At 65.1% G+C, this 57,335-nt stretch carries 54 protein-coding genes; 22 read left to right on the plus strand and 32 right to left on the minus strand.

The annotated features are described in order from the left end of the window. Nucleotides 1-322: 322 nt before the first annotated feature. The 9 genes from H7841_02975 to H7841_03015 form a co-directional block, all read right to left on the minus strand. Nucleotides 323-766 (minus strand): hypothetical protein, encoded by a 444-nt coding sequence (locus H7841_02975; protein MEO5335844.1) that lies wholly within the window; start codon nt 764-766, stop codon nt 323-325. Nucleotides 767-813: 47 nt separating this feature from the next. Continuing rightward, entirely contained in the window at nt 814-1,383 is a 570-nt protein-coding gene (locus H7841_02980; protein ID MEO5335845.1) for a hypothetical protein, read from the minus strand. 239 nt (nt 1,384-1,622) lie between these two features. Beyond that, nucleotides 1,623-1,868, minus strand: coding sequence for a hypothetical protein (locus H7841_02985; protein ID MEO5335846.1), 246 nt, complete (start codon nt 1,866-1,868; stop codon nt 1,623-1,625). A gap of 91 nt (nt 1,869-1,959) precedes the next feature. Further along, entirely contained in the window at nt 1,960-2,346 is a 387-nt protein-coding gene (locus H7841_02990; GenBank protein ID MEO5335847.1) for a hypothetical protein, read from the minus strand. A gap of 180 nt (nt 2,347-2,526) precedes the next feature. Beyond that, a complete protein-coding gene (locus tag H7841_02995; protein MEO5335848.1) occupies nt 2,527-3,264 on the minus strand; it encodes a molecular chaperone TorD family protein in 738 nt (245 codons plus the stop codon). Beyond that, nucleotides 3,257-3,946, minus strand: a complete 690-nt coding sequence (locus H7841_03000; protein MEO5335849.1) for a cytochrome c family protein — start codon at nt 3,944-3,946, stop codon at nt 3,257-3,259. The genes H7841_02995 and H7841_03000 overlap by 8 nt, the downstream gene beginning before the upstream one ends. 68 nt (nt 3,947-4,014) lie before the next feature. Beyond that, the gene (locus H7841_03005) at nt 4,015-5,019 is read right to left on the minus strand and encodes a respiratory nitrate reductase subunit beta (GenBank protein MEO5335850.1); all 1,005 of its coding nucleotides are present in this window, start codon (nt 5,017-5,019) and stop codon (nt 4,015-4,017) included. Nucleotides 5,020-5,084: 65 nt separating this feature from the next. Then, nucleotides 5,085-7,886, minus strand: coding sequence for a molybdopterin-dependent oxidoreductase (locus H7841_03010; protein ID MEO5335851.1), 2,802 nt, complete (start codon nt 7,884-7,886; stop codon nt 5,085-5,087). A 248-nt stretch (nt 7,887-8,134) separates the two neighbouring features. Further along, nucleotides 8,135-10,003 (minus strand): HAMP domain-containing histidine kinase, encoded by a 1,869-nt coding sequence (locus H7841_03015; GenBank protein ID MEO5335852.1) that lies wholly within the window; start codon nt 10,001-10,003, stop codon nt 8,135-8,137. Between the two features lie 209 nt (nt 10,004-10,212). Between H7841_03015 and H7841_03020 the strand changes: the two genes are divergently transcribed. The 3 genes from H7841_03020 (at nt 10,213) to H7841_03030 (ending at nt 15,466) form a co-directional block, all read left to right on the plus strand. Then, on the plus strand, nt 10,213-11,610 hold the full coding sequence (locus H7841_03020) for a sigma-54 dependent transcriptional regulator (GenBank protein MEO5335853.1): 1,398 nt from the start codon (nt 10,213-10,215) through the stop codon (nt 11,608-11,610). Nucleotides 11,611-11,673: 63 nt separating this feature from the next. Next, entirely contained in the window at nt 11,674-14,469 is a 2,796-nt protein-coding gene (locus H7841_03025) for a molybdopterin-dependent oxidoreductase (protein ID MEO5335854.1), read from the plus strand. 10 nt (nt 14,470-14,479) lie between these two features. Beyond that, the gene (locus tag H7841_03030; GenBank protein ID MEO5335855.1) at nt 14,480-15,466 is read left to right on the plus strand and encodes a 4Fe-4S binding protein; all 987 of its coding nucleotides are present in this window, start codon (nt 14,480-14,482) and stop codon (nt 15,464-15,466) included. Between the two features lie 135 nt (nt 15,467-15,601). Here the strand turns inward: H7841_03030 and H7841_03035 are convergent, their stop codons facing one another. The 4 genes from H7841_03035 to H7841_03050 all read right to left on the minus strand — a co-directional run bounded on the left by H7841_03035 (nt 15,602) and on the right by H7841_03050 (nt 19,483). After that, a complete protein-coding gene (locus tag H7841_03035) occupies nt 15,602-16,168 on the minus strand; it encodes a hypothetical protein (GenBank protein ID MEO5335856.1) in 567 nt (188 codons plus the stop codon). A 124-nt stretch (nt 16,169-16,292) separates the two neighbouring features. Continuing rightward, nucleotides 16,293-16,682 (minus strand): DUF302 domain-containing protein, encoded by a 390-nt coding sequence (locus H7841_03040; GenBank protein ID MEO5335857.1) that lies wholly within the window; start codon nt 16,680-16,682, stop codon nt 16,293-16,295. 379 nt (nt 16,683-17,061) lie between these two features. Beyond that, nucleotides 17,062-18,681 carry an ATP-binding protein gene (locus tag H7841_03045; GenBank protein ID MEO5335858.1) on the minus strand — a complete coding sequence of 540 codons (1,620 nt, stop codon included), beginning with the start codon at nt 18,679-18,681 and terminating at the stop codon, nt 17,062-17,064. Between the two features lie 4 nt (nt 18,682-18,685). Further along, nucleotides 18,686-19,483 carry a substrate-binding domain-containing protein gene (locus tag H7841_03050; GenBank protein MEO5335859.1) on the minus strand — a complete coding sequence of 266 codons (798 nt, stop codon included), beginning with the start codon at nt 19,481-19,483 and terminating at the stop codon, nt 18,686-18,688. 487 nt (nt 19,484-19,970) lie between these two features. Between H7841_03050 and H7841_03055 the strand changes: the two genes are divergently transcribed. After that, nucleotides 19,971-20,345, plus strand: a complete 375-nt coding sequence (locus H7841_03055) for a hemerythrin family protein (GenBank protein MEO5335860.1) — start codon at nt 19,971-19,973, stop codon at nt 20,343-20,345. A 41-nt stretch (nt 20,346-20,386) separates the two neighbouring features. Here H7841_03055 and xth read toward each other — a convergent pair whose 3' ends face one another. Further along, entirely contained in the window at nt 20,387-21,178 is a 792-nt protein-coding gene (gene xth / locus H7841_03060) for an exodeoxyribonuclease III (GenBank protein MEO5335861.1), read from the minus strand. Nucleotides 21,179-21,216: 38 nt separating this feature from the next. Between xth and H7841_03065 the strand changes: the two genes are divergently transcribed. The 6 genes from H7841_03065 (at nt 21,217) to arsJ (ending at nt 26,591) form a co-directional block, all read left to right on the plus strand. After that, a complete protein-coding gene (locus H7841_03065; protein MEO5335862.1) occupies nt 21,217-21,882 on the plus strand; it encodes a hypothetical protein in 666 nt (221 codons plus the stop codon). Nucleotides 21,883-21,886: 4 nt separating this feature from the next. Next, nucleotides 21,887-22,534, plus strand: a complete 648-nt coding sequence (locus H7841_03070; protein MEO5335863.1) for a hypothetical protein — start codon at nt 21,887-21,889, stop codon at nt 22,532-22,534. A 105-nt stretch (nt 22,535-22,639) separates the two neighbouring features. Further along, a complete protein-coding gene (locus H7841_03075) occupies nt 22,640-23,137 on the plus strand; it encodes an arsenate reductase ArsC (GenBank protein ID MEO5335864.1) in 498 nt (165 codons plus the stop codon). Nucleotides 23,138-23,300: 163 nt separating this feature from the next. Then, nucleotides 23,301-24,350, plus strand: coding sequence for an ACR3 family arsenite efflux transporter (arsB, locus tag H7841_03080; protein ID MEO5335865.1), 1,050 nt, complete (start codon nt 23,301-23,303; stop codon nt 24,348-24,350). Then, nucleotides 24,347-25,354: an ArsJ-associated glyceraldehyde-3-phosphate dehydrogenase gene (locus tag H7841_03085; protein MEO5335866.1), complete on the plus strand. Its 1,008-nt coding sequence runs from the start codon at nt 24,347-24,349 to the stop codon at nt 25,352-25,354. The genes arsB and H7841_03085 overlap by 4 nt, the downstream gene beginning before the upstream one ends. 10 nt (nt 25,355-25,364) lie before the next feature. Continuing rightward, nucleotides 25,365-26,591, plus strand: coding sequence for an organoarsenical effux MFS transporter ArsJ (arsJ, locus tag H7841_03090; protein MEO5335867.1), 1,227 nt, complete (start codon nt 25,365-25,367; stop codon nt 26,589-26,591). Between the two features lie 225 nt (nt 26,592-26,816). Here the strand turns inward: arsJ and ubiG are convergent, their stop codons facing one another. Further along, nucleotides 26,817-27,587 carry a bifunctional 2-polyprenyl-6-hydroxyphenol methylase/3-demethylubiquinol 3-O-methyltransferase UbiG gene (ubiG, locus tag H7841_03095; protein MEO5335868.1) on the minus strand — a complete coding sequence of 257 codons (771 nt, stop codon included), beginning with the start codon at nt 27,585-27,587 and terminating at the stop codon, nt 26,817-26,819. Nucleotides 27,588-27,706: 119 nt separating this feature from the next. Here ubiG and H7841_03100 point away from each other — a divergent pair, with 119 nt between their 5' ends. The 10 genes from H7841_03100 to H7841_03145 all read left to right on the plus strand — a co-directional run bounded on the left by H7841_03100 (nt 27,707) and on the right by H7841_03145 (nt 41,218). Then, a complete protein-coding gene (locus tag H7841_03100) occupies nt 27,707-28,936 on the plus strand; it encodes an aspartate kinase (protein ID MEO5335869.1) in 1,230 nt (409 codons plus the stop codon). A gap of 2 nt (nt 28,937-28,938) precedes the next feature. Beyond that, nucleotides 28,939-29,973, plus strand: a complete 1,035-nt coding sequence (locus tag H7841_03105) for a nitronate monooxygenase (protein ID MEO5335870.1) — start codon at nt 28,939-28,941, stop codon at nt 29,971-29,973. 1 nt (nt 29,974) lies between these two features. Beyond that, nucleotides 29,975-32,251, plus strand: a complete 2,277-nt coding sequence (gene ptsP, locus H7841_03110) for a phosphoenolpyruvate--protein phosphotransferase (GenBank protein MEO5335871.1) — start codon at nt 29,975-29,977, stop codon at nt 32,249-32,251. Between the two features lie 172 nt (nt 32,252-32,423). Then, nucleotides 32,424-33,740: a DUF4115 domain-containing protein gene (locus H7841_03115; protein ID MEO5335872.1), complete on the plus strand. Its 1,317-nt coding sequence runs from the start codon at nt 32,424-32,426 to the stop codon at nt 33,738-33,740. Nucleotides 33,741-33,754: 14 nt separating this feature from the next. Then, the gene (gene ispG / locus H7841_03120) at nt 33,755-34,864 is read left to right on the plus strand and encodes a flavodoxin-dependent (E)-4-hydroxy-3-methylbut-2-enyl-diphosphate synthase (GenBank protein ID MEO5335873.1); all 1,110 of its coding nucleotides are present in this window, start codon (nt 33,755-33,757) and stop codon (nt 34,862-34,864) included. Nucleotides 34,865-34,866: 2 nt separating this feature from the next. Beyond that, entirely contained in the window at nt 34,867-36,111 is a 1,245-nt protein-coding gene (hisS, locus tag H7841_03125; protein ID MEO5335874.1) for a histidine--tRNA ligase, read from the plus strand. After that, nucleotides 36,108-37,364, plus strand: coding sequence for a glutamyl-tRNA reductase (gene hemA / locus H7841_03130; protein MEO5335875.1), 1,257 nt, complete (start codon nt 36,108-36,110; stop codon nt 37,362-37,364). Before hisS ends, hemA begins: the two co-directional genes overlap by 4 nt. Then, complete coding sequence (gene prfA, locus H7841_03135) at nt 37,361-38,437, plus strand: peptide chain release factor 1 (GenBank protein ID MEO5335876.1); 1,077 nt, start codon at nt 37,361-37,363, stop codon at nt 38,435-38,437. Before hemA ends, prfA begins: the two co-directional genes overlap by 4 nt. After that, nucleotides 38,434-39,300 carry a peptide chain release factor N(5)-glutamine methyltransferase gene (prmC, locus tag H7841_03140; protein MEO5335877.1) on the plus strand — a complete coding sequence of 289 codons (867 nt, stop codon included), beginning with the start codon at nt 38,434-38,436 and terminating at the stop codon, nt 39,298-39,300. The genes prfA and prmC overlap by 4 nt, the downstream gene beginning before the upstream one ends. A gap of 151 nt (nt 39,301-39,451) precedes the next feature. After that, nucleotides 39,452-41,218 carry a carboxylesterase family protein gene (locus H7841_03145; protein MEO5335878.1) on the plus strand — a complete coding sequence of 589 codons (1,767 nt, stop codon included), beginning with the start codon at nt 39,452-39,454 and terminating at the stop codon, nt 41,216-41,218. Between the two features lies 1 nt (nt 41,219). Here the strand turns inward: H7841_03145 and H7841_03150 are convergent, their stop codons facing one another. The 6 genes from H7841_03150 to epmA form a co-directional block, all read right to left on the minus strand. Next, a complete protein-coding gene (locus H7841_03150; protein MEO5335879.1) occupies nt 41,220-41,924 on the minus strand; it encodes a GGDEF domain-containing protein in 705 nt (234 codons plus the stop codon). Nucleotides 41,925-41,928: 4 nt separating this feature from the next. Continuing rightward, the gene (siaC, locus tag H7841_03155) at nt 41,929-42,309 is read right to left on the minus strand and encodes a biofilm regulation phosphoprotein SiaC (protein ID MEO5335880.1); all 381 of its coding nucleotides are present in this window, start codon (nt 42,307-42,309) and stop codon (nt 41,929-41,931) included. 11 nt (nt 42,310-42,320) lie between these two features. Continuing rightward, nucleotides 42,321-42,863, minus strand: a complete 543-nt coding sequence (locus tag H7841_03160; protein ID MEO5335881.1) for a SiaB family protein kinase — start codon at nt 42,861-42,863, stop codon at nt 42,321-42,323. Continuing rightward, nucleotides 42,860-44,902, minus strand: coding sequence for a SpoIIE family protein phosphatase (locus H7841_03165; GenBank protein MEO5335882.1), 2,043 nt, complete (start codon nt 44,900-44,902; stop codon nt 42,860-42,862). Before H7841_03165 ends, H7841_03160 begins: the two co-directional genes overlap by 4 nt. Nucleotides 44,903-45,100: 198 nt before the next feature. Next, entirely contained in the window at nt 45,101-45,592 is a 492-nt protein-coding gene (locus H7841_03170) for a thermonuclease family protein (protein MEO5335883.1), read from the minus strand. Nucleotides 45,593-45,777: 185 nt separating this feature from the next. After that, complete coding sequence (gene epmA, locus H7841_03175) at nt 45,778-46,818, minus strand: EF-P lysine aminoacylase EpmA (protein MEO5335884.1); 1,041 nt, start codon at nt 46,816-46,818, stop codon at nt 45,778-45,780. A gap of 50 nt (nt 46,819-46,868) precedes the next feature. On the opposite strand from epmA, the gene H7841_03180 reads away from it, so the two are divergent. Then, complete coding sequence (locus tag H7841_03180) at nt 46,869-47,831, plus strand: lysine-2,3-aminomutase-like protein (GenBank protein MEO5335885.1); 963 nt, start codon at nt 46,869-46,871, stop codon at nt 47,829-47,831. A gap of 75 nt (nt 47,832-47,906) precedes the next feature. Then, the gene (locus H7841_03185) at nt 47,907-48,266 is read left to right on the plus strand and encodes a hypothetical protein (GenBank protein ID MEO5335886.1); all 360 of its coding nucleotides are present in this window, start codon (nt 47,907-47,909) and stop codon (nt 48,264-48,266) included. Nucleotides 48,267-48,285: 19 nt separating this feature from the next. On the opposite strand, the gene H7841_03190 is transcribed toward H7841_03185, so the two are convergent. The 11 genes from H7841_03190 to sdhC all read right to left on the minus strand — a co-directional run bounded on the left by H7841_03190 (nt 48,286) and on the right by sdhC (nt 56,732). Further along, nucleotides 48,286-48,672, minus strand: a complete 387-nt coding sequence (locus tag H7841_03190; GenBank protein ID MEO5335887.1) for a DsrE/DsrF/DrsH-like family protein — start codon at nt 48,670-48,672, stop codon at nt 48,286-48,288. Next, nucleotides 48,665-49,459 (minus strand): molybdopterin-synthase adenylyltransferase MoeB, encoded by a 795-nt coding sequence (gene moeB, locus H7841_03195; protein ID MEO5335888.1) that lies wholly within the window; start codon nt 49,457-49,459, stop codon nt 48,665-48,667. The genes H7841_03190 and moeB overlap by 8 nt, the downstream gene beginning before the upstream one ends. Nucleotides 49,460-49,462: 3 nt before the next feature. Further along, a complete protein-coding gene (cysK, locus tag H7841_03200) occupies nt 49,463-50,455 on the minus strand; it encodes a cysteine synthase A (protein ID MEO5335889.1) in 993 nt (330 codons plus the stop codon). Between the two features lie 22 nt (nt 50,456-50,477). Further along, on the minus strand, nt 50,478-50,933 hold the full coding sequence (locus H7841_03205) for an Rrf2 family transcriptional regulator (GenBank protein ID MEO5335890.1): 456 nt from the start codon (nt 50,931-50,933) through the stop codon (nt 50,478-50,480). A 4-nt stretch (nt 50,934-50,937) separates the two neighbouring features. Beyond that, entirely contained in the window at nt 50,938-51,402 is a 465-nt protein-coding gene (dut, locus tag H7841_03210; GenBank protein ID MEO5335891.1) for a dUTP diphosphatase, read from the minus strand. Then, entirely contained in the window at nt 51,399-52,607 is a 1,209-nt protein-coding gene (coaBC, locus tag H7841_03215) for a bifunctional phosphopantothenoylcysteine decarboxylase/phosphopantothenate--cysteine ligase CoaBC (protein MEO5335892.1), read from the minus strand. Before coaBC ends, dut begins: the two co-directional genes overlap by 4 nt. Nucleotides 52,608-52,727: 120 nt before the next feature. Next, the gene (gene cobO, locus H7841_03220; protein ID MEO5335893.1) at nt 52,728-53,333 is read right to left on the minus strand and encodes a cob(I)yrinic acid a,c-diamide adenosyltransferase; all 606 of its coding nucleotides are present in this window, start codon (nt 53,331-53,333) and stop codon (nt 52,728-52,730) included. Between the two features lie 32 nt (nt 53,334-53,365). After that, nucleotides 53,366-54,145 (minus strand): succinate dehydrogenase iron-sulfur subunit, encoded by a 780-nt coding sequence (locus tag H7841_03225; protein ID MEO5335894.1) that lies wholly within the window; start codon nt 54,143-54,145, stop codon nt 53,366-53,368. A gap of 14 nt (nt 54,146-54,159) precedes the next feature. Continuing rightward, nucleotides 54,160-55,950, minus strand: coding sequence for a succinate dehydrogenase flavoprotein subunit (gene sdhA / locus H7841_03230; protein ID MEO5335895.1), 1,791 nt, complete (start codon nt 55,948-55,950; stop codon nt 54,160-54,162). 6 nt (nt 55,951-55,956) lie between these two features. Further along, nucleotides 55,957-56,337: a succinate dehydrogenase, hydrophobic membrane anchor protein gene (sdhD, locus tag H7841_03235; protein ID MEO5335896.1), complete on the minus strand. Its 381-nt coding sequence runs from the start codon at nt 56,335-56,337 to the stop codon at nt 55,957-55,959. Next, on the minus strand, nt 56,334-56,732 hold the full coding sequence (gene sdhC / locus H7841_03240; protein ID MEO5335897.1) for a succinate dehydrogenase, cytochrome b556 subunit: 399 nt from the start codon (nt 56,730-56,732) through the stop codon (nt 56,334-56,336). The genes sdhD and sdhC overlap by 4 nt, the downstream gene beginning before the upstream one ends. Nucleotides 56,733-57,335: the final 603 nt, after the last annotated feature.

Genomic DNA, 57,335 nt, shown 5'->3' on the forward strand with positions numbered 1-57,335 from the left:
CCACGAAACCCCCACCTGAAACCCCGCCACCCCGGAATGTAGTGCTAACAAACCCGTGCCACTCCGTAACAGTCTGTTACAGAACAGCTTTTTCTCGGGCACTGTTCAAGTTGGGTCAGACATTTACGGATTCCTTTGATGGAGAAAGAGAAGAAGCCGCTTCGTGCTGCGGCTATTGCGATGTCACTTCAGCAAATCGGCGTGACATAGCCGAGAACAAATACTATATAATCACATAATATTATAGATCAATTACCAGACTATATCCGAAATCATCTATGCGTAAACAGTTTATTGTTAATCGTATTAAATTCATATTCAGTCACGCGCTATTTATCCTTGCGTACGACACAACACACTCAGTGATATGAATAACAAAAAAAGCGATAATTATCAAATATATCCATATGGCGCCATCAACCATATACATAACCATCTCCATGGCGATGCTTGAGACCAAGAACGAGCTTAGCATTGTACCACAGATCAGTGATATTGACAGTATTATTGCTGTTGCAACTCTAGCTTTTACCAGGAACTGACTCAACAGCAAGCCAGCATTGGAAATAATAACAATTATAGCGGCACCACTCGCAATCCAGATCGGCAGAGGGGTTGATAATTCCTCTGAAAGATCATAGTAAGGCGTCGCCATCGCTTCCAGCATGATAAAATGAAGCACTGCCGCTGCGATTGCCAACACAAAACGCCATATTTTGTGATGTAAGCTTATCTGCATTTTGTTGACGTTGCTTCCCGTGTTCATTGCCGGCTATCACCTTTGCGTTGGTTACTCCAAGACTGATGCCCCTCTCAGCCCTCGCCACGAATTGTCGCTCGCGCGGGCTTGGTGAAGGTCTTGACGTGCTTGTCGCCCTCGAAAAGCTGGAGGGTCACTTCGCCCGGATATTCGTCCGGATGGGTGTCGCACTTGGCTTTGAACCACAACCGCCCGAGGAGGTCGGCAAAAGCCGGCTTGATGTTGGAATTCTCTCGAATGGCTTCCGGCGAAGGCAGGTATTTGCAGGGATGGGCCACGGAATCGAGAATTCTTTCCAGGCGCTCTGGTTCCCTAAGTAGGTAGGCCGCCCCTTCCAGGCTGACGCAATCCCCGGACAGCGAAGGGCGGCATTGGGTGTATTCGTTGCCGATCTGAATACAATCCCAATAAGGAGCTATCTTTCCTGAATACTGGATAGTCGGACTTAGGCAGGTTGGATGGTCGAAGCCGGGGCGTTGTTTTGCTCGCAATATATCGTACCCTTCTTCCGGAATGCGAAGCCCGGAAGCGATATCCCCCGCAATGGAATGGGCGTAGAAGGGAGGGGGGCCGAGGGCGCATCCCATCAGGCCCAATACCCCCACCAGTACCGCCGCCGCCATCGTTCCCTTCGCCATGCGAACCTCGTTCCATGAGGGTAGCCGGCCATCACCATACCCCGGTGAGAGGCGGCTGGGAACTTGGGGTTCGGGGGGGGCACCATAACGCCAAGGACGCACCTCGGGTGACCACCGCTCGGTACGCTAGTCCATAGAAAGTATATTGTCAATATAATCCTAGCGAGGCGACAAATCAACGCCGCCATACCGCCCCGGAGGGCGGAAGCGGCGATCCCGGCGGATCAGAAGTGGCTCTTGGCCTTGGCGGAGGCGGTCTGGGTGGTGCGGCAGACCATGCCGGCGCTGGACAGGCGGCAAGGAACGACCTCGCCGGTCCAGGTATCCAAGCGCCAAGCCGTGGTGTCGTTGGCCCGCACGATCTGGAACCGGCCGGCACTGCCGTCCTCGGTAACGCTCCAGGCGGCCACGACCACTCCCATCAGGAGCGAGGCCAAAACCAGGGCGGTGCCCATTTGAAACCGTGTCATGATACCTTCTCTTTCCCCCTCGTCGGCGGCCTTCTCCCGCCTCGCTCCTGTCGCACCCTAGAAGCCGATTGCGACCGAAATGTGGCACAATCTACTTTGGGCATTCCGGCGCCATTTTGACGGCCGACGCCTTCTCCTGCTCCATGAAGAAGGCGACCAGGGACTTGAATATCCCGATCACCCTCTCGAAGAAGGCCAGTTCCTCCGCTTGGCGGGTCTTGCGGTCCGCCTCCTTCTCCGCCTTGTAGTCCTGGTAGGAGGTCTTGCCGCGGGCCACCGCCGTTTCGGTGGAACCGCAGACCATCCCCGCTTCCTCGAAACGGCAAGCGACGATCTCGCCGGTCTTGGTATCGAGCCTCCAGGCCGTCGTCTCGGTGGCCTTCATGATCTGGTAGCGGCCGACCCCCACCTCGTTCGCCTCGACCGACGCGCCCCAAACACACAACGCCAGCGTCAGCGCCACCCCGTACCGTTTCATGACTTCTCCTTCAGTCGGCGGGCGGCACTCCCCGGCCGCCGTCGAGGACGGAGCATTGCCGCCAAATGAGCCCACTTTATGGCAAGGCCTGTCGATAGCCAATCAAGTTGACCGGTCCTTGGAAGGCCGCATAAATCGACGGGGCGCAGGAATCCGCAGGACCATCTCTCGACCGCCGTATCAGGCGGCCAATTGCCGCGCCGCCTCGTCCATGGCTTCGCCGTCACGGACGACGAAGGCGGCAGCGATATATGCCAAGGCGCGGAAGAAGGGTGGCAGGTCCCGCGCCGTGACGGCATCGTTGAACTTGGGCAGCCATACCGCCAGATGCCGCTGGAGAAAGTCGCGCTGGGCCAACACGTAAGGTTCGACACGCAAGGGCGCGGGACTTTCCGTCATCCCCTCCGGGCCCGTCGCTTCGGGCCGCCCGGAGGCCTGCGCCTGCTTGGCGGCCAGGAACTGCATGATCTCCAGTTCGGCCGTCAGCTTGTCCTCGAGTTCATGGAGGTGGGGTGCCACCGCCAGGCCGAAATTGTCATAGAAGGCCTTCAACTCCAGCAGAAGATCCGATTTCGCCAGTCCCGGAATGTAGCTGGCCTGATAGAGCGAGACGCTAGGTAGCGGCGCATCGGTTTCGAATGCCCGGAGGTAGGCCGCCTCGAACTCCTCGAAGGAAAGGTCGGGCCGCAGGGCCGCCACCGCTTCGGCCTCGACCGTCGCCCCCGCACAGACGGCAAGGGCGGCTTCCATCTCCTCGGCGAACGCACCATTGGCGATACTGGCGAAAAGTCTCCGATCCGGATAGCCGAAACCCAAGGCCAGCAGCGCATAGACCGAGGTGCGAGCGAAAGCGATTTCCGAATCCATGACGTTCCCGTCCCTTGTCCCGTGGGTCATTCCCGAGAAGACCTTACTCATCGTCCAGACCCTTCGCGGTCCGCTGCATATCGGCCCTGATTTCGGGGACCGGCTCGCCTTTGAACACCCCTCCCAGCTTGAAATGGGCGTGGACTCCCTTCGGAACCTTCACGGCCTTGGCGAAGTCGAAATGATACTTGGAATCGAGGGCTGGAGTGAACGGGGAAAACGGAGCCCGGGCGCCCGGCGATCCGTGGTGGTTGAGGTGGCATCTCGCGCAGGCCTGCTCGTAATCGAAGTTCTGGCCCGCTCCGACCAACCGCTTCCGGTCGCTCGTCTCGCCCGAACGTTTGAGCCGGTTTTCCGCGTCGCCGTGTTCGAGACGGTACAGGCTGCCGGCGCCATGACAGGACTCGCACCCGACTCCTTCCAAATTCTTGTTCCCCACACCTGGCGCATAACCGCCCGGCTGGCCGTAACCGGTGACATGGCAGGCCAAGCAGTCCTTATCCTGGGTATAGTCCTTGGCCGGGTCCAGCTTTGCCTTGCCCTTTGCCTCGGCCTTCTGGCCCGGCCGCAGGGACTCGAGAGCCTTGGCGTGAGCGGTCTTCTTCCATTCCTCGCCCTGGCGGTCATGGCACTTGATGCAAACTCTCGCCCCCTCGAAGGACGCGGGCTCCGCCTTACCCGTAAGCGGAGCCAACATCAAGAGTGCCGCGACCGCAATAACAGATGCCCTCATCTTCCTTCCTCCCGCATCTCAAGAATTGGAAATCACGGTGGGGCACGGGACCGAACCCCGGCGCCGGATCAGGTGAGGGGAGAGATCATCATGTCGGCGCTCCGCATTCCGATCAGGGCATCCATCACCTCGGATGGCTTGCCCGCCATCTTCTTGGCCCGCTCTTCCTTCAGCATCTTCAGGACTTCGACGACGCCGGGGCCGAAAAGCTCCTGCAGGTAGGCGGTCGGCAGCTTTGGATCGGGGCCGGAGTTGCCCTGAGCATCCTCCATGGCCGGTCCCAGGATGGGCGGGACATAATAGACGTTGGGCCCGGTTCCGAACTCCGGATGGAGAGGCAGTGCCACCTTCCAGAGCTGGGTCAGCTTGTGGACCGAACTGGCCGCGTCGCCGATGAATCCGACGTGCATCGCTCGACCGGCACATTGGGCGACGCAGGCCGAGGCGACGCCCTTCTCGATGCGCGGATAGCAGCCGATGCACTTGTTGGCCTTCTGGCTGGCATTATTGAAATAGGGCTTGGCGTAGGGGCAGGACTCGATGCAGTTCTGCGCCCCCTTGCAGAGATCGATGTTGATGACGACGATGCCGTCGTCCTCGCGCTTGTAGATGGCATCGTTGGGGCAGGCCTCCAGGCAAGCCGGCTTGGCGCAGTGATTGCACATGCGCGGCAGATACATGTAGGCGTTATTGGGATAGGTTCCGACACCCAAGTCCTCGTCCCAGTTCGGAGCCCAACGGGGAGTCGGGCTTGGGTTGGCGCGGGCGCGGGTGCCCTCGAACAAACGGCCTTCGTAGTCGAACTCGAAAGGCACCCCATATTCGCCCAGGGTCGGGCGCTTGCCCTTCTGCAACTCGCCCCCTTTGTAGCCGCCGCCCTTGACCCGCCAGTTCCGGGGATATCCCTGGCCCGGTGCCGTCTCGACGTTGCGCCAGTACATGAAGGCCTGGCCCGGATGGGTGGTCCAGAGCTTCTTGCAAGCCACCGTGCAAGTCTGGCAGCCGATGCACTTGTTGAGGTCCACCACGAATGCCAGTTGCCGCTTGGGGGCCTTCATCATTTCCTTGGCCATGATTATCATTCCTTCCGAGGGGCCGGCGGGCCGGCTGGGGGCCCGAGCGGCCGTTCATCCGTCGATCACATGTTGCCGGGAATGGCGCCGGTATAGCGCTTGACCTCCACCAGCACATCGCGCTGGGTTCCGCCGGGGCCATAGTAGTTGGGCCGGAAGAACAGGTGTCCATACTTGCCGGCGAGGGACGCCGGGTTGATGCGGACCGGCAAGACGCTTTGCGAACTGCCCTCGATGAGGTCCATGTACAACTCAGGCGTATGCCACATGGTGACGCGGCCGGACTGCTCGCCGTGGCGGATCTTGACCCGGCAGATGACCCGGCCGTGATCGTTCCAGATCTCCACCCAGTCGTTGTCCTTGATGCCGCGCGCCAGCGCGTCGGAAGGCGCCAATTCGGCCGATGGCCCGCCACGCTGCAGGCGCAGCATCAGGATGTTGTCCTTCCAGGTGGAATGAATCCCGTAGCGGCTATGCGGCGTGTTGAAGCGCAGGGGATATTTCTCGGCATCCACCGGCGCCTTGTAGACCGGAAGTTCAACGCCCATCGCCAGGAAGAAGGGATGGTCGATGTAGAACTGCTGGCGCCCGGTGAGGGTCGGCCAGGGCTTCTTATCGACGATGTAGTTCTGGAACGGTGTGTAGGGTACTCCCTCCTTCATCGGCGACGTCCAGTTGGACTTGAAGCGTTGCGGTCCCTTTTCGCGGATCATGTCGAGGGTGATGCCCTTCGACTGCGGGGCATTGTCGAGCATGAACTGCGCGACATCCTCCTCCTTTTCGAACTTGCCGCCTTCCACCAACTGGTCGTAAAGGGTGGTCAGGTCGCGGGCCCACTTGAACTGATCGTCGAAGAACTTGGTGAAGTTCTTCTTGGCGGCGGACGACTCGACCTTCCTGGCCAGCATCTTGAAGATTTCCCAGTCGGTCCTGGACTCCCACAGGGGCGGGATGGCCGGCTCCGTCATGTTGACGAAGGTATGCTCCATGGTGATGTTGAGGTCGGTCTTTTCGTACCAGTGGGCGGCCGGCAGGACGACATCGGAATAGAGCGCCGTCGAGTCCATGCGGAAGTTGATGTCGACGATCAACTCCATCTTCGGCCACATGTTGCGGAGCACGTACTTCTGCCCCTTGGCCTGATTGAGGTAGTTGCCGCGATAGACGATGAACACCTTGGGGTCGCGGCCGTCACGGGGATAGATGGGCATCTGGCCGGTCGCCAGACTTTCCTTGAGGAACTTGGCGGTATCGATGCCGACGTTCTCCATGCCGTCGTAGACCTCGCCGTGCACGTAGGTCCAGATGGTGGTCTGGCAGAAGCGGTGCTTGGCAGGGGACTGCGGGAAGGAAACCGCCGCGATACCGGGCAACATGACCGGCTTCCACTGGCCGATATAATGCTGCACGCCGCCGCCATTGCGCCCTTCGTTGGCGGTGAGCGCCATCAGCAGATGGAAGATGCGCAGCAGGACGTCGCTGTAGTACCAGTGGTTGGTGCCGGCACCGGAGATGATCATCGCCGGCTTGGCGCTGGCGAACTCGTGCGCCAGCTTGGTGATGACCGCTGCCGGCACGCCGGTGATGGCGGCCGCCTTTTCCGGTGTGTTGTCACGCAGAATGATCGACTTGTAGAGTTCGAAGACCGGCTTGACCTCGACGACCTGCCCATTCTTCAGGGTAACCTTGAAGGTGCCTTCCAGGGCCGGGTCGATATCGCCCAGTTCAAGGTAGCCTTTGGGGAAGGTCAGCGTGTTGCGGCCGAGGAAGGCAGGCTGCACGGGAGGCTTGGTTTCCGGCTCCTCGCCCCAACAGCCCTTCATTGCCACCGGATTCTTGGTCTTGACGTCCCAGGCGTAGAACTTGGCCGAAGAGCCGTTGGCGACCATGTCGGATTCTCGTAGGAACAGCTTGTTGTCGGAGCGCACCAGGAACGGCAGGTCGGTCTGTTCCTTCAGGTTGTGCGCGTCGAACAGCTTCTCCTTGATGATTACATTCGCCAGCGCCAGCGCCAGAGCGCCATCGGTGCCCGGCTTGGGATGGACCCAGAGGTCGGCCTTGGCGGCCGACGAGTTGTAGTCGGGCGTGACACAGACGACCTTGGAGCCGTTGAGCGCCGCCTCGGTAATGAAGTGGGCATCCGGAATCCGGGTCTGGGTCGGGTTGGCGCCCCAAAGGATGATGTACTTGGCGTTGTACCAGTCGGCACATTCGCAGGAATCGCCTTGAGTCCCCGTGGTCTGGGTCTGGCCGGTGGGATGGTCGCCGTACCAGTCGAAGAAGGTGTGGGTGTGGGCCCCGATCAGATGGGCGAAACGATGCCCCGCGGCGAAGGATACCGGAGCCACCGCCGGAACCGGCGTAAAGACGCTGATGCAATCCGGCGCCTCGTCCTTGATGGTGTCGACGATCTTGTCGGCGATCATCTCCAGGGCTTCGTCCCAGGAAGCACGGCGCCATTTGCCTTGGCCCCGCTCGCCGACCCGGATCAGGGGATACTTGATCCGGTGGGGGCCATAGACGTAGTCGATGGCGCATTCTCCCTTGTTGCAGCCGCGCGGATTGTATTCCGGAACGCCGTTGAGCGCCGGCATGTCCTTCGACTGCTCCTCGCGCAGGATGACGCCGTCCTTCGAATAGACGTAATGGGGACAGGCGCCGGTACAGTTGATCAGGTGGGCCCCTCGAGTCTTCCGTTCCCATGACCATTGGGCCCGGTGGAAATTCTCCCACCCCTTGTAATCGTGCTGCATCATCGGATCCTTGGTCTGCGCCAGCGTTCGCAGTGCGAACGAGCTGCTGACCGCGAGCCCCAACGAGGTGGCGCCCGCCGTCCTCAGGAATTGGCGCCGCGACGACCTATCCATGCCCGTCCTCCTGTTCCGCGATGACATCCCACGACGGCCCTTCCCGCTTCGGCCGGAAGCAGCCCTTGGAATTCCGGGACAAGAAGCGCAACGAGCATGCCAAGGCAGAGGCGGGACCCGATTCCCGCCAAAAGCCACACGAATCCTATGGTCTTCGGGCGATCCGGAAATGGCGAGAGGAAGCTGCCGCTTCATCGTCCCGTTCAAATCGTCTCGAAAATTGAACGGATCATTCAGAGGCACGGGCCTCAGGCTTTCCAGTCCGGGGGCGTGAGCGGCAGCACCAGGCGAGCCTCGGTCCCCCCCCCTCTTCCGGGAGCCAGGGCCACTTGGCCTCCGTGGGCCCGGACGATGCGCTGGACGATCGCGAGCCCTAGCCCCGTCCCCTTGGAGCGTGTGGTGAAGAAGGGCTCGAAGATGCGATCCACGATGTCGGGGGCCAAGCCTTCGCCGTTATCCGCCACGAGGATTTCCACGGCGGGCGTGGAGTCGTAGAGGGTGGAATGGGCTTTTACCGAAAGGGTCCCCCCTTCCGGCGAGGCCTGGATGGCGTTGCCGATCAGGTTCTGGAGCGCGCGTATCAGCTTGGTGCGATCCCCAAGGAGAGTGGGCAGCTTGGCGGCGGGTATGCCATCGCCGTTGACGAGACGAATCGATTTCCGGGCGATTTCGGGCGACATCGAAACCGTGGCGGTCTTGATGGCGTCACCCACATCCATCCAGTCGAGATGCAATTCGTCGGGTTGGGCGAAGGCCAGCATGTCGTCCAGCACGCTCTCCATGTAGGCGACCTGGTTCAGGGCGATTTCGCAGTTTTCCCGGCCATCGATTTCCCTCCCCCCTTCGTCGAGCATCTGGAGGTTCATCTTGACCGAGGAAAGAGCGTTGCGGACATCGTGCGCGATCATGGTGGCCATGCGCCCGAGTGCCGCATGTTCCTCGTTCTTCGCTGAGACACGAAGTGCATCCAGCATGCGATGCATGACTTCCGCCAGCCGGCCAATCTCGTCGCCGGGCAACTGCGGAAAGGTTACATCGCGCTGGCCCTCGGCGATCCGGGCGGCCACCCGCGTCAAAGCCGCCACGGGGCGTGTCAGAAAGGCGGTCGCCAGAGCCAGCGTCAATGCCAGGAGTGCACCGACGCCCAAGCTCAGCCCGAAAAGCTGGCTGCGGAAAGTCATCACCTCCGTCTCGATGTCGGCCAGCGACCCGAGCGCTCCGACCACCAAGTGACGGAGGCCGTTTGGACTCATCGGGTCGCCCGCCACCACTCGCTGAAGCGCCAACCCGACGTGAATATCGGAAAACTCCCAATGAAAACGAGGATCGTGTTGCGCCAACCATCCGGTCCAGCTTTTCCCAAGGCCGTATTCGTCGGGAAGGCTTTCCGACTTCGTTCCCGCCGGCCGCGCCTCGGAAAAAGTCAAGTAGCGCCCAGTGCCGTCGGTCACGAAGAACCGTATGTCACCGAGACCGGCGATGCCGGAAAGGAAGACGTCGAGATCGACGGTAACCAGCAAGACCGAGCGCATCGCCCGTTCGGGCAACCGGGTTCCCGCCTGGACGATCTGCACGGCCGGGACATCGGCCTGCCGTGTTCCATTGAACCGCTGGACCGTGGAAACGTGCACATTGCCCGGCCATAGCGGCAGCACATCGCCAAAGGACGGATATGCCTTCTCGAAATTCGGATTGTTTTGGGCGTCTTCGACCAGTGCCGCTCCCTCGCGCCGCACGCGGAGAACCCGGCTTCGCGGATCTCCCTCCTGAAGCAAAGCCACCTCTTGGAAGGACGGCCGCTTTTCCATGATCATGCGGAACTGGCGAAATACCGCCACAGCCTCTTCCGACTCCTGGCTGGTGCCGTAGACGTCGGCCTTCGGATCGGCCCAGCGCTGGACCGAATCCTGGTTGGCCAGAAGCGCAACATCATCGCGCAGCATGTCCATACGGCCTTGCAGGACTTGCGCGCCGCGGGCGACGCTTTCGGCCAGACGTCGCCGTTCCAAGTCACGGAGGGCCTCGGTTCCCATCCCCAACGTCGTCACGACGATGATCGCCACCGCCAGGCTTGCGGCGAGAAAGGAAAAGGCGAAAATTTTCTTGGCGATGCTCACCCGTGCCTGCCCCTCGCGGTTTCGTCTCCCCCATTCCCAACCGCCTCGCTTGGCTGGATTATTGCATTGTTTTCCGCCAAGTGCGACGGCAGTCCGTCGTCGGGGATTGGCCTTGACGCCATGAGACGGGCAGAGCAAGAATTGTTCCAGTATGCCGTCGATCCGGATGTCCATCTTCTAGGGAGGCCGCTGCCGTAGCGGCGACGGTGTTGACACATATCCTGATCATCGATGACGACGTCGCCATCTGCCGGACGCTGGACTTCCACCTGAAGCGCCAGGGCTTCGCCGTTTCCTTCGCCCATTCGGCGGAGGACGGGCTTCCCCTGGCGGTCGGCGCAAAGGTGGACGCGGTCATCTCGGACATTCGGCTTCCCGGCCGCGACGGGCTGATGCTGTTGCACGACATCAAGGAGCACCGGCCGACCTTGCCGGTGATCATGATGACCGCCTTCCACGATTTGGATACCACCGTGGCGGCCATGCAGGGAGGCGCGGTCGACTACGTTCCCAAGCCCATCGACTTGGACGAACTGGACGCTGCGCTCGAACGCGTGCTCGCCCGGGACTGCCTCGGTTCGGGCTCCGACCTCGTCCTGGGCATTCCCAATGGCGGACGGTTCCAGATGATCGGGGCGTCCTTCGCCATGAAGGAGGTGTTCAAGCGCATAGCTCTGGTCGCCCAGAGTCGTGTGACCGTTCTCGTTCTCGGCGAGTCCGGGACCGGTAAGGAACTGGTGGCCCGCGCCATCCACGAGGCCAGCGCGGAGCGCCAAAATCCCTTCGTCGCCATCAACTGCGCGGCCCTGGTCGAAACCCTGTTGGAAAGCGAGATGTTCGGACACGAACGCGGTGCGTTCACCGGAGCCGTCAGTGCGCACAAGGGCAAGGTCGAGCAGGTGGGAGAAGGGACGCTTTTCCTGGATGAAATTGCCGAGCTCTCACCGAGGCTGCAAGGGAAGTTGTTGCGTATTCTCGAAGAGCGGGAGTATTCGCCGGTCGGCAGCCGCGTCGTGAAACGAAGTAATGCCCGGTTCATTGCTGCCACGAACGTCCATCTTCAGGAACGGGTTGCCGAAGGAGCATTCCGCGAGGACCTGTTCTATCGGCTGAACGTCGCCACCATCGATCTACCGCCGTTGCGCGCCCGACGCGGCGACTTGGCTCCCCTGGTGGAATGCCTGCTGCGCAAGATTAATCGCGACCTCCGGCGGAACATCCGGCGGGTTTCGGCGGAAGCAATGGTGCGCCTCGCCGCCTACGATTGGCCGGGCAACGTCCGCGAACTCGAGAACGTCCTGATGAAGGCCGTGATCATGGAGCACGGTGACGTCCTGACGGAAAGCTCCCTGCCCGCCGAAGTCCACCGGACCGTGTCGCAAGGAACTCATGGCATCGCCGAATCCGGGGGGGAAAGGCATCTTCAGTCTCTTCGCCAACTCGAGCGCGAGCACATCGAGATGGTTCTGGCCCAAACCGGTTGGCACAAGGGGCGGACTTGCGAGATTCTCGGGATCTCACGCCCACGCCTGGAGCGGCGAATCCGCGAGTTCGACTTGGCCCCGCCGCCCCGGAAGCAGAAGGCCTCTCCGGAACCGTTTCACTGAACGTTTCGTTCAACAACTCTACAGGACGATTGAACGATACGTTTAATCTTGGACGGAAAATTGATGGACGAAGTTTCGCGACGACGGTTCCTCCAGGCGGCCGGAGCGGCAACGCTGGCGGCAGCGGGCGCCGGTGGTCTCTCTCTGCGTACCCTGGCCGCCGTCCGCAACCCGGGCGGGACGGACTATCCCGGCTGGCAGCAGCAATTGCGGGACCGCTTCGGTTTCGACCGGCGTGCCCGCGTTGCCCACTTGGTGAACTGCACGGGGGCTTGCCCCCATTTCGTCTACGTCAAGGACGGCGTGGTGGTGCGTTCCGAGCAATCCGCGGACCTGCCGGCTTTTCCGGGATTGCCCGACATGAATCCGCGAGGCTGCGCCAAGGGACCTTGCGGCGTCGACTACCTCTATGGCCCCCAGCGCCTGAAATATCCGCTGATCCGGGTAGGCGAGCGGGGCCAGGGCAAGTGGCGCCGGGCCAGTTGGGACGAGGCGCTGGAATTGATCGCCGAGAAAACCGTCCAAGCCATGGTTCACCACGGCCCCGACACGACGAGCGTCTTCTGCCCAGGTCCCGCGGTAGCGCCGGTCGCCTTCGCCGCCGGCCATCGGTTCGCTCACCTGATCGGCGCCCACGCCCACACCTATTTCGACTGGTACGGCGACCATCCGACGGGCCAGACCCAAACCCTGGGCGTGCAATGCGACACCGCGGAGACCGCCGACTGGTACAATGCCCGGATGCTCGTCTTTTGGGGATCGAACCCGGTCGAAACCCGGATTCCCGATGCCCATTTCATGACCGAGGCCGCTCTCAACGGGACCCGCGTGGTGACGATTACGCCGGACTACAATGGAACGTCCAGCAAGTCGCATCTCTGGCTTCATCCCCATCCAGGCACCGACGTAGCCCTGGCCCTGGGCATGGCCCAAGTCATTCTCCGCGACAACCTGTACGACGCCGCCTCCCTGCGGGAGCAGACGGACATGCCGTTCCTGGTGCGCGAGGATACGCGCACATTCCTGCGTGAGGCCGACATGGTCGACGGTGGCGCGCCCGGACGCTTCTACGCCTGGGACCGGCGCACGGACGCCTTGGCGGTCATGAAGGGATCGTGGGCCGATCCGGCGCCGCCTTCGGCCGGAAGTCCCTTCCTGGGGCGCGACACCCGGGGTTTCCCAGACGGGACCCTCGCCCTCGGGGATATCGACCCGGCACTTGAGGGACGCTTCCGGGTAACGCTCAAGGACGGCCGGAAAATCGAGGTCCGGCCGGTCTTCGATCGCTACAAGGTCCAGTTGATGTCCTCATACACGCCGGAAAAGGCGGAGCGCCTCTGCGGCGTCCCGGCCGCCACCATCGTCCGGCTGGCTCGCGACTACGCCACCACCCGGCCAGCCATGATCGTCACCGGTGCTGGCGTGGCCCACTGGTTTCATGGCGATGTCCTCTTGCGGACGCTGCATTTCCTCGCGGCCTTGACCGGCAGCGTCGGAGTTCCGGGCGGCGGCGTCAATCACTACACCGGACAATGGAAGTCCGTCCTGCTGACGGGATTGAACGAACTCGCCTTTCCCACCGGCCGGGATCGTCAGCGGTTCTGCCAGACGACGATTTGGACCTATGTCCATGGCGAGGTCCGGGACGGCTTGGCCCGTATCGGCCGCGACCCGGAGCAGCATTTGCGGCAAAGTTTGGCCACCGGACAAATGCCGCTCTATCCGAGGAAGGGTCGGCGGCCTCGGGTCTTCATCGTCTATCGCGGCAATTTCCTCAACCAAGCCAAGGGCCAGCAATACGTTCTCAAGAACCTCTGGCCCAAACTGGACTTGGTGGTCGACATCAACATCCGCATGGATACCACCGCTCTGTACTCGGATGTGGTCCTTCCGGCCGCCCACTGGTACGAAAAGACCGATCTCAACATGACCGAGGAGCATGGCTTCCTGATCGCTTCCGAGCCGGCAATCGCGCCTCTATGGGAGGCCAAGAGCGAATGGGACATCTTCCGCCTTCTGTCCGCCAAGGTAAGCGAGGTGGCGCGACGGCATGGCGTGGAACGTCTGCTTGACGACGAGTTCGATTGGAATCGGGATCTAGGCCGCCTGGAGGAATCGTTCACCGACGGCGGGCGCCTTGCCGCCTGCGGTCAGGCTGCCCAGTTTCTTCTCGATCACGCCAGTCGAGCCGAGGGCGTCGCCCCCCGGCCCCTGGCGGATGTCTGTTCGAGCCGCCCGCAACGCCTGCCCGGGGCTTTCACGTCGCCGGTCAATGGGCAGGAGCCCTACGTTCCCTTCCAGTACTTCACCCGTCACAAGAAGCCGTGGCCGACCTTGACGGGGCGGCAACAATTCTACCTGGATCACCCCGTCTTTCTGGAAGCCGGGCTGGAGCTTCCGGTCTACCGGCCGCCTCTGGAGGCCGACCCCTATCCCCTGCGTTTCAACACGCCTCACGGGCGCCTGTCGGTACACTCGACCTTCCGCGACAACCCGCAGATGCTGCGCCTGGGCCGGGGCGGTCCGGTGGCGATCGTTTCGCCCCAGGACGCGGCCAGGCGGGGTCTGTCCGACAACGACTGGGCTGAGATTCATAACGACCATGGCCGCATCGTCTGCCGGATCAAAACGCGGTCGGGCGAACCGGCGGGACGGGTGACCATGGTGCATGCTCCGGAGATGTACATGGATTTGATCGAAGGGGGATCGCAGAGCGTCTGTCCGGTGCGTCTCAATCCGACCCAGTTGGTCGGCGATTACGGGCACTTGGTGTTTCGCCCCAATTATTACGGTCCCAGCGGCAACCAACGCGACGTCCGCGTCGAGATTCGCCGCTACACCGGCCCGATCCCCGCATAGGACGGCCGACATGACTCCCGTCTCCCGCCAGATCGCCTTTGTCGTCGACCTCAACAAATGTTTGGGCTGCCAGGCTTGCACCATGGCCTGCAAGCGCCTCTGGACCAGCGACCGGGGCCAGGACCTCATGTACTGGTGCAACGTCGAGACGGCGCCCGGCGAAGGCTATCCCCGCCGATGGGCCGAGCGGGGCGGCGGTTTCCGCGACGGACTTCCTGTCCGTGGCCATGCCCCGGCAGTCGAAGACTACGGCGTGGCCTATCAGTTCGACTACCAGGCCCGCTTGTTCGAAGGCCAACGCCAGCGTATCCGCCCCCAGCCCCTCGGCGAGTGGTCGGCCAACTGGGACGAGGATCAGGGGCGGGGGGACTATCCGAATTCCTACTTCTTCTACCTTCCGCGCATGTGCAACCATTGCACCCGCCCCGCCTGCGCCGAGGCCTGCCCCCGGGACGCCATCTCCAAGCGGCCGGAAGACGGCTTGGTGGTAATCGATCCCGACCGTTGCGACGGCGATGGACGCTGCGTGGCGGCCTGTCCCTACGGCAAGGTCTTCCTGAACCCCCTGACGCGGGTGGCGGGCAAGTGCTTAGGCTGCTTCCCGTTGCTGGAGCGAGGCCGGGCACCGGCCTGCGCCGCGCAGTGCAGCGGCCGGGCCATCCATGTCGGCCGGCTCGGCGATGCGCTGTCGTCGGTCCATCAACTGGTCTTCAGCTGGAAGGTCGCCTTGCCCCTGCGGCCCGATTTCGGCACCCGTCCCAACGTTTTCTACGTGCCCCCGTTCCTGGGCCCCGAGATGGAAGGCCCCAACGGCGCGGCGAACGCGTCGCCGAGAATACCCGAGAGCTATCTGGTCGAGCAGTTCGGACCGGCGGCGAGAACGGCGCTGGCGACCTTGCGGGCCGAACAGGCGAAGCGCCAACGCGGCGAGGCCTCCCGCCTCATGGAATTGCTGATCGCCCACCGGGCGGCCGACCTGCTCGGCACCATCGCCTGAAAGTCCGATGGCCTCCGATGCCGACCGAGCCATCGGGAACCTGGAGTACAACCAGGGCCATTCCCCGGAATTTGGCGTCTTCGCTTTCACGACGCCAAGCTACGATGAAAGGGATCATCCCAAGGTCATAGCCGATCACCCCGTCACCGCCTCCTTGAGGCGGTTGAGGAAGGCGAGCGGACCCTTGGATTGGGATTTGACCTTGGGAATGAAGCGGGCGATCACGTCCTCGACCGCACGGCCCTCGATTTCCAGGTCTCCGGCGCTTTCCCGGGCATAGAGCAGATCGGCCAGGGGTAGGATCGCTTGGCGATAGCGTTCGTCGGCGAAGACGTCCTGGGTGCGGGATTCCAGGCGGAAGAAGATGTCTTCGTGGTCTTCCTCCTCGTAGATGCCGCCCAGGATGCGGGTGATCTCGTCGATGCGCGGGATGTCGCCCGTGCAGCAGGCGGTGGCACCGCAAACGATTTCCTCGGCGATCTGGCCGCCGAACAGCTCCATCACCCGCATTTCCAGGATCTCGCAGAAAGATCCCCAGTTGTTGCCGAGAAAGGCCTTCTCGGTCACCGTCTCGCAGGGTCTAGGGAGCATGCGGATGTGAATGATGCGCTGTCCCAGGGCCCAGGCCATGAGCGCGTGGCCCGATTCGTAGATGGACAGGCGGTATAGGGGGTCGCTGCACTTGTCGACCATGTCGGTCATGACGTCGTCCCTCCGAACGTGACGTTCAATTGAGCCTTTGTTCTTGTTATCGCGGCCCATCCCCCTTGTGCGACGCCAAGCGAGGCTAGTCGACAGGCCCTCGCCTGCCAAGCGCCTTCTTCGGTCACCGAAGGCCTTCGATCACCTGCTTGAGCAGATCGCTCACCTCGCCGGCCACCGCGCCCAGTTCGGCATTCTGTACCGCCGCCATGGACGCGATCGGATTGACCGCCGAAACCTCGACGACCCCGTCCTTGTCCTGGAGGATGACATTGCAGGGCATCATGGTGCCGATCTTGTCTTCGCGACTGAGTGCCTGATGGGCGAAACGCGGGTTGCAGGCACCCAGGATGACATAGGGCCGAAAGTCGACGTCGATCTTTTCCTTCATGGTTTTCTTGACGTCGATGGTCGTCAACACGCCGAACCCCTTTTCTTTCAGAGCCGCCGTCACCTTCTCGATGGCCTGGTCGAAAGGGACGCCCTCCAGCGTGGTGGTGAAGTGGTAGGACATGGTTCCGGTCTCCCCGATGATTTTTCCAGCGCCACCCTAGAGCAATTCCGGCCTTGACGGAATTGCTCATCGCGCCGCCCGGAGGGCGGGCGGCCAAGGGCAATGACAAGAGCCGATTCCGTCATTCCCGGATCGGCTCCAGCACGGATGCCGGCTCGGAAAAACCGCGGCGGCGGCTCCTCTCGGAACCGCCGCCGGGTGTCGGGGGCCATCGTCGACGAACCGCCGCGCTCCCGGTCCGCCGAACTTCCCAACCTTGTCGCGATCCATGTTCGCCGCCCACGGAAGCGGAAGACTCCTTGGTCGTCATGCACGGGCCCAGTCTACCTCAGTGCGACTGCGATTTAATATCACATGCGCGCGAGGTCTCTCTCGATCGTCAGGCCGGAAGAGACTCGCGGACTTCGCTCGCCGGCCGGGCGGAATCGAGGGCCGCCGGCAGGGAGAAAAAGAAGGTGCTGCCCTTTCCCCGCTCCGACTCGACCCAAATGCGGCCGCCATGGGCCTCGACGATCCGCTTGCAGACCGCCAGCCCGATGCCGGTCCCGTCGTATTCGTCGCGGGTATGCAGGCGCTGGAAGATGACGAAGATGCGGTCGAAATATTCGGGCGCGATGCCGATGCCGTTGTCCCTCACGGAGAAGATCCAGAAGTCGCCATCCCGCCGCGCGGCCACATGGACTTCGGGGGGGCGTTCGCCACGGAACTTGATGCCGTTGCCGATCAGGTTCTGGAACAGGCGGAAAAGCTGCTTGTCGTTCGCCATCACCGTCGGCAAGGGCGCGTGGGTGACGACGGCCAGGTTCTCCACGATCAGCCGGGCCATGGACTCCATCACCGTGGCGAGGACATCCTCGGCGACGGTCGGCTGGCGCACTTCCGCCTGGGCCTGTACCCGCGAAACTTCCAGCAGATCCTTGATCAGCATCGACATGCGGCGCGCGCCATCGGTGGCGAAGTCGACGAATTCGATCCCTTCCGTCCCCAACTGCGGGGCGTACCGCTTCTTCAGGATCTGCGTGTAGAACGTGACGGTACGTAAAGGTTCCTGCAGGTCGTGCGAGGCAATGTAGGCGAAGCGCTGCAACTCGGCATTGGACCGTTCCAATTCCGCAGCTTTGCAAGCCAGGGCGTGGGCCGCCTTGGCCCGCTCGCTCACGTCGCGGACGGCGACCACCTGCCCGGTGGCCTTTTCGTCTTCCATGACGTCCGCCACCACGTATTCGACGGCCAGTTCCGAGCCGTCGGGGCGCAGCATGGTGGCGTCGCGCACCCGGCCACCGTTCTTGCAGGCGCCTTCCTTGAGGTGGAAGACCCGCTCCAGGGGCAGACCGAGGGCCTCCGTCCGGTCCCATTGCAGAAGCCGGGCGCCGGCCGGATTGAGATAGCCGATGATTTCGTTCCGGTCGATGACCACCACGCCTTCGCCGACGCAGTTCAGGATGACTTCGGCGCGGGCACGTTCCCGCGCCAGGGCGGCGGCGGTCCGGCCCAAGACTCGGAGCGGAATCAGCCGCAAGGGAAAGAATACTATCAATCCCAGGATCAACCCCACCACCGCCACCTTCGCCGTGCGGATGGACAACTGGCGGAAGGACTGCGCGACCTCCAGCCGCCCCACCTCGACGCCGAAGTCATGTACCGGGCGGACGAATCCAACCGCCGGCCAGGGCAGATCCCTTCCCGCCGAGGCGACTGTCACTCCGCCTCCATCCAGGAGTCGGAGGAAATGCATCTCTCCCTCGGCACTTTCCCATTCGGCATGCACCGACTGCAGCAGGGCTGCGAATCGCGCCTCTTCGAGGCGCCAGGTATCGGGCACCTCGGCGATCTTGGCGTTGACCGCGCGCACGACGCCGTCGGACTGGGCCTCGAATTGCCCGAGATCATGTTGATAGCCGGAAAGAAAGTAGGCGGCGGGCATGCCGGCGGCCATCAGAACCGCCAGGATGCCGGTCGCCCAGGCAAGGGAGACCTCCAAGGCATGGCGTGCATCCATGGCCCTACTCCCCTTCCTTCAAGGTGACCCAGAAACCGGCGTCCCGGAGCACCTGTCGCCCCAGCCCCGACTTCAGGAAATCGACGAAGGCGACTGCCGCCTGACCGGGACGCGCCGGCAGAATCAGATGGAAAGTCTTGACGTAGGGATAGCTGCCGTCCATCGCCGCCCGCAAGCTGGGCGCCACTCCCTCGAGCGCCAGGGCCCGCAGCGGCCTGTTCTCGCCGCGGATGATCGCGAGCGTGGTCGGGCCCAAGGCGCCGGGAACGCGTGCTATCAGGTCGGCGGCTTCCTGGTCGGTGGCGGCGATGGCCATGCCGGGCCGTTCGAACGCGGATTCGACCGCCGCCGTCATGGCCGGAGACAGGGTCTTCAACTGACCGGTGTCCGAATCGTTCGCCGGGCGCAGGATGACCCGTACCCGGCCGCCCCCTGGCCAAACCGTGGCCCGGCCCGCGTAGAAATCCGCCAACTGCCCAAGCGTCAGACCCGATGGCGTCTCGCGGGCCGTCGCCAGGACGAAGGGGCTGCGGCCCAATTCCCGCTGGACCGCACCCTGGGCCTTTTCCGCCTCCTTCAAGGGGCGGGAACTGATGCCCAACCCGATTTCGCCGCGGATCACCCCGAGGATGGCGCCCGTGCTGCCCACGGAAGGGCGCACGACCTCGATCGCATGGGTCCCCTGGTCTTCCCGAAAGGCAACGGCAAGCCAGTCCAGCGCGCCCAAGGCCGCGCCGGTCGCCCCGATCCTCACCGTTTCCGCCTGTGCCGCCACCGGCCAACAAGCGATTACGAAAGCCAACAGCCACCCTTCGCCCCGACGATGCAGGACGGTCGATAAGATTGAGCCCGCCACAGTTTCCCCTTCCCTCATTTTTTTGAAGAACCCGAACGGCGCATGGGATGTTATGCCATTTCGACGGCATTGAAAACCATGCGTGTCAGATTTCGTTGAATTTGCACGCAATTACTATCAAAAATTTAATCTCATTTATAAGAATTTCGGTTTGGGGGAACGGCCAAACATGAGACCGGCCCCTTGCGGGGCCGGTCGGATCCGGGCCGTGGGCCTTTCGGAGCTGCTCGGGAAACGGGGCCCTTGATCCAAGCTCATCCTGACACACCCCGCTCCGCCGTTCCGTGACGGTCGACACGACCGGTTCCCTTTCTCGCCTCGCGAGTCATCGGAAACTGGATTCTTCGCCCTTCGATGTGTATCGTTGGCGGCGACGCGAGGACTGGAGGAACGGCCCATGAGGGGTGGCGATCTATATTCCCGAAGCCCCGTCTTGACGGGTATTCCCGAAGTGGACGACGATCACGCGCAGTTGGACCATCTCTTTCGGGGGGTGGAAAAGGCGATTTTCGTCGAATCGCCCCAGGCGGGTATCCTGGCCCTCTACGATCAGATCGTCGAGGCCATCGCCCGGCATTTCGGACGCGAGGAAGATCTCCTGGCCGACGTCGACAGCTTCCGGATCGAGGAACATCGGGAAGTCCACCGCTCCCTCCTCGCCAAAGCCCGGGCCATCCGGGACGAGCTGGCGGCCACCACGGGCCAGCGGTCCCTGAAGGCCCTGTTCGACATCGAGGACGACCTTTACCGGCACACGGTCTCCCATGACCTGCAAGCGGCCCTCAGGTGCGCCTGCCAGGGAGCCTAGAGCCGATCCAGGCCCTCCGGGCGGAGCGATGAGCAATGCCGTCAAAGGCCGGAATTGCTCTCGTCGCGCAGCACGCACCAGACCGGCGTATGGTCCGAAGCCTTCTCGAGAGCCCGTGGCCTGCGGTCGATTCCCGCGGTTTCCAGACGGTCGGCGGCCTGCGGGGACAACAGAAGGTGATCGATGCGCAGCCCCTCGTCGCGAGCGAATGCCCCGGCCCGGTAGTCCCACCAGCTATGCCGCCCCGCCTCCGGATGCAGGACGCGGAAGGCGTCGATCAGTCCCAGGTGCAAAAGCCGGCGGTAGGCCGCCCGGCTTTCCTGCCGGCAGAGCGCGTCGTTGGCCCAAACGATGGGATCATGGACATCCCGGTCTTCAGGCGCCACGTTCCAGTCGGCGCCCAACACCAACGGCACCTCCTCCTCCAGCAGACCGGCCACATGGACTTTCAGCCGCTCCAGCCAACCCAGCTTGTAGGCGAACTTGTCGGTGCCCACCGGGTTGCCGTTGGGAACATAGAGCGAGGCCACCCGCAGGCCACTCGTCTCCACTTCCAGGTAGCGGGCCTGTTCGTCGGTCTCGTCACCCGGCAGGCGATCGCGCAGAACCCGCAAGGGATGGCGCGACAAGACGGCGACGCCATTGTAGGTCCTCTGCCCCGCCACCGCTGCCCGAAAGCCCAGGGATTCCATCTCCAGGAAAGGGAAGCCGTCGGCTTCGCACTTGATCTCCTGCAGCAGGAGCACATCCGGCGCGGCCTCCCGCAGCCAGTCCAGCAGGATGGGCAGGCGGGCCCTTACCGAATTGACGTTCCATGTGGCGATGCGAATCATGGCTCCTTCCCTAGCACATGCGCTATGATCGGACCACGATGAAGCGGCTGTTCGCGACGTTCCTGTTGGCAGTTGCCGTGGCGCCCCCCGCCGGGGCGGCGGGGACTGGGTACTGTCCTCCTTTCCTGCCCGGCCCGCCGCACGTCGAGTTCGAAGCCAACATCCCCGTCCAGCCGGCGTTCGACCATCGCCTGAGCCGAGCCGAGATCGAATCCCGCACCAGCCACGGCATGGGCCAGGGCTGGCGGGCCGGCGGCCTGACCACGGTCGCTTACGAGACCCTGGTGGCTGTCCGGGTCCAGACCCTCGGCCTGCCCGACGGCAGCCGTTGCGTCCAGGTAACGGGGGCGAACGGCCGGCTGGACGTGCGCGACCTGACGGTCCATGTGGCGCGTGAGCACCGCCCCGGCACCTGTCCCTTCGCCGCCATCCGGGAGCACGAGATGGAGCACGCGGCCATCGCCCGCCAAACCTTCCTGCACCATCTTCCGGCCTTGCGCGCGCGCCTGGAAGAGGAGGCGCGCGGCCTGCCGCCGATACGAACGGCCCAACCCGACGAGGCCGTCCAGGCAGCGGTCGACCGCCTGCTCGCCGCCTTGGCCCCGACCCTGAAAATCATGGAAACCGAAATGACCCTCGCCCATGCGGGGATCGATACGCCCGAGAGCTATCAGGCGCTCGGCCGCCGTTGCGCGATCTGGTGAGACGATGAGAATTCTTTTCCCTCTGCTCGCCGCGATCCTGGCCCCCGTCACGGCCCAAGCCGCCTGCGGCCCGGCCGCGGCGCCTCCGACGGTCGCCTTCAAGAGCAGCTTCCCCGCCCAGCCGGTTTTCTACGATGCCTACAGCCGCGCCGACCTGGCCCGCTTCACCACCCGCAAGGCCACGCCCGGCCGGGTTATCAACGGCTTGACCAAGGGCAGCTACGCCTACAAGGTGACCGGCGAAGCCCTGGTCAGGCCCGACGGCAACGGTTTCTGCGCCTACCTCAGCAAGGTCGACGTCACTTTGGAGTTCAAGGACCTGACCATCTTCGTCGCCAAGGAGAACCCGCGCAACGGGTGCGAATACAAGGTAACCCTGACTCACGAGATGCAGCATGTGCAGCTCTACCGGCAGTCCTTCGACAAGCACGCCCCCCTGGCCAAGGCGCTGGCGGAACAACTAGCCCGCAGCCAGGCGCCGGTCTGGATGACCGAAAGGAACGCGGCATCCCAGGCCACGATCAAGCAGCTTTCCGCCAGCTTGGCGCAGCGCTTCAAGGCGATGCAGGAGGACGCCGACCGCTCCAACGGCGCCATCGACACCGAACAGAGCTACCGCTACCTGGACAGCCTCTGCCCGAAGAAGAAGTGAGGCGCCTGAGGGTGAATGTCACGGAACGGTCATCTCGTTGTCACGATATGCGACTACACAGAAATTGTTCCACGCTTCCAAAACAGTCGAAGCCGGAGGAAACCGATGGCCGATCGCATCTTCAATACCCTGTTCCTCTGCACTGGCAATTCGGCACGCAGCATCATGGCGGAATGCATCCTCAACCGTTTGGGAGTGGGCAAGTTCCGCGCCTTCAGTGCCGGCAGCCAACCGGCGGGCACGGTCAATCCGCAGACCCTGGAATTGCTGAAGCGCCTCAACTATCCGGTGGGCGAGTTGCGGTCCAAGAGTTGGGAGGAATTCTCCCGCCCTGGGGCTCCCGAACTCGATTTCGTCTTCACCGTCTGCGACAAGGCCGCCAACGAGGTCTGCCCCGTCTGGCCGGGGCAGCCGATGACCGCCCATTGGGGCGTCCCCGATCCCGTCGCCGCAACAGGCAACGCGGCGGAAGTCGGCCTTGCCTTCGCCGAAACCCACCGCATGTTGAACACCCGGCTTTCGATCTTCGTCAGCCTGCCCGTGGCCTCGCTGGACCGCCTGAGCCTCCAGAAGCGGCTGGACGAAATAGGCCATGCGCGATGATTGCCGGAACACCTATTTTTTGATAAATGTAGAAATGTAGAAATAATTTCGTCGCCACCGGCTTGGTGCGGGCTTGGCGGGGGCCCTCACATCTTCCATTCCGGCGATCTTGGGGGCATCCGGCCGCGGAATTCCGTAAGACTTGACGAAGGAAGCCCATTTCATGTCCGCCCGAGCGCCCCTTGGATATTTCGAGCGCTACCTGACCCTCTGGGTGGCGCTCTGCATCGCCGCCGGCATCGGGCTCGGCCATGTCTGGCCCCAGCCCTTCCAGGCCATTGGCCGGATGGAGGTGGCACGGGTCAACCTGCCGGTGGCGGTGCTGATCTGGCTGATGATCGTCCCCATGCTGCTCCGGATCGACTTCCGCGCCCTGCACCAGGTTAAGGAGCACTGGCGCGGCATCGGCGTCACCCTGTTCGTCAATTGGGCGGTAAAGCCCTTTTCCATGGCGCTGCTGGGCTGGCTGTTCATTCGCGGCCTCTTCGCCCCGCTGCTGCCCGCCGACCAGATCGATTCCTACATCGGCGGGCTGATCATCCTGGCGGCGGCGCCGTGCACCGCCATGGTCTTCGTCTGGAGCAGCCTGTCGGACGGCGAGCCCCATTTCACGTTGAGCCAGGTGGCGCTCAACGACAGCATCATGATCTTCGCCTTCGCGCCCATCGTCGGGCTGCTGCTCGGCCTGTCGTCCATCGTCGTGCCCTGGGAAACGCTCTTGATCTCCGTGGTCCTGTTCATCGTCGTGCCGGTCGCCATCGCCCAGGTTTGGCGGTCGCGGCTGCTGGCCCAGGATGGCGAGGCGGCACTGGCCCGCATCCTGGCGATCTTGCAGCCCCTCTCCCCAGCCGCCCTTTTGGCCACCCTGGTGCTGCTGTTCGGCTTCCAGGGGGAGCGCATTCTGGCCGAGCCCCTGGTCATCGCGCTGCTGGCGGTGCCGATCCTGATCCAGGTCTATTTCAACTCCGGCCTCGCCTACCTGCTGAACCGGCATCTGGGCGTCGCCCATTGCGTCGCCGGGCCGTCGGCCCTGATCGGCGCCAGCAACTTCTTCGAACTGGCGGTCGCCACCGCCATCGGCCTGTTCGGCTTCGAGTCCGGAGCGGCGCTGGCCACCGTGGTCGGCGTGCTGGTCGAGGTGCCGGTGATGCTGTCGGTGGTGAAAGTCGTCAATTCCACCAAGGCATGGTACGAGAGGAGAGCTTCCGCATGACCGTCCGCATCGGCATCAACGGCTACGGCCGCATGGGGCGTTTGGCGCTACGCGCCGCCTGGGAGCGTCCCGGCATCGAGATCGTCCATATCAACGAGGTCAAGGGCGGGCCGGAATGCGCCGCCCACTTGACCGAGTTCGACACCGTGCACGGCCGCTGGGACCGGTCCTGCCGGGCCGAAGGCGGAAGCCTGGTCGTCGATGGCCGCCGAATCGGCTTCAGCGAACACGCCTCGCCCAAGGACATCCCTTGGGCGGACCTGGGCGTCGATCTGGTGATCGAGGGTTCCGGAAAGTTCCGCACGCCCGCCACCCTCAAGCCCCACTTCGACAACGGCGCCCGCAAGGTGATCGTCGCCGCCCCGGTCAAGGAGGAGGCGCTCAACGTCGTCTTCGGCATCAATGACCATCTCTACGATCCGGCGCGCCACCATCTTCTGACCGCCGCCTCCTGCACCACCAACTGCCTGGCCCCGGTGGTCAAGGTGGTGCACGAAGCCCTGGGCATCCTGCGCGGCACCATCACCACCATCCACGACGTCACCAATACCCAGGTGGTGGTGGATGCCCCCCACAAGGACCTGCGCCGCGCCCGTTCGGCGCTCAACGCCCTGATCCCGACCAGCACCGGTTCGGCCACCGCGATCACCCTGATCTATCCGGAACTCAAGGGGAAGCTGAACGGCCATGCGGTGCGGGTGCCGCTGCTCAACGCCTCCCTCACCGACTGCGTGTTCGAGGTGGGGCGCCCCACCTCGGCCGAGGAACTCAACGGCCTGTTCAAGGCGGCGGCCGAGGGACCGCTCAAAGGCATCCTCGGGTTCGAGGAACGCCCGCTGGTCTCCACCGACTTCGTCAACGATCCCCGGTCCTCCATCGTCGATGGCCCCTCGACCATGGTGGTGGATGGCCGCATGGTGAAAATCTACACCTGGTACGACAACGAATGGGGCTACGTGAACCGGATGATCGACTTGGCCCGCAAGGTGGCCGCCACGATGTAGAGGGGCCCCCATGGCCGACATCCGCAACTACGCCGCCGTCACCGCCGCCTACTGGGCCTTCACGCTCACCGACGGCGCGCTGCGCATGCTGGTGCTGCTGCATTTCCACCGGCTGGGCTACACGCCGCTGGACCTCTCCATCCTGTTCCTGCTCTACGAGGCCATGGGGGTGGTCACCAACCTGGTGGGCGGCTGGATCGGCGCCCGCTTCGGGCTGCGCGTCACCCTGTTCGCCGGACTGGCGATCCAGGTCGCCGCCCTGCTCATGCTGTCCGCCCTCGACCCGGAGTGGGCGCTCGCGTTTTCGGTCGCCTACGTGATGGCGGCCCAGGCTTTGAGCGGCGTCGCCAAGGACCTCACCAAGATGAGTTCCAAGAGCGCGGTCAAGCTGGTGGTAAAGAAGGAAGGCCAGGGCCTGCTGTTCAAGTGGGTGGCCCTGCTCACCGGCTCGAAGAACGCGCTGAAGGGCTTGGGCTTCCTGCTGGGCGGTATCCTGCTGGAGGGGCTGGGCTTCCGGGAATCCCTCTGGGCGATGGCGGCCGCGCTGGTCGTGGTGCTGGGCCTGGCCGTCATGACGGTACGGGCCGACCTGGGCAAGGCCAAGCAGGTTTCCCGGCGCGACGTCTTTTCCAAGAGCCGGGAGATAAACCTGCTGTCGGCGGCGCGGGTCTTCCTGTTCGCTTCCCGCGACGTCTGGTTCGTGGTCGGACTGCCGATCTTCCTGGCCGACCGACTTGGCTGGAGATTCGATGAGGTAGGCGGATTCATGGCCGCCTGGATCGTCGGCTACGGAATGGTCCAGGCCGCGGCACCGCGCCTGCTGGGCAAGACCCGCGACGCCGCAAGCGGCGCAAGGGCGGCGCGCTTCTGGGGCTTCGTGCTGGCCCTGCTGCCCGCCGCCATCGCCCTGGGGCTGGGAACGCCCTTCGCCGCGCCGGCCCTGATCGGCGGCCTGCTGGTCTTCGGCATCGTCTTCGCCATCAACTCGTCGGTGCATTCCTATCTCATCGTGGCCTACTCGGACCACGACAAGGTGGCGCTCAACGTCGGCTTCTACTACATGGCGAACGCCATCGGGCGTCTGGGGGGAACCTTCTTGTCGGGATTGACCTACCAGATGGCGGGGCTGGAAGCCTGCCTCTGGACGTCGGCCGCCATGGTCGTCCTGGCCGCTGCCCTTGCCGGTTTGCTAACCGCGACCCGGCCAAGCCCCTCCGGAAATTTCGGGGGCGGCTGACATCGGTTTCCCCGATGCGATTGTTTCGCTTGTAGATGAACTGCATCATTGAGTCAAATACGATAAGGACTCTACATGCGAGCTAACGCCTGGATTTTAAAGACAAAACCATATGTTGTCTGGTCATGGCGGGACGCAGACAATCCATTGTGGCGGAAATGGAACGGGCCTTGCGGCCTCGGCCGGGCGCGCAGGGCTTCGCTTCGCCTTGCCGGGATCGAAGGTTCAGCCCTTGGTCGCCAGGACCAGATAGTTGACGTCCAGGTCGGCCGTCAGGTACCAGGCGCCGGCCAGGGGGTTGTAGCCCATGCCCTTGAGGTCGATGACATCCAGGCCCTGGCGGGCGAGGGCGGCGGCCAGTTCGGAGGGCCGGAGGAACTTGTTCCAGTCGTGGGTGCCGGCGGGCAGCCAGCGCAGGATGTATTCCGCCGCCACCTTGGCCAGGGCGAAGGCCTTCAGCGTCCGGTTGACCGTGGACAGCACCATGACGCCACCCGGCCGCACCAAGCGGGCGCAGGCTTGCAGCAGGGCGTCGACGTCGGGGACGTGTTCCACCACCTCCATCACCAGCACCGCGTCGTAGAGCTTGCCCTCGACCGCCAGTTCCTCCGGCAGGCCCTGGCGGTAGTCGATGGCGAGGCCTTCGCCTTCGGCATGGATGCGGGCCACCTGGACGTTGGCTTCCCCGGCGTCGATGCCCACCACCTTCGCGCCCAGGCGGGACAAGGGCTCGGACAGCAACCCGCCGCCGCAGCCCACGTCCAGCACCGCCAGTCCCTCGAAGGGCCGCCCGGCCCCCAGGCTCTTGCCGAAATGGCGGGCCAGGTGGGTGCGGATGAAGTCGACGCGCGGCGGATTGAGGTCGTGCAGGGGCCGGAACTTGCCGTGGGGGTCCCACCATTCCTCCGCCATGGCGGTGAAGCGGGCGACCTCATCGGCCGAGGCCGTGCCCGGCACTTCCGGGGCCTTCTTCTTGGTGCGGCGGGCGGCGGCCATATGGTCGTCTCCTTCCCTTGCCAGGCAAAAGCGTTGCGAGTATGTATACCCGCCCGCCGCCCGGCCACAAGCATCGAACGGCCGCCGGCGGTCAGACGTTTGCGAGGGGAGGACCGACAATGGCCCGCATCGTGATGAAATTCGGCGGCACCTCGGTGGCCAACACCGTGCGCATCAAGGCCGTGGCCCAGCGCGTCAAGCGCGAGGTGGACGCCGGCAACGAGGTGGCGGTGGTGGTTTCGGCCATGGCCGGGGTGACCAACCAGCTCGTCGCCTACGTCGACGAGATTGCGACGCTCTACGACGCCCGCGAGTACGACGCCGTCGTCGCTTCGGGCGAACAGGTGACCTCGGGGCTTCTGGCCCTGGCGCTCCAGGCCTTGGGCGTGGAGGCCCGGTCCTGGCAGGGCTGGCAGGTCCCCATCCATACCGATCCCACCCACGGCAAGGCGCGCATCGAGGCCATCCCGGCCGACGGCATGGCGGCCCGCATGGCCAAGGGCGAGGTGGCGGTCGTCGCCGGTTTCCAGGGTGTCGCCCCGGAAGGGCGCATCGCCACCCTGGGGCGGGGCGGTTCGGACACCTCGGCGGTGGCGGTGGCCGCCGCCATCGATGCCGACCGCTGCGACATCTATACCGACGTGGACGGCGTCTACACCGCCGATCCGCGCATCGTTTCCAAGGCCAGGAAGCTCGACAAGATCACTTACGAGGAAATGCTGGAAATGGCCTCCGTGGGGGCCAAGGTCCTGCAGACCCGGTCGGTCGAGATGGCCATGAAGCACAAGGTCCGGGTGCAGGTGCTGTCCTCGCTGGTGGACGCGCCGGGCACCCTTGTCGTCGATGAAAGCGAGATCAAGGACATGGAACAGGCACTGGTCAGCGGCATCGTCTACGACCGCAACGAAGCGAAGATCACCCTCCGGCAAGTGGCCGACCGGCCCGGCGTCGCCGCCGCCATCTTCGGGCCTTTGGCCGACGCGGCGATCAACGTGGACATGATCGTCCAGAACATCTCGCCGGACCACAAGACCACCGACCTTACCTTCACCGTGGGCAAGACCGACCTGGAACGGGCGGTCAAGACCCTGGAAGCCCGGAAGGACGACCTGAAGTACGCCGAGATCATCTCGGATTCCAACGTGGTCAAGATCTCGGTGGTGGGCGTCGGCATGCGCAGCCATGCCGGGGTGGCGCAGAAGATGTTCTCGACGCTGGCCGAGAAGGGCATCAACATCCAGGTCATCTCGACATCGGAGATCAAGGTCAGCGTGCTGATCGACGAGGAATACAGCGAACTCGCCCAGCGCGCCTTGCATCACGTCTACGGCCTCGACAAGACGGACTGAACATGAACGCCCTTTCGCCGCAGGAACGCCTCGACCAGCTCTGGCGGCGCGGCTGCGAGTTCCTTGGCACGCGTCATGCCATCCTGGGCGGCGCCATGTCCTGGCTGTCGGAACGGAACCTGGTTTCCGCCATTTCCAATGCGGGCGGCTTCGGGGTGATCGCCTGCGGTTCCATGAATCCGGCGCAACTGGACGCCGAGATCGAAGCCACGCAGGCCCTGACCGTCAAGCCCTTCGGCGTCAACCTGATTACCATGCATCCCGACCTGGACGCCCTGATCGACGTCTGCATCGCCCGCGAATGCACCCATGTGGTCCTGGCCGGCGGCCTGCCCAGCGGCGCCTCGATCAAGAAGGTCAAGGACGCGGGCGCCAAGGCCATCTGCTTCGCCCCCGCCCTGGTGCTGGCGAAGAAACTGGTGCGCAGCGGGACCGACGCCCTGGTCATCGAGGGATCGGAAGCCGGCGGCCATATCGGCCCCGTTTCCACCAGCGTGCTGGCCCAGGAGATCCTGCCCCAGGTCCGGGACGTGCCGGTCTTCGTGGCCGGCGGCATCGGGCGCGGCGAGGCCATGCTGTCCTACCTGGAGATGGGAGCGTCGGGCTGCCAACTGGGCACCCGCTTCGTCTGCGCATGCGAATGCGTCGCCCATCACGCCTTCAAGCAGGCCTTCATCAAGGGCCAGGCCCGCGACGCCATGCCGACCGTGCAGGTCGACCCGCGCTTCCCGGTGATTCCGGTGCGCGCCCTGGCCAACGACGGCACCCAGCGCTTCATCGAGACCCAGCACGCGGTCATCGCGCGTTTCCGCAATGGCGAATTGGACCAGAAGCAGGCCCAGTTGGAAATCGAGCACTACTGGGCGGGCGCCCTGCGCCGCGCCGCCATCGACGGCGACGTGGAAAACGGCTCGCTCATGGCCGGCCAGAGCGTCGGCATGGTGACCCGCGAACAACCCACCGCCGAAATCGTCGCCGAACTGGTGGACCAAGCCCTCGCGGCGCTGGCGTCCCGCTGCGGGCCGGGGACGCCCTGAAATGACGGACACCCGCCCCGGCCTCAAGCCGCGCCAACTCCTGGCACGGCTGCGCGATATCATGGCGACCCACGAATTGGCCCAGGTCCGCCTGGATCGCATCGTGCGCCTGATCGCCGAGGACCTGGCGGCCGAAGTCTGCTCCTTCTACGTGCGACGCGCCGGCGACCTGCTGGAACTCTTCGCCAACGTGGGCTTCAAGGAACAGGCCGTCCACTTCACCCGCCTGAGAGTCGGCGAAGGCGTGGTGGGGGACATCGCCGCCCATGCGCGGCCGCTCGCCCTGTCGGACGCCCAGAGCCATCCCAAGTTCGTCTTCCGACCGGAAACGGGCGAGGAACTTTACCATTCCCTGATGGGCGTGCCGATCCTGCGCGGCGGCCGCGTCATCGGCGTCCTGGTGGTACAGAACAAGACCTTCCGCCGCTACCTGGACGAGGATGTGGAGACCCTGCAGACCGTCGCCATGGTATTGGCCGAAATGGTGGCGGGCGGAGAACTGATCGGCAAGGCGGAACTGCTCCCCGCCGACGGCAACGCCTTGTTGCCGCTGCGTCTGGAAGGCGTGCGCTTCAACGGCGGCATCGCCATCGGCACCGCCGTGCTGCACGAACCCCAGGTCGCCGTCGACCGCATGGTGGCGACGGACATCGGCCACGAGCATGCCCGCCTGCACCAGGCGGTGGCGGACATGCATGGCGCCTTGGACGCCTTGTTCCGCAAGGGCGACCTGCAGGGTGCCGGCGAGCACCGCGAGGTCATCGAGACCTACCGCATGATTGCCGAGGACGCGGGCTGGCTGTCGCGCATCGACGAGGCGATCAACGGGGGGCTGACCGCCGAAGCCGCCGTGCAGAAGGTGCAGAGCGACATCCGGGCCCGCATGAGCCAGGTCCAGGACGCCTACCTGAAGGAACGCATCCACGATTTCGAGGACCTGGCGCACCGGCTGCTCCGCCACCTGCTGGGGGAAGACGGAAAGGCGGCCCAGGGCGAATTGCCGACCGACGCGGTCATCGTGGCCCGCAACATGGGGCCGGCCCAGCTTCTGGATTACGACCGCGCCAAGGTGCGCGGACTGGTCCTGGAAGAAGGTACCGCCACCTCCCACGTGGCCATCATCGCCCGGGCCCTCGACATCCCGGTGATCGGCCATGTGCGCGACGTGCTGGGGCGCATCGAGAACGGCGATCCGGTGATCGTCGATGGGGATCGCGGCCAAGTCTTCATCCGTCCGGGCGAAGACATCCAACTGGCCTTCGCCGAAAACCTGAAGGCCATCGCCCGCCAGCGCGACGCCTACGCCGATCTCAAGGACCTGCCGGCCGTCACCCTGGACGGACAGCGCATCGACCTGCTGGTCAACGTCGGCCTGCTGGCTGAGCTGGAACACGTGGAACGCTTCGGCGCCGACGGGGTTGGGCTTTATCGCACCGAAGTGCCGTTCATGGTGCGGTCCGACTTCCCCACCGTTCCCGAACAGGCCCAGTTCTACGGCCGGGTCCTGGACCAAGCCCATGGCAGGCCGGTGGTGTTCCGTACCTTGGACGTGGGCGGCGACAAGGTGTTGCCCTACTGGCAAACCGCCGACGAGGAGAACCCGGCCATGGGCTGGCGGGCCATCCGTATCTCGCTGGATCGCCCGGCCATGCTGCGCCAGCAGTTGCGGGCCCTGTTGCGGGCCGGGGCGGGGCGCGATCTCTACGTCATGTTCCCCATGATCGCCGACGTCGCCGAATTCTCCGCCGCCCGCGACCTGCTCGACATGGAACTGGACCGCGAGCGCCGGCTGGGGGCGACGCTGCCCGCCGCCGTCCAGGTGGGCGCCATGCTCGAGGTCCCTTCGCTGGCCTTCCAGTTGCCCGCCCTGCTGAAGCAGGTGGATTTCCTGTCCATCGGCAGCAACGACCTGATGCAGTTCCTGTTTGCCTGCGACCGCGGCAACCCTCGCCTTTCCGAACGCTACGACATGCTGTCGCCGCCGGTGCTCAATTTCCTGGGCTCGGTGGCCGAGCAATGCGCCGCCGTCGGCAAGCCCTTCAGTCTCTGCGGCGAGATGGCCAGCCGGCCCCTGGAAGCCATGACCCTGATCGGGCTCGGCTTCCGCCGCCTGTCCGTGGTGCCGGCCACCGTGTGGCCCGTCAAGGCCATGATCCGCTCGCTCCGCGCGGCGCCGCTCGCCGACTATCTGGCCGATCTTCGCCAATCCACCCAGCGTAGCCTGCGGGAACGCCTCAAGGCCTTCGCCCGCGACCATGGGGTCGTCCTCCCCCCCTGACGGTCCCGGCAACTCCCTGGGAATCGCAGGGGTGCCGGATGGGTTTCCGGGTTGCAATTCGGGCTCAGTCTGGCAGAATGTGCGCCATCGGATGAGAAAGGCCTTCGTATCCAGCAACCGATGGACGGGTTGGCTGCGGGGGCCGATCTTTGTTGCAGGAACCTGATCGACGATGACCGAGTCTCAGTCCCCCCCCGAGCAAGTCGCGCCCTCCCACGAGGCCGAAGAAGACGTTCCCGCCGCCGCCGGGGTCGGTATGCTGCTGAAGGCGTCGCGACTGCGCTGCGGCGAGGAGTTGCGGGACGTCGCCAACGCCTTGAAAATCCGCTATGCGTTCCTGGACTCCATCGAGGCAGGGCGTTTCCAGGACCTGCCCGGTCCGACTTACGCCGCCGGCTTTGTCCGTTCCTACGCCGATTACCTGGGCCTGGATGGCGAAGAGGTGGTGCGGCGCTTCAAAAAGGAAGCGGTTCCGGCCCCCCAGGTCCGCTCCCAGTTGGACTTTCCCTCGCCGGTGGTGGAATCCGGCGTGCCCAAGGCCGGCATCCTGTTCGTTGGCCTGATGATCGCGGCGGTTGCCTACGGCGGCTGGTACGTGACTTCCGGCAAGGGAGCCTTCTTCCGGGACTTGGTATCGTCGGTTCCCGAAACCATGGCCAAGACCGAAGATTCGCCCGTCGATAAGAAGCCGGAGGGCAGCGAGGCCCCTCCCCCCCCTGCCCAGGGTTCGGAAAGGCTGTTCCAACCCGCCGCCATACCCGAGGCCAAGCCGTCTCCCGACGTCGCGCCCATGGCTTCCGCGGAGAAGCCGGCCGAGCCGGCTCCCATGCCGGCGCAAGCCCCGGCTCCGGTACCGCCCCCCGCTCCCGCGGCGCCCCAGGTGGCGCCCGCCGAACCGGCCGCGGCGCCGGTGGTAGCCGAGAAGCCGGCCGAACCTCTGAAGACCGAGAAGGAAAAAGCCGCCGAAGCCAAGGAGAAGGCAAAGGCCGAGAAGGAAAAGGCCGCCCAGGAGGCGAAGGACAAGGCCGCCCGCGAGAAGACCGAGAAGGAAAGGCTGGCGTTAGAGGCCAAGGAGAAGGCCGCCCGCGAGAAGGCGGAGAAGGAAAAGGCCGCGACGCCCGCCGCCGAAAGTTCGCCCGAAGCGGCGCCGACGCCTCAGTCGGATTCCTCGGGCAACCGGACGTTCGGCGCTCCCGAAGCCGAGTCTTCGCGGGTGGTGGTCAAGGCGACATCGGACAGTTGGATACAGGTGCGCGACGACGCCAACAACAAGATCGTTTCCACCCGCGTGCTGCGCACCGGCGACATCTACCGGGTACCGACGATGCCGGGCCTCAAGCTGGCGACCGGCAATGCCGGCGCCCTGGAAATCCGCGTCGACGGTCAAACGGTGCCGTCCATCGGCAATTCGGGCATGGTCCGGCGCAACATCGTCCTGGACCCGGATCGCCTGAAGAGCGGCACCGCCGTCGATTCCACCGGCAACTAGCCGGACCCCGTCCCATGAGCAGCGCCCGTCCCTATCGCAACATCGCGCGTCGGCAATGTCGACAGGTCAAGGTCGGCGACGTCCCGGTGGGTGGCGGCGCCCCCATCACCGTGCAGTCGATGACCAACACGCCGACCTCGGACGCCCGCGCGACCCTGGACCAGGTCCGTCGCCTGACCGAGGCGGGGGCCGACATCGTGCGCGTCTCCTGCCCCGACAAGGAATCCACGGCGGCCCTGCACACCATCTGCCGCGAGTCCCAGGTTCCCATCGTTGCCGACATCCACTTCCACTACCAGCGCGCCATCGAGGCCGCCGAGGCCGGCGCCCGTTGCCTGCGCATCAATCCCGGCAACATCGGGTCCGACGACCGGGTGCGGGAGGTGGTCAAGGCGGCGCGCGATCACGGCTGTTCCATGCGCATCGGGGTGAACGCCGGCAGCCTGGAAAAGGATCTGCTGGAGAAGTACGGGGAGCCTTGCCCGGAAGCCATGGTCGAAAGCGCCCTGCATCATGCCCGGCTGCTGGAGGACAACGACTTCTTCGACTTCAAGATCAGCGTCAAGGCTTCCGACGTGTTCCTGACCGTGGCCGCCTACCGGGCGCTGGCCAAGGCCTGCGACTACCCCTTGCACCTGGGGATCACCGAAGCCGGCGGCTTGCGGTCGGGCACCGTGCTGTCGTCCATCGGCTTGGGCATGCTGCTCTGGGAAGGCATCGGCGACACCATTCGCGTATCCCTGTCGGCCGATCCGGTGGAAGAGATCAAGGTCGGTTTCGACATCCTGAAGTCACTGGACCTGCGCCATCGCGGCGTCAGGATCGTCGCCTGCCCCACCTGCGCCCGCCAGGGTTTCGACGTCATTGGCACCGTGGCGGCCCTCGAAGACCGTCTGGCCCATATCGAGGTGCCGCTCACCCTGTCGGTGATCGGCTGTGTGGTCAACGGGCCGGGCGAAGCGCGCGAGACCGACATCGGCGTCACGGGCGGCGGCGGCGGCAACCACATGGTCTACATCGCCGGTGTCTCCGACCATCGCATCGGCGAGAAGGAACTGCTCGACCACATCGTCGATCTTGTCGAGAAGCGCGCCGCCGAGATCCGCGCGGCCAAGGAGGGGTGACCATGGCGGGCCTGCAGCCGGTACGCGGCACCCACGACTTGCTGCCCGACGACATGCGCCGCCACCGCCATGTGGCCGAACTGGCGCGGGCCGTCGCCAGCCGCTACGGTTTCGAGGAAATCGCCACGCCGATCTTCGAGTTCACCGACGTCTTCGCCCGGACCCTCGGCGAGACCTCGGACATCGTCACCAAGGAGATGTACAGCTTCGAGGACAAGGGAGGCGAGTTCCTGACGCTACGCCCCGAAGGCACGGCCGGCGTGGCCCGGGCCTTCATCTCCAACGGCTTGGCGCAGAACCTGCCGCTCAAGGTCTTCTATCGCGGCCCCATGTTCCGCCGCGAGCGCCCGCAGAAGGGCCGCCAGCGCCAGTTCCATCAGGTGGGCATCGAACTTCTGGGCGTCGAGAAGCCCCTGGCCGACGCCGAAGTCATCGCCATGGCGGCGGACTTCCTGGGCACGCTCGGGTTAGCCGGCAAGGTAGTCTGCGAAATCAACACCTTGGGAGATGCGGAGAGCCGCGACCGCTACCGAGCCAACCTCGTCGAGTATTTCTCCGGCTTCCGCGACCGTCTGTCGGAAGACAGCCGCGCCCGCCTGGAAAAGAACCCGTTGCGCATCCTCGATTCCAAGGACGAGGGCGACCGGGCCGTGGTGACCGATGCGCCGCTGATCGGCGAAAGCCTTACCGACGACGCCAAGGCCTTTTTCGACGAGACCCTGAGGGGCCTGAACTTGGCCGGCGTGCCCTACCAGGTGAATCCGAAGCTGGTGCGCGGCCTAGACTATTACTGCCATACCGCCTTCGAGTTCACCACCACGCACCTGGGCTCCCAGGGCACGGTGCTGGCGGGCGGCCGCTACGACGGCCTGATCCAGCAGATGGGCGGACCGCCGACGCCCGGTATCGGCTGGGCGGCAGGAGTGGAACGGCTTGCCATGCTGGTGGAAGGCGTCGCCGAGGCGCCCCGCCCCGTCGCCGTCGTCCCGGTAGGCCCCGAGGCCCAGGACGCCGCGTTTCTTTTGGCGCTGGAATTGCGTCGTGCGGGCTTGGTTGCGGAGTTGGGCCATTCGGGAAACCTGAAGAAGCGCCTGCAGCGCGCCGACAAGGTGAAGGCCCGCGCCGCCCTCATCCTGGGGGGCGATGAACTTGCCCGTGGCACCGTGGTGCTGCGCGACATGAGCAGCGGCGACCAGACCGAAATCCCCCTGGCCGAGGCCGCTTCCCGCCTTCGGGAGACGCCATGACGGAAGCGGTCGCCCGGCTGGTCGTCGTCGGGGCCAACCATCGCTCGTCTTCGATGATGCTGCGCGATCGCCTGTTCGTCGAGGAAGCTGCCGTTCCCGCTTTCCTGCACCGTCTGCGCGACAAGGGATTGGACCAGGCGGTGGCTCTGTCGACCTGCGACCGGGTCGAGGTGCAGGCCATTCATCCCGATCCCGCCATCGCCCACCGCCTGATCGTCGAGGCCCTTGCCGTCCACGCCGGTCTGCAAGCCGGCGACCTGGAAGGCCAAGTCTACGGTCACCAAGGCCCGGCGGCTTTGCGTCAGTTGTTCGCCGTCACAGCCTCCCTGGACAGCCTGATGATCGGCGAGCCCCAGGTGTTGGGCCAAGTCAAGGACGCCCATCGCCTGGCCCGCGACGCCGGCATGGTGGGGCCCGAGATGGAAGCCCTTCTCCAGGCCGCCTATGCCGCCGCCAAGCGGGTGCGCAGCGAAACCGCAATCGGCGAGGGACCGGTCTCCATCGCCGCCGCCGCGGTACAGCTTGCCCGCGACGTGCACGGCGATCTGGATCGTTGCCGGGGCCTGTTGATCGGCGGCGGCGACATGGGCGAACTGGTGGCCCAGGATCTGGTCGCCGGCGGCCTCGCCCATCTTTCGGTCACCCATCCCCTGGAAAGCCGCGGCGAGGCGGTGGCACGCCAGTTGGGTTGTCATCACGGCGCTTTTTCCGACCTGGACAACTTGCTGGCCGAAGCCGACGTGGTGCTGACTTCGCTGGGCACCCGCAGGCATGCGGTTACCGCCGGGATGATGGCCCAGGCGCTGAAGCATCGCCGCCGCAAGCCGGTGTTCCTGGTCGATACCGGCATTCCCGGCGACGTGGACCCGGCGACGGGCAAGCTGGACGGGGCGTTCCTCTACGACCTCAACGACCTGGAGCGGGTCGCCATGGAAGGCCGGGCGGGGCGCGAAAGCCAGGCCCGCGACGCTTGGCGCATCCTGGACGAGGAACTGGCCGCCTTCCAGCGCGGACGCGCCGAACGCGCCGCCGTTCCGGCTCTGATCCGGCTGCGTGCCCACGTCGAAACCCTGCGCGAGGCGGCCCTCAGGGACGCCGGCGGCGATGCCGACAAGGCGACCCGGCTTCTGGCCAGCCGCCTGCTGCACGATCCGTCGGAGGTCATGCGCCACGCCGCCGGGGCGGGCGGCGAGGAAGAGTGGCGCGCCATGGAAGACCTTCTGGCGCGTCTGTTCCGGCTGGAGGACCAATGAGCCTTGAACGGAAGCTCGACCGGGTGGCGGAGCGCCATGACGAACTAGGCCGGATGCTGTCGGGCGAAAGGGTGCCCACGGGCCAGGAATTCGCCCGCTTGTCCAAGGAATATTCCGACCTGGGCCCCATCGTGGAGGCGATCCGCAACCTGCGTCGCGCCGAGGAGGATCTGCGGGGGGCCGAGGAAATTCTCGCCGACACGGGCGCCGATGCCGACATGAAGGCCCTGGCCGAAGCGGAGCGGGAGGATCTGGCGGCGCGCCTTCCCGACCTGGAGCACCGCATCAAGATCATGCTGCTGCCCAAGGACGCGGCCGACGAGAAGAACGCCATCCTGGAGGTACGGGCCGGCACCGGCGGCGACGAGGCCGCCCTGTTCGCCGCCGACCTGCTGCGCATGTACCAGCGCTATGCCGAGGAACACCGCTGGAAGTTCGATATCCTGGAACTCAGCGAAACGGGCATCGGCGGCTTCAAGGAGGCGGTTGCCACGATTACCGGCAAGAACGTCTTCGCCCGCCTCAAGTTCGAATCCGGCGTCCATCGGGTGCAGCGGGTGCCGGTCACCGAGTCGGGCGGGCGCATCCATACCTCGGCCGCCACCGTGGCCGTGCTGCCCGAAGCGGAAGAAGTCGATATCCACGTCGAGGAAAAGGATCTGCGCATCGACGTCTACCGGTCCCAGGGCGCGGGAGGACAACACGTCAACACCACCGACAGCGCGGTGCGCATTACCCACATGCCGTCGGGCGTCGTGGTCACCTGCCAGGACGAAAAGTCCCAACATAAGAACAAGGCCAAGGCGATGAAGATCCTGCGCGCCCGGCTCTACGAGAACGAACGCCAGCAGCGCGAGGCCGAACGCGCAGCCCAGCGCAAGAGCCAAGTCGGTTCCGGCGACCGCTCGGAGCGCATCCGCACCTACAACTTCCCGCAAGGTCGAGTGACCGACCACCGCATCAACGTCACGCTTCATAAGTTGGACCGCTTCCTGGACGGCGAGATGGACGAGATCATCGACGCCCTGGCCGCCGAGGACGAGGCGGCCCGCCTGTCCGCCGACGTGGAATGACAGTGACCGTCGGCCATGCCCTGGCCGAGGTGGCGGTGCGGCTTGCCGCTGCCGGTATCGACAATCCACGCCTGGAAGCCCGCCTGCTGGTCGCCGCCGCTACCGGCATGCTGCCGACGGCACTCTTCGCCCACCCCGAGATCCCCCTCGGTCCGGGCCCCGCGGAGGCACTGGCGGCGTTGGCCGGGCGCCGGACCGCCCGCGAGCCCATGTCTCATATCCTCGGGCAACGGGAATTCTGGGGTCTGCCCATCCGGGTAAGCGCCGACACCCTGACTCCCCGCCCCGACAGCGAGACTCTGATCGAGGCCGTTCTCGCTTGGTTGAAGGGACGAAAGGCCGAGGCATTGCGGCTGCTTGACCTGGGAACCGGAAGCGGCTGCCTGCTCCTGGCCCTGTTGCACGAACTCCCGCGCGCCGACGGCCTGGGCATCGATGCCAGCCCGGACGCCCTGGCCGTCGCCCGCGGCAACGGCGAGGCTCTGGGCCTGGCCGACCGTGCCACCTTCCAGGAAGGAAACTGGGGCCAGGGCAGGGAGGGCCCTTTCGACGTGATCGTCTCCAATCCTCCCTACATCCCCACGGCCGATATCGCGGGATTGATGCCCGAGGTCCGCGACCACGAACCCCGCCGAGCCCTGGACGGCGGCCCGGACGGCCTGGACGCCTACCGAGCCCTGCTGCCCGATGCCGTCCGCCTGCTGGCGCGGGGCGGCGGGCTTTTCCTCGAAGTGGGCGCCGGTCAGGCGGACACCGTCGCGACCCTGGGCAAGGCGCTCGGATTGCGGCTGCTGGAGGTCCGCAATGACCTGGCCGGCATCTCCCGCTGCGTGGCCTTCGCCTCCGGTCGCCCGGAACGGTGAATATCGTCGATTTCCCGTAGATGATAGCTATGGCATTACTCTGTCACTCTAGATACGTACTCGCGGCAATAATAACCACCATTGCCGGTTGCCATTTGATCGTGCGTTCCTTAGGCTGTCGATAATAATTGGTCAACAGCGGAGGGATATCATGCGAAATCATTCGCTCGCGGGAGCTGTCATCGCGCTGACTCTGGCGATCCAGGCAGCCGGAACCGGGACGGCGGCAGCCCAGCAAGGTTGTGCCGCCGGTTCCACCATCGACACGGACAAGGGGCAAGTCTGCGGGGGCGCGCAAGCCGTAACCCTGCCCACCAAGACCGGCATCGACCTCTTCGTCTACAAGGGCATCCCCTACGCCAGACCGCCCACCGGGGCCAACGGCCTGCGCTGGAAGGCGCCGGAACCGCCCGACAGTTGGGCCGCAACGGGCGTCTTCCCGGCCCTGCAGTTCGGCTCGGTCTGCCCGCAGCCGGAGTCCAAGGGGGCCCCGATCTCCGCCCAGGACGAAAATTGCCTGTTCCTCAACGTCTGGACGCCGGCCCAGGCCATCGGTAAAGGCGCCCTGCCGGTCATGGTCTTCATCCATGGCGGCGCGTTCATCGGCGGCAGCGGCTCCCTGCCAATCTATGACGGCGCGTACTTGGCGGCTTCGGGCAACCAAGTCGTGGTGACGCTGAACTATCGCCTGGGCGCCCTGGGCTTTCTCTATGCCGACCGGTCACCCGACGCCAAGATCGAGCCGGTGGCGGGAAACTTCGGGCTGCTCGACCAGCAGGCGGCACTACGCTGGGTGCGCGACAACGCCAAGGGATTCGGCGGCGATCCGGCCAAGGTGACGATCTTCGGCGAAAGTGCCGGCGCCATGTCGGTGGGCCTGCACCTGTTCGACATGCCGGATAGCGCCCCCCTGTTCCGCGCCGCCATCATGGAAAGCAATCCGATGTCGGTACAGTACCGGGACAAGACGGAAGGCTCGGCCGACGGCAAGTCCTATCTGAAGCTGCTCTGCGCCAACGCCAGCCCCAAGCCGAAGCGCTGCGTTTCCGACGCCGCTTGGCTCCAGACTCCCACTTGGCAGCAGGCGATGGCCGCGCAGAGCGCCTATAGTTCCGTGAAGCTGTCCATCGAGCGCATCCTGAAGAGCGGTTTTGCCGAGGCCCTGCCCTGGACGCCCTTGATGGACGGCAAGACGGTGGCTGGCCAGCCATATGACGGCTATGCCGCCGGGATGCCTGCCAAACCCTACCTGTTCGGCACCAACGCCGACGAAGGTGTCCTGTTCGCCGCCCTGGTGCCGGAGAAGGACCTCAATCCGACCACCTACGGATCGGCGCTGGACGCCCTGTTCGGCCGCAAGAACAAGGGAACCATCACCGATTTCACGAATTCCGCCGGGACGCGTCCCTATCGTGCGCGCGACCAGAAGCCCACCCCGTACTACAACGGATCGGCGGTCGCGCTGGCGAACGTCATCACCGACTTCGCCTTCCGCTGCGGCAGCCAGGATTCGGCCGACGCCACCCTGTCCCAGGCGGACAAGCCGGTGTACGGCTATTACTTCAGCGAGGCGCCGATCTACAATCCGTTCCCGGCGAGCCCCGCCTGTTCGGTGGCGTCCGGCAACGTCTGCCACGGCGCCGAACTGCCCTACGTGTTCAACACCCTGAACGTGGTCGCCGATCCGGTTCCGCCGGCCAACGCCCAGTTGGCGCAAGCCATGGCTGCGGCCTGGAGCGGCTTCGCCGCCAACCTGAGCGTACCCGCCGCCTGGACAGCCTACACCAAGAACGGCGGACTCTACGTCTGGAACAGCGGGGCATCGGGCGGTCAGATGCTGCCCGGCATGGCGACCACGGCCAACTGCCAGCAGCTCTGGTACGGCATTCCGCCCCTGGGCGGGACGAAGCAGGACTAGGTCAGGTCAAGGTCCGGCCGCCGCAGCGGCAGCGGTTGCGGCCGGACCGCTTGGCTTCGTAAAGCGCCTGATCCGCGGCGCGGATGGCGGCGTCGACGTCGGCGGCACCGTCCAGACGAGCCAGGCCGAAGCTCATGGTGATGGGGATCGGGGCGTCCGCGTGAACGAATCCCAGGTTCTCCACGTTGCCCCGGAGTTTCTCGGCGGCGACCAGGCCGTGGTCAAGGTCGGTTTCGGGAAGAAGGATCAGGAACTCTTCTCCGCCCCAGCGAGCCACCGAGTCGTAGTCGCGCAAGTTTCCGGACAATACCCGGGCCACGGCGACCAGTGCCGCGTCGCCGACATCGTGGCCCCAGGTGTCGTTAAGCCGCTTGAAGCCGTCGACGTCACCCATCAACAGGGTAAAAGCCGGGCTTCCCCTCTGGGCCCGGTTGGCTTCGGCGCGCAGCTTGTCCCACATCCAACGCCGGTTGGGCAGCCCGGTCAGCGGATCGGTCTGGGACGACCGCCGAAGGGCGATGTTCGCTTCCTTGACCTGGACCTGCATCCGGTCGCTGATCCGGGACAGTTTGACGATCCGACGGTTGAGATGGATATAGCGTTCCGCCAAATCCTTCACTTCCGCCATCAAGGGATGGCGCTTCCATTCGGCATTGGCCTCCAACGCGGCCAGCCAGCGACGCGTCCGTTCCTCCTCATCCGCCAAGGCGTCAGATCTCCTTGGTGAGGATGTTGAAGGGTAGGGCTACGTCCTCCTTGAATTCCTCGGCCATTTCGACCGCGCGGTCGTTCTCGGGGTCGCAATACCAGTTCACCGTGGCGCTACGGCCCTTGCGCGACACCTGGTCCAGCATGTCGAGCAGGTCCATCATGCACTTGATGGTGCTGGTGTTCAGATAGCTGAGATCGACCTCCAGCCGGATCGGCTTGCGTTCCTCGGCCAGGAAGGTCGCCACGCCGTCGAGGATCGGTTCGTAGAATTCATACGAGTTCTCGGGATAGGATTCGCCCCGGATTTCCAGAACACCCGCCCCCCAATCGAAATGGATCAAAGGCGTCGAGGCGGTCGCGTCGCGGTGGATGTTGTTCATCTTCTTCCCCTTCAGATGACGGCGCGCAGGCTGAAGAAGGCTTGGCGGTCATTGACCGGCCGCACCAGGTATTCCAAGGGCGAGGTGGCAATCCGCGCGATATGGATCAGTCCCAGGCCGGCCGATCCGCCGTCGATGCGCGGCGTGCGCAGCCGCTCTTTGTACAGCGCCTTCAGTTCCAGCTTGTCCAAGCCGCGCAGGTGCTCGATCCGCCCGGTGAGCGCCGGCACGTCCTCGCTGAGAACGATGTTGCCGGACGAGACCACGTAGCGTTCGTTCTCGCGCCCGATCACGACGATCGAAGAGTTGGCGGTCAAGAAGTCCGTATCTGTTTCGAGATTCTTGTTCGTATAGTTACGGATATTCTGCATCTGCTCGATGTAGACCGAAAGAACGTCCGTGGTCGATGTCTTGGTGGCATCTTCGTTTTCCATGTATCTTTTCACCGCGTTGCCGAGTTCCTCGATGAGGGTTTTCGAGAAGGCGCCGGCGAAACAGATCATGATGTCCCGCTCGGCGAGTTGATTCCTGAGGTCGTAGAGATCGGTCCTCATGCTTCGTCCCCCCTGTCATCCCCTGTTACACGGAACCCGACGAGGGTGATGTCGTCCCTCTGCGGGTACTTCCCCTGCCATTCGGCGAGTTGTCGTTCGAAGACGACGGCCTGTTCGGCCATCGGCAGGCCGCCGTGCGCGGCCACAAGGTCGTGAAAGCGCCGCCGTCCGAAGGGCAGGCCGCGTTCGCCTCCCGACTGATCCAGATAGCCATCGCTGACCATGTAGAAGGATTGTCCCGCCGCCAGCGCCACCTCGTGGGTGGCGAAGGCGGGTGCCGCGCCGGAACGTCGATAGCCGATGCTGCGCGGCGCTCCCTTGATGTCCCGTATCCCCTCGGCATCGGCAATGGTCAGGTCGATGCGGGCCCCGGCGAAGCGCAGGTGGCCGCCCCGCAAGTCGCAGCACACCACGGCAAGGTCGAGACCATTGTCGAGGCTGTAGTCGGCGCTGCGGTTGAATCGGCTGCGCAACCGCGCGTTGACGGACGCGAGAAGCGCGCCCGGATCGTCGGGGCCGATTTCGCCCAGCGCCTGTTCCAGCACCGAATGGGCCGCCGTGCTCATGATCGCCCCCGGCACCCCGTGCCCCGTGCAGTCGGCCACGGCCAGCAGGAAGCCCCCGTCGGTCTGGGCATAGAACCAGAAGTCCCCCCCCACGATATCGCGCGGCTTCCAGAGCGCGAAATGATCCGGCAGGCGGGTCGCCACCTCGTCGCGCGTCGGCATGACCGCCGACTGAATCATGCTGGCATAGCGGATGCCATCGGTGATCTTGCGGTTGGAATCCTGCAGTTCCTCGGTTCGCGCCCGGACCTTGTCCTCCAGGGTGCGCATGTAGTCCCTCACCTTTTCGGCCATGCGGTCGAAGGCGTTGGTGAGGTGACCGATCTCGTCGCGCCGATCGCTGTCGATGCGGATGTCGTAATTGCCCGCCGCAACGGCCTGCGTCGACCGCACCAGTTGCATGAGGGGGGTGAGGACCATGCGGTTGACCAGCAGCACGATCACCAGGATGGCGACCAGCAAGGCCCCGGCCAAGCCACCGGCCACCGGCAGGAACCGCTGGAACCCCACCACCTTGTCGAAGTCCAGCACCGACATGTCGTACCAGTCGATCTCGGACAGCCACGTCAAAGCGATCAGATGGCGCCGGCCTTCGATGCGGACCGCGAAGGAGGCTTCCTGAATGCGGCCCGCCGCCAAGTCGGCCATGGCCTGGCGGACCTTCTGGCGGTCGTCTTCGCGCTCGAACAACCGCCAAACCGTGGACCGTTCGGACTCCGACTTGAAGCGGGTCATGAAGTCGATCAATTCCGCCCGCTGGTGGCCCTGGATACCGCCCCCGCCATCGAACAGGACGACATAGGCGCCTTCCTCGGAACTGGCGACGAAATCGCGGACGAACTGGGTCAGGTCGACGCCGGTCCCCGCCGCACCCACCCGGCGTCCGTCGGGCCGGGTCATCGCCACGTTCATCCAGAGCTTGGTAACGTGCAATGCCTTGTCGGTATCGATGTTGAGGTTGTAAGGCGCTGGCGAATTCAGGGTCTTGAAGAACCACTTGTCGCGCGGTTCATTGGCGTGGACCGTATCGACCAACTCCTTGCCGGCATACTTGTCTTCGGCATCGTTGTAGAAGTAGTGGCCGGTCCTGGCGGAGACCACGAACCACGCGCGGGAGGACAGAATATCCCGGAAACTTTCCAGTTCCGCCAGGGCCCGCCGCCGCAATTCCGGATTTTCCTCGTTTTCCGCCCAATCCTGCAACAGGGGAGACAGGGCCATCTTGCGGGCCAAGGCCAGTTCGCGGGACATGGTCGCCATCAGGCGTTCCTTGTGCCACTGCACATGGCGCAGGGCAAAGTAGCTGCCCAGCCGTTCGGCGACGGTTCCGGTCACCAGGTACAGCGAAGCCATGGCAACCAGCACGAAAACCAGCCAGATGGCCGTCATCACCAACACGGTTCGCCCGCGCAGACCCAGGCCGGAAATACCGGTGGCCGGCTTTTCCAAGGCGACGGAATCCGTCTCGGTCATGGATGGTCCCCAACCCGGCGGAAGTGGAAGATCTGCCCCCGTCAGCCATAGCCCAATACGCGCCCGGCGACAAGACCGCCGGGGAGGATCATCGACCACTCAACCATATGATATATTTAAGGTTATATATAATGCCATAGGCGCCATCTTCGCCTGCTCTAAACATCGTCGTTCGGCGCCGTTCCCCCGCCGTGGAATTTACCGCGGTTGCCAGGGGGGATGCCACTCCATGGTCCAGAGGTTCTTGCGAGCCTTGCGGGCGATTTCTTCGTCCGGCAGGTACTTGGCGGAATACCGTTGATCCGCCACGGCCCAGCCTTCGCGGACCATGAGGGCGTTGAGTTCCTTGCCGCCCACGAAGCATGTGGCGAGCAGCCGCCTGTCGGCGCCAAAAGAATCGCCGCGACAGATTACGGAACGCCCCTTGACCTGCTCCAGCAGGAAGGCCGCTGACGCCCGCCCGCAGTAGAAGTCTCGGCCGCTTTCGTGCCGACATATTTCCTCGGGACCCGGGGCGGCGATCCCATGCAGCGCCACCCGGGTGCCACCCTCGCAATGCCCCTTCCAGCGCTTGCCGTTGACCCAGAGGGTATCGCCGCTTTCGACACAGGCCGGGCCATCCTGGTCGGCCCGCACCGGCACGGCGATCACGACAAGTCCGGCGATCAACAGAAGTCCCGGTATCCTCATGGCGGCCTCCATTCTCGATCCTGGCAGTTTACCACGGTTGCACAAGAAAAGGGACCGGCCACAAGGCCGGTCCAGGGGAGAAGGGACTGAAAAGGGGAAGAACAGGTCATGTTATAGCGCCCTGCCAATGATCCCGCTGTGCCCGGCGTCACACCCAGGTCCTAACGGACGGCGGTCGTGCCGATTCAGCCGGCCACCGGTGCCCAGAGAACCTCGTCGAGACTCTCCGCTCCGCATGCCAGCATGACCAGGCGATCGACTCCCAGAGCAATGCCGGCACTTTCCGGCATCCCCCAGGCCAGGGCCGCCAGAAAATCCTCGTCGATGGGATAGCGGACGCCGTAAAGGCCCTCCTTCCTGTCCATGTCGGCGACGAAGCGGCATCGCTGTTGGGCCGCATCAGTCAGTTCGCCGAAGGCATTGGCCAGTTCCAGCCCCGCCACATACAGCTCGAAGCGTTCCGCCAGACGTGGGTCGTCCGGCTTGGGCCGCGACAGGGCAGCCATGGAAATCGGATAATCGTAGAGCAGGGTCGGCACGCCGTTCCCCAGATGGGGTTCGATGCGGTCCAGGAAGATGCGGAAGAACAGGTCTTCCCAAGTGTCCGTCGCGCCGGGTGCGATATCCAGGCGCCGCGCCTCGGCGGCCAGCAAGGCGGGAGCGGGAGATTCGGCGGGCCGCGCGGTGGCGAGCAGGTCGATTCCGCAGTACTCGCGGAAGGCATCGGCCACCGATTGGCGCCGCCAGGGACGGAAGGGATCGCAGATCGCATCGCCGCGGCGGAACTCCCGCGCTCCGGTCGCCTCTGCCACCGCCCGCAGCAGACCCTCGCAGTCGTCCATCAGGTCCGTATAGGCGGCCCCCGCCCGGTACCATTCGAGCATGACGAATTCAGGATGGTGCGTCGCGGAACGCTCCCCATTGCGGAAGCAGCGCGCCATCTGGAACAGGCGCGGCATCCCGGCCACCAGCAGCTTCTTCATGGCGAACTCGGGAGAGGTATGCAGCCAAAGCTCCGCCACATCGCCCGTGAAGGGCTCTTCCAGACGGGTGGAGAAGGCCTTGAGATGCGGCTCCAGACCCGGCGAGACCTGCAGGCAAGGGGTTTCGACTTCCAGGAAATCGCGCTCCTCGAAGAAGCGGCGGATCGCCGCGACCGCCCGGCCGCGCCGGATCAGATTGGCGCGCCGGGCGGCGAAGGCTTCCGGGTGCCACCAGCGCCGCATGCCGTCTCCCCCTTGACGGGGGACCGCCCCCCGTGCTGCACCATGGGACCATGACCGCATCGTTCCGGCAAGCCCCCTTCCCGGCCCGCATCGCTCCCGAATATCGGGCGCTGATGGGTGACGCCCCCAACGACCCCCTGGCCCGCCAAGTCGTCCCCTCGCCCGAGGAACTGGCACCGCAGCCGGAAGATCGCATCGATCCCATCGGCGATACCGCCCACTCGCCCTTGGAGGGCTTGGTCCACCGTCATCCCGACCGGGTCCTGCTCAAGCCCACGCTGGCCTGCCCGATTCACTGCCGATTCTGCTTCCGCCGCGACCAGGTGGGACGGGGCGGGACGCTCAAGCCGGCGGCCCTGGCCGCCGCGCTGGATTACATCCGCGTCCATCCGGAGATTCGCGAGGTCATCCTGACCGGCGGCGATCCCCTCATGCTTTCGCCGGCACGGCTGGAGAGATTGACCCGCGATCTGAGCATGATCGACCACCTGAAGTGGCTTCGCGTCCACAGCCGGGTGCCCGTCGCCATGCCGTCGCGCATCGCGGCGGCGGCAGTGCGTGCGTTGAAGGCCGGACGGCTGGCGACTTGGGTGGCCGTGCACTGCAACCACCCCCGCGAGCTTTCTCCTGCCGCCCTTGCCGCCCTGGGACGCCTGGCCGATGCCGGCATCCCCCTGGTTTCCCAGACCGTGCTGCTGAAGGGGGTGAACGACGACGTCGCGGTCCTGGCCGAGTTGATGGAGTCCCTGTTGGCGGCGCGAGTGAAGCCCTACTACCTGCATCACGGCGACTTGGTGCCCGGTGCCGCCCATTTCCGGGTATCTCTGCCCGAGGGGATTGCCCTGGCCGCCGAGTTACGGCGGAGGGTCTCGGGCCTGGCTCTGCCAACCTATGTGCTCGACATCCCCGGCGGTTTCGGCAAGGTCCCGGTCGGTCCCTCCTACCTGGAGGATGGCGGAGCCGCGGTGCTCGATCCGCAAGGACGGCGACACGCCTATCCTGTGGAATCTTGACCCCGGCCAAGTCGGAATCGCCGATCCGGTGTAGACTTCGGTGAAAATCGTCCAACGAGGATGGGAGAAGCCACGATGCGCGAATTCGACCTGGATATCGGCCTGGCCTGCGAAATGGTCCGCGTGCTGGGAGCCGCCGGGATGGAGGACAAGGAGCAGGTCAAGACGCCGGAGGCGGCCGTCAAGGTGCTGCGCGAGCGGGCCCGCCCGGCGATCAGCGCCGAATACGGAGTCACCGAGCAACATGCCGTCGAATCGCTGGCCCTGCAGATCTTCTTTTCCGTCTTCTGGGGCGAGAAGCTGGACCTGCACTGTGCCGAGGGCGGCAAGGTGCTGGCGGCGACCATCGAAAGCCACCATTGCACGGAGACCCCCTGCTGCGGCCCCCTGCCCGTCTGGAAGGACCTGGCCTTCCCTCATGCCCATCACAACTGATCGCCGGGCTCCGACGGGATCAGACGAACAGCGTATTCCCCCCCGGCGGGCAGCCGTTGAGAAAGGTGACCACGCCGCCGATTTCGATGGGCAGGTCGTCGCGCAGTTCGCTCCGGTCCATGCCGATGGCCTTCAGGCCCATCTCGCAGACCAGAAAGCCGACCCCCATGGCCCGGCAGGCCTCCAGTAGTTCCTCGAAGGCGGCGATGCCCTTGGCGCGACAGGCGGCGTCGAAATCGGCCCACGAAGCGGCGCGGCTTAACCGCCGACAGGCCTCCATGGTAAAGAACAGGGTCACCGGGATGTCGATGGCCGCCGCGCCCGAAGCCAGCACCAGGGCGTAGTGGACCTTTTCCGCTTCGCCCGAGAAGACCACCAAGCTAAGCTTTTCCGGCCGGTCAGACATGGACCGAGAGGTCCCGGATGGTCGGATGCTCGCCGCAGAGCGGGCAGCCCGGATCGCGCTTGAGCCGGATCTTGCGGAAGGTGCCGCCCAGGCCGTCGTGCATCAAGAGCCAGCCCGCCATCGTGGAGCCGATGCCCAGCAGCTCCTTCAATATCTCGGTGGCCTGCAGGGAGCCGATCACCCCGCACATGGCCCCCAGCACCCCGGCTTCGGCGCAGGACGGAATCTGGCCGGGCGGCGGCGGCTCGCGATAGAGGCAGCGGTAGCAGGGCCGGTTCTCGCCCGGTTCGTGGGCCTTGAAGGTGGCGACCTGGCCGTCGAAGCGCAGGATGGCGCCCGAAACCAGGGTCTTCCGGCCGAAATAGCAGGCGTCGTTGATCAGGAAGCGGGTCTTGAAGTTGTCGCTGCCGTCGGCCACCAGGTCGAACCCGGAAAAGACTTCGGCTGCATTGGCGGCGGTCAGGCGCTCCGGGAAGGCGATCAGCTTCACGTCCGGATTGATCGCCGCCAGGGAGATGCGCGCACTTTCCACCTTGGCCATGCCGACCCGGTCGGTGGCGTGGACGATCTGGCGCTGCAGATTGGACAGGTCGACGGTATCGTGGTCGATCACCCCGAGGGTTCCCACCCCGGCCGCCGCCAAATAGAGCAGCAAGGGAGACCCCAGGCCGCCCGCCCCGACCACCAGGACCCGCGCCGCCAGAAGCGTCGCCTGCCCCTGGCCCCCCACTTCCCGGAGCAGGATGTGGCGGGCATAGCGGCGGACTTGGCTGTCGCTGAAGTCCATGGATCAGTCGAGGCCGAGGTTGTCGAACAGCGCCGTGGACAGATAGCGTTCGGCGAAGGAAGGCAGGATGACCACGATGGTCTTGCCCGCCATCGCGGGACGGTCGCCGATCTCGAGCGCCGCCGCCAGCGCCGCGCCGGACGAGATGCCGACCGGAATGCCTTCCAGCCGCGCCACCTTGCGCGCCGTGGCGAAGGCGGTCTCGTTGCCGATCTTGACCACCTCGTCCACGTACTTGGTGTCCAGCACGCCGGGGACGAATCCGGCGCCGATGCCCTGGATCTTGTGGGGGCCCGGCACGCCGCCCGACAGCACGGCGCTGTCTTCCGGTTCCACCGCCACCATCATGACCTTGGGGTTGCGGGGCTTGAGGCCCAGGGCGATGCCGGTGAGCGTGCCGCCCGTGCCGACGCCGCTGATGACCGCATCGACCTTGCCGCCGGTGTCGATCCAGATTTCCTCGGCCGTGGTGATCTTGTGGATCGCCGGGTTGGCCGGGTTCTCGAACTGCTGCAGCACGTGGGCACCGGGGATTTCCTTGGCCAATTCTTCGGCACGCGCCACGGCGCCGGCCATGCCGCGGGCGGCCGGGGTCAGTTCGATGCGGGCGCCCAGCAAGGCCAGCATCTTGCGCCGTTCCACCGACATGCTTTCCGGCATGGTGAGGATCAGCGGGTAGCCGCGCGCCGCGCAGACGAAGGCCAGCGCGATGCCGGTATTGCCCGATGTCGGCTCGATCAGGGTGGCGCCCGGCTTGATGAGGCCCTGTTGCTCGGCCGCCTCGATCATGGCGAAGCCGATACGGTCCTTCACCGAATGAAGCGGATTGAAGAACTCGCACTTGGCGAGGATCTCGGCCTTGCAGCCGGCCTCCCGGGCGAAACGCCCCAGGCGGATCAGCGGCGTGGCGCCCACCGTGTCGACGATGCTGTCGTAGACGCGGCCGCGGGCCAGGGGCGGAACCGAGAAATTGGGGGAAGCAGTATTCTTGCTCATGGCGGCGACGATCCCCTAAAGGTCAAATGGAAAAATCGAGATTCTTGCGGCCTTCGCTGACGATGCCGGCCTCGTTGGCCTTGAGGCAGAGATCGTCGATGGAAATGGCGTCCAGGCGGCGGATCACTTCGTCCTGCAACTCCATCCAAAGCGGACGCACCACCAAGCGCCCCAGGTCGGAACCGGCCGGATCCTCGATGGGGTTGTCGGCGGTCTCCATCTTGCGCACCACCCGGACCACGTCCCCGACCGAAATGCGGCGGCGTTCGCGCGCCAGGCGGTAGCCGCCGCGCGGTCCCCGCACCCCGATCAGGATGCCTTGGCGCACCAGTTGCTGGAGCGCCTGTTCCAGGTAGCGCCGGGGAATACCCTGCCGGCGGGTGATCTCGCGGCTCTGCACCGGCTCGGCGCCGGCATGGTAGGCGATGTCCAGCACCGCCTCGATGGCGAACAGCATCTTCTTCGACAAGCGCAGCATGGCCTCAATCTCCCGTTGTCTGCACTCCCGTGGAACCGAAACCTCCGGTCCCGCGTTCGGTTTCGGGCAGGGACTCGCTCTCCGCCCACTGAATGGATAAGACTGGCGCCACCACGAGCTGGGCGATGCGCATGCCGCGTTCGACGCGGAAGGGCACCTTGCCGTGGTTGACCAGGATGACTCCGATCTCGCCCCGGTAGTCGGCGTCGATGGTGCCGGGGCTGTTGAGCACCGCGACCCCGTGCTTGGCGGCCAAGCCCGAACGCGAGCGGACCTGGGCCTCGTAACCTTCGGGCAGGGCGATGGCGATGCCGGTGGGGATGACGGCGCGCACGCGCGGCTCCAGCAGGACCGCCTGGGGCACGGCGGCCAGCAGGTCGACCCCGGCGCTCAAGGGCGTCGCATGGGAAGGCAGCGGCAGGTCCTGCGCATGGGCAAGGCGGGTGACGGCGACGGACAGGGTCTTCACGACACGGCCTCCAGGGCATCGGCGATGCGTTCGGCCAACCGTTCCGCGACCTGTTCCTTGAGCTGGCGAGGCCAGTCCTCGCAGCCCTGGGCCGTCACCAGATGCACGGCATTCTCCGCTCCGCCGAAAGTGCCGGCGGCCGGGGAGACGTCGTTGGCGACGATCCAGTCGCAGCCCTTGGCGGCGCGCTTCGCGGCCGCGTTGGCAACCACGGATTCGGTCTCGGCGGCAAAGCCCACCACCAAGCGCGGCCGGCGGTTGCCGGCACCCGCCAGCATCGCCAGGATGTCGGGGTTGGCGACGAGCGACAGAGTGGGCGGAGCCTTGCCGGCCTGCTTTTTCAGCTTGCCCGGCGCCACTTCGGCGGCGCGCCAGTCGGCGACCGCGGCGGCGCAGACGGCCACGTCGGCGGGCAAGGCGGATTCGCAGGCAGCCAGCATCTCGCGGGCCGATTCCACATGGACTACGGCCACGCCGGCCGGATCGGGCAGGGCGGTCGGACCGGAAACCAGGACGGTGTCCGCCCCCAGGCGGGCAAGGGCGCCGGCGATGGCATGGCCCTGGCGGCCCGACGACCGGTTGCCGATGAAGCGCACGGGGTCCAGGGCCTCGAAGGTGGGGCCGCTGGTCACCAGGGCCCTGCGGCCCCTGAGCCGTCCGGCCCGGCGGAAGACATCGGCGACGGCCTCGGCGATCTCCGAAGGCTCGGCCATGCGGCCCTCGCCGGCTTCCCCGCAGGCGGTCTCCCCCGTGGCGGGGCCGATGCGGCGCACGCCCCGCCCTTCCAGAATCGCCCAGTTGGCGCGGGTGGCGGGATGGTCCCACATGGCGGGGTTCATGGCGGGGCAGACAAGAACGGGCGCCCGCGTGGCCAGCAAGACGGTCGAGGCCAGATCGTCGGCCAGCCCGGCGGCCATCTTGGCCAGCAGATTCGCGGTGGCGGGGGCGATCAGAACCAGATCGGCTTCCCGCGCCAAGCGGATGTGGCCCATTTCCTGTTCGTCCGTCAGGGAAAACAGGTCGCGGTAGACCTTTGCGCCGCTTACCGTGCCCAGGGCCAAGGGCGCCACGAACTCGGCTGCCGCGGCCGTCAAGACGCATGTCACCCGAGCCCCCCGCTCGCGCAGGCGCCGCACCAGGTCGGGAGCCTTATAGGCGGCGATCCCCCCTGAAACGATCAAAAGAATCTTATTGCCTTCGCACACGGGGCTTCTCGAATGTGATTTACGTACATGCACTGTGTTTAGGTAAAACACGGCGCACGCATGTACACAAGCCTTTTTTGCGTGACGATTAGGGGAAATTGATGTGGGGACGAAAATGCTCTAAAACTCGATCCCGGGCTGGGCCTTGATGCCCTCGCGGAAGGGGTGCTTGACCAGGGTCATTTCGGTGACGAGGTCTGCGGCGGCGATCAGTTCCTCCTTCGCGCCGCGTCCCGTCGCCACCACGTGGGTGGCCGCAGGCCGGGCGACGAGGACGGCCAGCACTTCGGCCAAGTCCAGGTAGCCGTAGCGTAGCGCGACGTTGATCTCGTCCAGGATCACCAGGCGGAAGGCGGGATCGGCGATCATCGCCGCGGCTTCCTCCCAGGCCCGCCGGGTGGCGGCGATATCGCGCTCCTTGTCCTGGGTTTCCCAGGTGAAGCCCTCGCCCAGCGCCCGGACCGCGACCTGATCGCCGAAAGCCGCCAAGGCCTTGCGTTCGGCCGAATCGCGGGCGCCTTTGATGAACTGCACGAGGCCTACCTTGAAGCCGTGGCCCAAGGCACGGAGCGCCATGCCGAGCGCCGCCGTGGTCTTGCCCTTGCCGGGCCCGGTATGGACGATCAGCAGACCCTTTTCCCGATCGATGCGGGCCATCAGGCGTTCGCGTGCCGCCTTCTTGCGGGCCATCTTCCGGCGATGGGGATCGGGGGCGCTTTCGGTCATGGCGCGACCATGCCCGGAAGCGAGCCCGCCGTCTACCTCTGGCGTCGCACCAGGGCCGACTTGATTTCGGCGATCGCCTTGCCTGGGTTGAGCCCCTTGGGACAGGTGTTGGTGCAGTTCATGATCGTATGGCAGCGATAAAGCCGGAACGGATCGTCCAGGTCGTCCAGGCGGTGGCCGGTCGCCTCGTCGCGGGAATCCGCGATCCAGCGGTAGGCCTGCAACAGGATGGCCGGCCCCAGGTAGCCGTTCTCGCCGTTCCACCAGTAGCTGGGGCAACTGGTCTGGCAGCAGAAGCAGAGGATGCATTCCCAGAGACCGTCCAGCATCGCCCGTTCGTCGGGCGTCTGCAGCCGCTCGCCGCCCGGCACCGGCGATTCCGCCTGCAGCCAGGGCTTGATGGACCGCAACTGGGCATAGGGAACCGACAGGTCGGGCACCAAGTCCTTGACGACCGGCATGTGGGGCAGCGGATAGATCTTCACGTCGCCCTCGATCTCGGCGATGGGCTTGGTGCAGGCCAGCGTGTTGGTGCCGTCGATGTTGAAGGCGCAGGACCCGCAGACCCCTTCGCGGCAGGACCGCCGGAAGGTGAGCGTGGGGTCGATCTCGTTCTTGATCTTGATAAGCGCGTCCAGAACCATCGGCCCGCAGGAATCGAGATCGATATGGAAGGTGTCCAGGCGCGGGTTATGGCCGCTGTCGGGATCGAAGCGGTAGATCAGGAACTTCCGGACCCGGCCACCGACCGGAATGGGATGCACCTTGCCCGGAATGATCCTGGAATTGGTGGGGAGCGTGAATTCGACCATGGTCCGGACTCTCCTCAGTAGACCCGCTTCTTGGGCGGGATGTACTGGACTTCGTCGGTCAGCGTGTAGGTATGGACCGGGCGGTAGCCGAGGCTGACCTTGCCGGCATCGTCGAACCAGGCGAGCGAGTGCTTCATCCAGTTCGCATCGTCACGATCGGGGAAGTCCTCGTGGGCATGCGCCCCGCGGCTTTCCTTGCGCGCCTCGGCCGAATGCAGGGTGGCGCGGGCGCAAAGCATCAGGTTCTCCAACTCCAACGCCTCCACCAGATCCGAGTTCCACACCAGTGTGCGGTCGGAAAGCCGGATGTCGGCCAGTTGGGCGTTGACCGCCTCGATGTTCTCCAGCCCCTCCTTGAGGGTCTGCGAGGTGCGGAAGACGGCGGCGTCGCGCTGCATGGTCCGCTGCATGGCCAGGCGGATCTGTGCCGTGGGCCGCGCCCCCTGGGCATGGCGCAGCCGGTCCAGGCGGCCCAGCGCCTTGTCCGCCGAATCCTTGGGCAGGGGCTTGTGGACGGCGCGCTTCTTGATGGTTTCCTCGCAGCGCAACGCGGCGGCGCGGCCGAAGACCACGATATCGAGCAGCGAGTTGGTGCCCAGCCGGTTGGCCCCGTGCACCGACACGCAGGCGCATTCGCCGATGGCCATCAGGCCCTCGCAGACCGCGTCCGGATCGGTGGCAGTGGGGCGCAGCACCTCGCCGTGGTAGTTGGTGGGAATGCCGCCCATGTTGTAGTGCACGGTCGGCAGCACCGGGATGGGCTCGCGGGTGGCATCCACGCCGGCGAAGATCTTGGCCGATTCCGTGATGCCCGGCAGACGCAGGTGCAAGAGGTCGGCGCCCAGGTGCTCCAGGTGCAGGTAGATGAAGTCGTTGTCCTTGCCGCAGCCCCGGCCCTCGCGGATTTCCACCGTCATGGCGCGGCTGACCACGTCGCGGCTGGCCAGGTCCTTGGCGCTGGGGGCGTAGCGTTCCATGAAGCGTTCGTCCGCCGAATTGGTCAGGTAGCCGCCCTCGCCGCGGGCGCCTTCGGTGACCAGGCAGCCGGAACCGTAGATGCCCGTGGGATGGAACTGCACGAACTCGTGATCCTGCAACGGCAGGCCGGCGCGGGCCGCCATGCCGTTGCCGTCGCCCGTGCAGGTGTGCGCCGAGGTGCAGGAGAAATAGGCCCGCCCGTAGCCGCCGGTCGCCAGGACCGTGCGATGGGCGGAAAAGCGGTGGATGGTGCCGTCGTCCAGGCACCAGGCGACGACGCCCCGGCAGGCGCCCTGGGCATCCACGATCAGGTCGAGCACGATGTATTCGACGAAGAATTCCACGTCGTGCTTCAGGCACTGCTGGTAGAGCGTGTGCAGGATGGCGTGGCCGGTCCGGTCGGCGGCGGCGCAGGCGCGCTGCACCGGCGCCTCGCCGAAGTTGCGCATGTGGCCGCCGAAGGGACGCTGGTAGATGCGGCCCTCGTCGGTACGCGAAAACGGCACGCCGAAGTGCTCCAACTCGTAGACCGCCGGGATGGCGTTGCGGCACATGTATTCGATGGCGTCCTGGTCGCCCAGCCAGTCCGACCCCTTGACGGTGTCGTACATGTGCCATTCCCAATGGTCTTCCGCCATGTTGCCGAGCGCCGCGCCGACGCCGCCCTGGGCGGCGACCGTATGGCTGCGGGTGGGAAAGACCTTGGTCAGGCAGGCGGTCTTGAGCCCCGAGGCGGTCATGCCCAGGGCGGCCCGCAGGCCGGCGCCGCCGGCGCCGATCACGATCACGTCGTACTGATGGTCCAGGATGCGATAGGCGGTCGTCATGGCCGATCAGACTCCGGCATAGAGGCGGAACACGGCCATCAGGCTGGAAATGCCCGCGACCCACATGATGAACTTCAACGCGATGGCCAGGACGGTGCGCGCCGGCTCCGCGTGGACGTAGTCCTCGAGGATGGCCCGCATGCCCTGCCAAGCGTGGGGATACATGGTGACGATCAGCAACACCATCATCAGCGCGTTGCCGTGGTGCCGGATCCAGACCTTGAAGGCGGCATGGTCCGCGCCCACCAGCGAGATCAGCGCGTAGACGAACCAGACGGTCAGCGGCACCAAGGCGATGCTGCGCAGGCGCTGGGTGCGCCAGTGCTGCACGCCTTCCTTGGCCGAGCCCAGGCCCTGGATGCGGTTGAGGGAGGGTTGCGTCTTCATTTGTGGCCTCCCGCGACCGCATAGGCGACGATCCAGGCCAGCAGGGTCAGCACCAGGGAAGCGGCCACCACCATGCCCCCGGTGGCCCGGAGCTGCTTCAACTCGAACCCCCAGCCGTAATCCCAGGCGATGTGCCGGACACCGTTGGACAGGTGGTAGAACAGGCAGAAGGTCCAGCCGAACAGGATCAACCGCCCGAACCAGGAAGCCAGGAAGACCTGGGTGCGGTTGAAGGCCTCGGGCCCATAGACCGCGGCGGCCAGCCAGTAGGTGAAGGCAAGGGCCCCGATCCAGAGAGCGGCGCCGGTCAGGCGATGCAGGATGGACAACACCGAAGTGATCTGCGGCCGGTAGATCTGCAGATGCGGCGACAGCGGCCGGTTGCGAGTGTTCATGCCGAGAGCCTTTCGACTGCCGGGCGGCTGGAGTGGCACGCCCTTTCTTCCCGTCGCTCCGGTTTAGACGGATGGTCGGCGCAAGTCAATCTTCGCGCCTGCGAAATCAAGTATCGATACATCTGTGTATTAGCATTTTCTAATCGATGGCCAGAGCGAATCCTTCAGCATTACTGAAACATCGTCAAATCGTCCCGGAACGGCCGCCAATGCTGTGGATAACTTCCCGCCGACGGGGTCGAATCGGGAGAAGTTATTCACAAGAAACTGCGATGCGGGACAATTCGGCGGTTGCCGCGCGGCACCGGCTTTCGTCATCATCGGGACGGAACGCGGAAGTGTCTTCGGGTGCGAGTTCTCAGGGACTCGTGCCCCGGCAGGCGGCCGGGAAAGCGTATCGCGACGGCGACGTCCCGAGAGGCGGCACCGGCCCCCGGCGGAAGATTCCGGACCCCGCAAGGATTCGGATCGTCCGTTCTTCGGGATCGGCGTCCGGCCGCCCGGGCATCGGGTGGGCGGGGCGCGGATCGGCAAGCCGCCGGATCGGGGCGTTTCTCTGCCCAGGGTTCCCCCGGGGGCGGCGACGGAGGCCAAGGCTATTTC

The organism is Magnetospirillum sp. WYHS-4, from assembly GCA_039908345.1.
GTDB lineage: Bacteria > Pseudomonadota > Alphaproteobacteria > Rhodospirillales > GLO-3 > JAMOBD01.

Coding starts and splice junctions, on each gene's coding strand:
- H7841_02975 (MEO5335844.1), bottom strand. CDS start 766: ATGAACACGGGAAGCAACGTCAACAAAATGCAGATAAGCTTACATCAC.
- H7841_02980 (MEO5335845.1), bottom strand. CDS start 1,383: ATGGCGGCGGCGGTACTGGTGGGGGTATTGGGCCTGATGGGATGCGCC.
- H7841_02985 (MEO5335846.1), bottom strand. CDS start 1,868: ATGACACGGTTTCAAATGGGCACCGCCCTGGTTTTGGCCTCGCTCCTG.
- H7841_02990 (MEO5335847.1), bottom strand. CDS start 2,346: ATGAAACGGTACGGGGTGGCGCTGACGCTGGCGTTGTGTGTTTGGGGC.
- H7841_02995 (MEO5335848.1), bottom strand. CDS start 3,264: ATGAGTAAGGTCTTCTCGGGAATGACCCACGGGACAAGGGACGGGAAC.
- H7841_03000 (MEO5335849.1), bottom strand. CDS start 3,946: ATGAGGGCATCTGTTATTGCGGTCGCGGCACTCTTGATGTTGGCTCCG.
- H7841_03005 (MEO5335850.1), bottom strand. CDS start 5,019: ATGGCCAAGGAAATGATGAAGGCCCCCAAGCGGCAACTGGCATTCGTG.
- H7841_03010 (MEO5335851.1), bottom strand. CDS start 7,886: ATGGATAGGTCGTCGCGGCGCCAATTCCTGAGGACGGCGGGCGCCACC.
- H7841_03025 (MEO5335854.1), top strand. CDS start 11,674: ATGGACGAAGTTTCGCGACGACGGTTCCTCCAGGCGGCCGGAGCGGCA.
- H7841_03030 (MEO5335855.1), top strand. CDS start 14,480: ATGACTCCCGTCTCCCGCCAGATCGCCTTTGTCGTCGACCTCAACAAA.
- H7841_03035 (MEO5335856.1), bottom strand. CDS start 16,168: ATGACCGACATGGTCGACAAGTGCAGCGACCCCCTATACCGCCTGTCC.
- H7841_03040 (MEO5335857.1), bottom strand. CDS start 16,682: ATGTCCTACCACTTCACCACCACGCTGGAGGGCGTCCCTTTCGACCAG.
- H7841_03045 (MEO5335858.1), bottom strand. CDS start 18,681: ATGGATGCACGCCATGCCTTGGAGGTCTCCCTTGCCTGGGCGACCGGC.
- xth (MEO5335861.1), bottom strand. CDS start 21,178: ATGATTCGCATCGCCACATGGAACGTCAATTCGGTAAGGGCCCGCCTG.
- H7841_03065 (MEO5335862.1), top strand. CDS start 21,217: ATGAAGCGGCTGTTCGCGACGTTCCTGTTGGCAGTTGCCGTGGCGCCC.
- H7841_03070 (MEO5335863.1), top strand. CDS start 21,887: ATGAGAATTCTTTTCCCTCTGCTCGCCGCGATCCTGGCCCCCGTCACG.
- H7841_03075 (MEO5335864.1), top strand. CDS start 22,640: ATGGCCGATCGCATCTTCAATACCCTGTTCCTCTGCACTGGCAATTCG.
- arsB (MEO5335865.1), top strand. CDS start 23,301: ATGTCCGCCCGAGCGCCCCTTGGATATTTCGAGCGCTACCTGACCCTC.
- H7841_03085 (MEO5335866.1), top strand. CDS start 24,347: ATGACCGTCCGCATCGGCATCAACGGCTACGGCCGCATGGGGCGTTTG.
- arsJ (MEO5335867.1), top strand. CDS start 25,365: ATGGCCGACATCCGCAACTACGCCGCCGTCACCGCCGCCTACTGGGCC.
- ubiG (MEO5335868.1), bottom strand. CDS start 27,587: ATGGCCGCCGCCCGCCGCACCAAGAAGAAGGCCCCGGAAGTGCCGGGC.
- H7841_03100 (MEO5335869.1), top strand. CDS start 27,707: ATGGCCCGCATCGTGATGAAATTCGGCGGCACCTCGGTGGCCAACACC.
- H7841_03105 (MEO5335870.1), top strand. CDS start 28,939: ATGAACGCCCTTTCGCCGCAGGAACGCCTCGACCAGCTCTGGCGGCGC.
- ptsP (MEO5335871.1), top strand. CDS start 29,975: ATGACGGACACCCGCCCCGGCCTCAAGCCGCGCCAACTCCTGGCACGG.
- H7841_03115 (MEO5335872.1), top strand. CDS start 32,424: ATGACCGAGTCTCAGTCCCCCCCCGAGCAAGTCGCGCCCTCCCACGAG.
- ispG (MEO5335873.1), top strand. CDS start 33,755: ATGAGCAGCGCCCGTCCCTATCGCAACATCGCGCGTCGGCAATGTCGA.
- hisS (MEO5335874.1), top strand. CDS start 34,867: ATGGCGGGCCTGCAGCCGGTACGCGGCACCCACGACTTGCTGCCCGAC.
- hemA (MEO5335875.1), top strand. CDS start 36,108: ATGACGGAAGCGGTCGCCCGGCTGGTCGTCGTCGGGGCCAACCATCGC.
- prfA (MEO5335876.1), top strand. CDS start 37,361: ATGAGCCTTGAACGGAAGCTCGACCGGGTGGCGGAGCGCCATGACGAA.
- prmC (MEO5335877.1), top strand. CDS start 38,434: ATGACAGTGACCGTCGGCCATGCCCTGGCCGAGGTGGCGGTGCGGCTT.
- H7841_03145 (MEO5335878.1), top strand. CDS start 39,452: ATGCGAAATCATTCGCTCGCGGGAGCTGTCATCGCGCTGACTCTGGCG.
- siaC (MEO5335880.1), bottom strand. CDS start 42,309: ATGAACAACATCCACCGCGACGCGACCGCCTCGACGCCTTTGATCCAT.
- H7841_03160 (MEO5335881.1), bottom strand. CDS start 42,863: ATGAGGACCGATCTCTACGACCTCAGGAATCAACTCGCCGAGCGGGAC.
- H7841_03165 (MEO5335882.1), bottom strand. CDS start 44,902: ATGACCGAGACGGATTCCGTCGCCTTGGAAAAGCCGGCCACCGGTATT.
- H7841_03170 (MEO5335883.1), bottom strand. CDS start 45,592: ATGAGGATACCGGGACTTCTGTTGATCGCCGGACTTGTCGTGATCGCC.
- epmA (MEO5335884.1), bottom strand. CDS start 46,818: ATGCGGCGCTGGTGGCACCCGGAAGCCTTCGCCGCCCGGCGCGCCAAT.
- H7841_03180 (MEO5335885.1), top strand. CDS start 46,869: ATGACCGCATCGTTCCGGCAAGCCCCCTTCCCGGCCCGCATCGCTCCC.
- H7841_03185 (MEO5335886.1), top strand. CDS start 47,907: ATGCGCGAATTCGACCTGGATATCGGCCTGGCCTGCGAAATGGTCCGC.
- H7841_03190 (MEO5335887.1), bottom strand. CDS start 48,672: ATGTCTGACCGGCCGGAAAAGCTTAGCTTGGTGGTCTTCTCGGGCGAA.
- moeB (MEO5335888.1), bottom strand. CDS start 49,459: ATGGACTTCAGCGACAGCCAAGTCCGCCGCTATGCCCGCCACATCCTG.
- cysK (MEO5335889.1), bottom strand. CDS start 50,455: ATGAGCAAGAATACTGCTTCCCCCAATTTCTCGGTTCCGCCCCTGGCC.
- H7841_03205 (MEO5335890.1), bottom strand. CDS start 50,933: ATGCTGCGCTTGTCGAAGAAGATGCTGTTCGCCATCGAGGCGGTGCTG.
- cobO (MEO5335893.1), bottom strand. CDS start 53,333: ATGACCGAAAGCGCCCCCGATCCCCATCGCCGGAAGATGGCCCGCAAG.
- H7841_03225 (MEO5335894.1), bottom strand. CDS start 54,145: ATGGTCGAATTCACGCTCCCCACCAATTCCAGGATCATTCCGGGCAAG.
- sdhA (MEO5335895.1), bottom strand. CDS start 55,950: ATGACGACCGCCTATCGCATCCTGGACCATCAGTACGACGTGATCGTG.
- sdhD (MEO5335896.1), bottom strand. CDS start 56,337: ATGAAGACGCAACCCTCCCTCAACCGCATCCAGGGCCTGGGCTCGGCC.
- sdhC (MEO5335897.1), bottom strand. CDS start 56,732: ATGAACACTCGCAACCGGCCGCTGTCGCCGCATCTGCAGATCTACCGG.